At 34.9% G+C, this 57,671-nt stretch carries 49 protein-coding genes, 1 pseudogene and 1 other annotated feature (2 of these 51 running past the window's edge); of the genes and pseudogenes, 12 read left to right on the forward strand and 38 right to left on the reverse strand.

The genetic code is table 11. The features are described 5' to 3' along the window. Positions 1-249 carry the 5' portion of an IS200/IS605 family transposase gene (gene tnpA, locus BM012_RS10390; protein ID WP_061804178.1) on the reverse strand. 150 nt of this gene lie to the left of the window's left edge, so only the first 249 of its 399 coding nucleotides appear in the window; its start codon is at positions 247-249; the stop codon falls past the left edge of the window. Between the two features lie 101 nt (positions 250-350). Beyond that, positions 351-884, reverse strand: a complete 534-nt coding sequence (locus tag BM012_RS10395; protein ID WP_061804177.1) for a GNAT family N-acetyltransferase — start codon at positions 882-884, stop codon at positions 351-353. A gap of 265 nt (positions 885-1,149) precedes the next feature. Between BM012_RS10395 and BM012_RS10400 the strand changes: the two genes are divergently transcribed. Then, positions 1,150-1,614: a YrvL family regulatory protein gene (locus BM012_RS10400; RefSeq protein WP_235606147.1), complete on the forward strand. Its 465-nt coding sequence runs from the start codon at positions 1,150-1,152 to the stop codon at positions 1,612-1,614. 196 nt (positions 1,615-1,810) lie between these two features. Here the strand turns inward: BM012_RS10400 and BM012_RS10405 are convergent, their stop codons facing one another. The 4 genes from BM012_RS10405 to BM012_RS27065 form a co-directional block, all read right to left on the reverse strand. Next, positions 1,811-2,482 (reverse strand): NAD(P)H-dependent oxidoreductase, encoded by a 672-nt coding sequence (locus BM012_RS10405; RefSeq protein ID WP_061804175.1) that lies wholly within the window; start codon positions 2,480-2,482, stop codon positions 1,811-1,813. A gap of 487 nt (positions 2,483-2,969) precedes the next feature. Then, positions 2,970-3,335, reverse strand: coding sequence for an oxidoreductase (locus BM012_RS10410; RefSeq protein ID WP_061804174.1), 366 nt, complete (start codon positions 3,333-3,335; stop codon positions 2,970-2,972). A gap of 268 nt (positions 3,336-3,603) precedes the next feature. After that, positions 3,604-4,308 (reverse strand): NAD(P)H-dependent flavin oxidoreductase, encoded by a 705-nt coding sequence (locus BM012_RS10415; RefSeq protein WP_328586487.1) that lies wholly within the window; start codon positions 4,306-4,308, stop codon positions 3,604-3,606. Continuing rightward, on the reverse strand, positions 4,257-4,550 hold the full coding sequence (locus BM012_RS27065; protein WP_268801471.1) for a nitronate monooxygenase: 294 nt from the start codon (positions 4,548-4,550) through the stop codon (positions 4,257-4,259). The genes BM012_RS10415 and BM012_RS27065 overlap by 52 nt, the downstream gene beginning before the upstream one ends. 360 nt (positions 4,551-4,910) lie before the next feature. On the opposite strand from BM012_RS27065, the gene BM012_RS10420 reads away from it, so the two are divergent. The 3 genes from BM012_RS10420 to BM012_RS10430 all read left to right on the forward strand — a co-directional run bounded on the left by BM012_RS10420 (position 4,911) and on the right by BM012_RS10430 (position 7,565). Next, the gene (locus BM012_RS10420; protein ID WP_061804173.1) at positions 4,911-5,747 is read left to right on the forward strand and encodes a MerR family transcriptional regulator; all 837 of its coding nucleotides are present in this window, start codon (positions 4,911-4,913) and stop codon (positions 5,745-5,747) included. An 81-nt stretch (positions 5,748-5,828) separates the two neighbouring features. Then, positions 5,829-6,749: an arginase family protein gene (locus BM012_RS10425; protein ID WP_061804172.1), complete on the forward strand. Its 921-nt coding sequence runs from the start codon at positions 5,829-5,831 to the stop codon at positions 6,747-6,749. 351 nt (positions 6,750-7,100) lie between these two features. Further along, the gene (locus tag BM012_RS10430) at positions 7,101-7,565 is read left to right on the forward strand and encodes a DMT family transporter (RefSeq protein WP_061804171.1); all 465 of its coding nucleotides are present in this window, start codon (positions 7,101-7,103) and stop codon (positions 7,563-7,565) included. Between the two features lie 325 nt (positions 7,566-7,890). On the opposite strand, the gene BM012_RS10435 is transcribed toward BM012_RS10430, so the two are convergent. From BM012_RS10435 to BM012_RS10470, 8 genes are all read right to left on the reverse strand, one after another. Next, positions 7,891-8,589, reverse strand: coding sequence for a copper homeostasis protein CutC (locus tag BM012_RS10435; RefSeq protein WP_061804170.1), 699 nt, complete (start codon positions 8,587-8,589; stop codon positions 7,891-7,893). 760 nt (positions 8,590-9,349) lie between these two features. After that, complete coding sequence (locus BM012_RS10440) at positions 9,350-10,888, reverse strand: acyl-CoA carboxylase subunit beta (RefSeq protein ID WP_061804169.1); 1,539 nt, start codon at positions 10,886-10,888, stop codon at positions 9,350-9,352. A 30-nt stretch (positions 10,889-10,918) separates the two neighbouring features. After that, entirely contained in the window at positions 10,919-11,701 is a 783-nt protein-coding gene (locus BM012_RS10445; protein ID WP_061804168.1) for an enoyl-CoA hydratase, read from the reverse strand. A 13-nt stretch (positions 11,702-11,714) separates the two neighbouring features. Beyond that, positions 11,715-12,641, reverse strand: a complete 927-nt coding sequence (locus BM012_RS10450) for a hydroxymethylglutaryl-CoA lyase (RefSeq protein WP_061804167.1) — start codon at positions 12,639-12,641, stop codon at positions 11,715-11,717. A gap of 34 nt (positions 12,642-12,675) precedes the next feature. After that, positions 12,676-12,888, reverse strand: coding sequence for an acetyl-CoA carboxylase biotin carboxyl carrier protein subunit (locus tag BM012_RS10455; protein WP_061804166.1), 213 nt, complete (start codon positions 12,886-12,888; stop codon positions 12,676-12,678). Between the two features lie 11 nt (positions 12,889-12,899). Continuing rightward, positions 12,900-14,261 carry an acetyl-CoA carboxylase biotin carboxylase subunit gene (locus tag BM012_RS10460; protein ID WP_061804165.1) on the reverse strand — a complete coding sequence of 454 codons (1,362 nt, stop codon included), beginning with the start codon at positions 14,259-14,261 and terminating at the stop codon, positions 12,900-12,902. 211 nt (positions 14,262-14,472) lie between these two features. After that, positions 14,473-16,428, reverse strand: a complete 1,956-nt coding sequence (locus BM012_RS10465; RefSeq protein WP_061804164.1) for an acetate--CoA ligase — start codon at positions 16,426-16,428, stop codon at positions 14,473-14,475. 46 nt (positions 16,429-16,474) lie between these two features. Continuing rightward, entirely contained in the window at positions 16,475-17,614 is a 1,140-nt protein-coding gene (locus tag BM012_RS10470) for an acyl-CoA dehydrogenase (RefSeq protein ID WP_061804163.1), read from the reverse strand. A gap of 827 nt (positions 17,615-18,441) precedes the next feature. Between BM012_RS10470 and BM012_RS10475 the strand changes: the two genes are divergently transcribed. Then, positions 18,442-18,876 carry an RDD family protein gene (locus BM012_RS10475; RefSeq protein WP_061804162.1) on the forward strand — a complete coding sequence of 145 codons (435 nt, stop codon included), beginning with the start codon at positions 18,442-18,444 and terminating at the stop codon, positions 18,874-18,876. A gap of 302 nt (positions 18,877-19,178) precedes the next feature. Here BM012_RS10475 and BM012_RS10480 read toward each other — a convergent pair whose 3' ends face one another. From BM012_RS10480 to BM012_RS10495, 4 genes are all read right to left on the reverse strand, one after another. Continuing rightward, the gene (locus BM012_RS10480) at positions 19,179-19,775 is read right to left on the reverse strand and encodes a class I SAM-dependent methyltransferase (protein ID WP_061804161.1); all 597 of its coding nucleotides are present in this window, start codon (positions 19,773-19,775) and stop codon (positions 19,179-19,181) included. A gap of 275 nt (positions 19,776-20,050) precedes the next feature. Further along, positions 20,051-21,619 carry a 2-isopropylmalate synthase gene (locus BM012_RS10485; RefSeq protein WP_061804160.1) on the reverse strand — a complete coding sequence of 523 codons (1,569 nt, stop codon included), beginning with the start codon at positions 21,617-21,619 and terminating at the stop codon, positions 20,051-20,053. A gap of 57 nt (positions 21,620-21,676) precedes the next feature. Continuing rightward, positions 21,677-21,918, reverse strand: a binding site (T-box leader). A 127-nt stretch (positions 21,919-22,045) separates the two neighbouring features. Then, complete coding sequence (locus BM012_RS10490) at positions 22,046-22,870, reverse strand: STAS domain-containing protein (protein WP_061804159.1); 825 nt, start codon at positions 22,868-22,870, stop codon at positions 22,046-22,048. A 398-nt stretch (positions 22,871-23,268) separates the two neighbouring features. Beyond that, a complete protein-coding gene (locus BM012_RS10495; protein WP_061804157.1) occupies positions 23,269-23,934 on the reverse strand; it encodes a cyclase family protein in 666 nt (221 codons plus the stop codon). A gap of 1,099 nt (positions 23,935-25,033) precedes the next feature. On the opposite strand from BM012_RS10495, the gene BM012_RS10505 reads away from it, so the two are divergent. Beyond that, the gene (locus tag BM012_RS10505; RefSeq protein WP_061804156.1) at positions 25,034-26,113 is read left to right on the forward strand and encodes an isocitrate/isopropylmalate dehydrogenase family protein; all 1,080 of its coding nucleotides are present in this window, start codon (positions 25,034-25,036) and stop codon (positions 26,111-26,113) included. A 227-nt stretch (positions 26,114-26,340) separates the two neighbouring features. Here the strand turns inward: BM012_RS10505 and BM012_RS10510 are convergent, their stop codons facing one another. From BM012_RS10510 to BM012_RS10530, 5 genes are all read right to left on the reverse strand, one after another. Then, the gene (locus BM012_RS10510; RefSeq protein ID WP_061804155.1) at positions 26,341-26,583 is read right to left on the reverse strand and encodes a helix-turn-helix domain-containing protein; all 243 of its coding nucleotides are present in this window, start codon (positions 26,581-26,583) and stop codon (positions 26,341-26,343) included. Positions 26,584-27,125: 542 nt separating this feature from the next. Beyond that, the gene (locus BM012_RS10515; RefSeq protein ID WP_061804154.1) at positions 27,126-28,103 is read right to left on the reverse strand and encodes a zinc-dependent alcohol dehydrogenase family protein; all 978 of its coding nucleotides are present in this window, start codon (positions 28,101-28,103) and stop codon (positions 27,126-27,128) included. Positions 28,104-28,234: 131 nt separating this feature from the next. Then, on the reverse strand, positions 28,235-28,921 hold the full coding sequence (locus BM012_RS10520; RefSeq protein WP_061804153.1) for an MBL fold metallo-hydrolase: 687 nt from the start codon (positions 28,919-28,921) through the stop codon (positions 28,235-28,237). 205 nt (positions 28,922-29,126) lie between these two features. After that, a complete protein-coding gene (locus BM012_RS10525) occupies positions 29,127-29,582 on the reverse strand; it encodes a VOC family protein (protein WP_061804152.1) in 456 nt (151 codons plus the stop codon). Positions 29,583-29,869: 287 nt separating this feature from the next. Then, positions 29,870-30,565 carry a 4'-phosphopantetheinyl transferase family protein gene (locus BM012_RS10530; RefSeq protein ID WP_061804151.1) on the reverse strand — a complete coding sequence of 232 codons (696 nt, stop codon included), beginning with the start codon at positions 30,563-30,565 and terminating at the stop codon, positions 29,870-29,872. 775 nt (positions 30,566-31,340) lie between these two features. Here BM012_RS10530 and BM012_RS10535 point away from each other — a divergent pair. Both BM012_RS10535 and BM012_RS10540 read left to right on the forward strand, forming a co-directional pair. After that, entirely contained in the window at positions 31,341-32,615 is a 1,275-nt protein-coding gene (locus BM012_RS10535) for a cation:proton antiporter (protein ID WP_064504988.1), read from the forward strand. A 27-nt stretch (positions 32,616-32,642) separates the two neighbouring features. After that, positions 32,643-34,190, forward strand: a complete 1,548-nt coding sequence (locus tag BM012_RS10540; protein WP_061804149.1) for an NAD(P)-binding domain-containing protein — start codon at positions 32,643-32,645, stop codon at positions 34,188-34,190. 201 nt (positions 34,191-34,391) lie between these two features. Here BM012_RS10540 and BM012_RS10545 read toward each other — a convergent pair whose 3' ends face one another. The 3 genes from BM012_RS10545 to BM012_RS10555 are packed head-to-tail and all read right to left on the reverse strand — an operon-like array spanning position 34,392 to position 43,923. Continuing rightward, positions 34,392-35,846 (reverse strand): pyridoxal phosphate-dependent decarboxylase family protein, encoded by a 1,455-nt coding sequence (locus tag BM012_RS10545; protein ID WP_061804148.1) that lies wholly within the window; start codon positions 35,844-35,846, stop codon positions 34,392-34,394. 55 nt (positions 35,847-35,901) lie between these two features. Continuing rightward, positions 35,902-42,912, reverse strand: coding sequence for an amino acid adenylation domain-containing protein (locus BM012_RS10550; protein WP_061804147.1), 7,011 nt, complete (start codon positions 42,910-42,912; stop codon positions 35,902-35,904). Positions 42,913-42,945: 33 nt separating this feature from the next. Further along, positions 42,946-43,923, reverse strand: coding sequence for a SagB/ThcOx family dehydrogenase (locus tag BM012_RS10555; RefSeq protein ID WP_061804146.1), 978 nt, complete (start codon positions 43,921-43,923; stop codon positions 42,946-42,948). Between the two features lie 486 nt (positions 43,924-44,409). On the opposite strand from BM012_RS10555, the pseudogene BM012_RS26825 reads away from it, so the two are divergent. Continuing rightward, positions 44,410-44,676 (forward strand): annotated as a pseudogene (locus BM012_RS26825) (hypothetical protein); the annotation flags it as partial. A gap of 214 nt (positions 44,677-44,890) precedes the next feature. Here BM012_RS26825 and BM012_RS10565 read toward each other — a convergent pair. Genes BM012_RS10565 through BM012_RS10580 form a run of 4 tightly spaced genes read right to left on the reverse strand, consistent with a single transcriptional unit; the run spans position 44,891 to position 47,229 of the window. After that, the gene (locus BM012_RS10565; protein WP_235606146.1) at positions 44,891-45,658 is read right to left on the reverse strand and encodes an ABC transporter permease; all 768 of its coding nucleotides are present in this window, start codon (positions 45,656-45,658) and stop codon (positions 44,891-44,893) included. Further along, a complete protein-coding gene (locus BM012_RS10570) occupies positions 45,658-46,581 on the reverse strand; it encodes an ABC transporter ATP-binding protein (protein WP_061804145.1) in 924 nt (307 codons plus the stop codon). The genes BM012_RS10565 and BM012_RS10570 overlap by 1 nt, the downstream gene beginning before the upstream one ends. Before the next feature lie 11 nt (positions 46,582-46,592). Continuing rightward, a complete protein-coding gene (locus BM012_RS10575; protein WP_061804144.1) occupies positions 46,593-46,907 on the reverse strand; it encodes a DUF1048 domain-containing protein in 315 nt (104 codons plus the stop codon). Next, on the reverse strand, positions 46,900-47,229 hold the full coding sequence (locus BM012_RS10580; RefSeq protein WP_061804143.1) for a PadR family transcriptional regulator: 330 nt from the start codon (positions 47,227-47,229) through the stop codon (positions 46,900-46,902). The genes BM012_RS10575 and BM012_RS10580 overlap by 8 nt, the downstream gene beginning before the upstream one ends. A 432-nt stretch (positions 47,230-47,661) precedes the next feature. On the opposite strand from BM012_RS10580, the gene BM012_RS10585 reads away from it, so the two are divergent. Further along, positions 47,662-48,465, forward strand: a complete 804-nt coding sequence (locus BM012_RS10585) for a glycoside hydrolase family 16 protein (RefSeq protein ID WP_061804142.1) — start codon at positions 47,662-47,664, stop codon at positions 48,463-48,465. A 334-nt stretch (positions 48,466-48,799) separates the two neighbouring features. Here the strand turns inward: BM012_RS10585 and BM012_RS10590 are convergent, their stop codons facing one another. The 5 genes from BM012_RS10590 to BM012_RS10615 all read right to left on the reverse strand — a co-directional run bounded on the left by BM012_RS10590 (position 48,800) and on the right by BM012_RS10615 (position 52,598). Continuing rightward, positions 48,800-49,300, reverse strand: coding sequence for a GNAT family N-acetyltransferase (locus tag BM012_RS10590; protein WP_061804141.1), 501 nt, complete (start codon positions 49,298-49,300; stop codon positions 48,800-48,802). Positions 49,301-49,393: 93 nt separating this feature from the next. Next, on the reverse strand, positions 49,394-49,942 hold the full coding sequence (locus tag BM012_RS10595) for a GNAT family N-acetyltransferase (protein ID WP_061804140.1): 549 nt from the start codon (positions 49,940-49,942) through the stop codon (positions 49,394-49,396). A 239-nt stretch (positions 49,943-50,181) separates the two neighbouring features. Then, positions 50,182-50,520 (reverse strand): hypothetical protein, encoded by a 339-nt coding sequence (locus BM012_RS10600; protein ID WP_153018483.1) that lies wholly within the window; start codon positions 50,518-50,520, stop codon positions 50,182-50,184. Beyond that, the gene (locus tag BM012_RS10605) at positions 50,468-50,689 is read right to left on the reverse strand and encodes a hypothetical protein (protein ID WP_061804138.1); all 222 of its coding nucleotides are present in this window, start codon (positions 50,687-50,689) and stop codon (positions 50,468-50,470) included. Before BM012_RS10605 ends, BM012_RS10600 begins: the two co-directional genes overlap by 53 nt. 790 nt (positions 50,690-51,479) lie before the next feature. Beyond that, positions 51,480-52,598, reverse strand: a complete 1,119-nt coding sequence (locus BM012_RS10615) for a GerAB/ArcD/ProY family transporter (protein WP_061804136.1) — start codon at positions 52,596-52,598, stop codon at positions 51,480-51,482. 390 nt (positions 52,599-52,988) lie between these two features. Between BM012_RS10615 and BM012_RS10620 the strand changes: the two genes are divergently transcribed. Then, positions 52,989-54,038 (forward strand): helix-turn-helix domain-containing protein, encoded by a 1,050-nt coding sequence (locus tag BM012_RS10620; protein ID WP_235606158.1) that lies wholly within the window; start codon positions 52,989-52,991, stop codon positions 54,036-54,038. A gap of 62 nt (positions 54,039-54,100) precedes the next feature. Here BM012_RS10620 and BM012_RS10625 read toward each other — a convergent pair whose 3' ends face one another. The 3 genes from BM012_RS10625 to cuyB all read right to left on the reverse strand — a co-directional run bounded on the left by BM012_RS10625 (position 54,101) and on the right by cuyB (position 57,183). After that, positions 54,101-55,273 carry a sulfite reductase subunit alpha gene (locus tag BM012_RS10625; RefSeq protein WP_061804135.1) on the reverse strand — a complete coding sequence of 391 codons (1,173 nt, stop codon included), beginning with the start codon at positions 55,271-55,273 and terminating at the stop codon, positions 54,101-54,103. A 268-nt stretch (positions 55,274-55,541) separates the two neighbouring features. Further along, a complete protein-coding gene (locus BM012_RS10630) occupies positions 55,542-56,411 on the reverse strand; it encodes a LysR family transcriptional regulator (protein WP_061804134.1) in 870 nt (289 codons plus the stop codon). Positions 56,412-56,490: 79 nt separating this feature from the next. Further along, entirely contained in the window at positions 56,491-57,183 is a 693-nt protein-coding gene (cuyB, locus tag BM012_RS10635) for a cysteate racemase (RefSeq protein WP_074842814.1), read from the reverse strand. 386 nt (positions 57,184-57,569) lie between these two features. Between cuyB and BM012_RS10640 the strand changes: the two genes are divergently transcribed. Beyond that, positions 57,570-57,671: the beginning of a thioredoxin family protein gene (locus BM012_RS10640; protein ID WP_061804133.1), read on the forward strand. 234 nt of this gene lie beyond the right edge of the window; only the first 102 of its 336 coding nucleotides appear in the window; its start codon is at positions 57,570-57,572; its stop codon lies beyond the right edge, outside the window.

The raw sequence follows: 57,671 nt of genomic DNA on the forward strand, positions 1-57,671 counted from the left end.
TGCGCTTTTATACGCATTAATAAATTTTGATAACTCTGTATTTGGATGAGCCTTGAACAGAATATGAATGTGGTCCCTATCGTAATTCCACTCGACCAACGTAATATTGTATTTTTCACCCAACGACACAAATTTTTCTTTTGCGTAATCAGAAATCGTGTTATTAATGACCTTTCTTCGGTATTTCACAACCAAAACAAGATGATAATACATCGAGAACATTGAATGGTTATTACTATCTAGTTTCATTGTTATATTTTATCATTAACGAAGGAGTATTAGGTTAATATTATGTATAATATATACAATTTCAGTTTATATAAAGCATGTTATTAGGACTTAAACAAAAATCATCTCTGCTCATAATCTTGTTTAGTAAGTAAATAAGAAGGATGTTTTAGACCTGTTGGTGGGTAAAGCTCTTTGTGTGTATATTTAAATCCTAATTTATTGAGTAATCTTTCGGAATTTGTATTTTTAGGGTTATGCCCAGCAAATAAACGGTTTACCCCAAGGGTGTTAAATGAATAATCTATAGCTGCATGACTTGCCTCTTGAGCTATACCTTTCCCCCAATAATTACTCTTTAAATGTATTCCAAACTCAAGAATATTTTCTTTGAGGTTATAAGGGCGTACACCACAACAACCTACATGTTCATTTGTTTTTAGTAAAAAAACAGGCCAGTATTGGATATGATATTGGTTATACATTTCTAACTCTCTATCAAGTCGATTTTGTATTTGATTTATGGACATTTTCCCATCTGCTACAATAAACTTGGTTACATTCTGATCTCCCCAAAGGGAATTGGCATACTTAACATCAACCCTATTCCAAATTGAAAAACCCAATCTTTTAGTTCTTAAAAAATAATCTCTCATGTATCTATCCCCCAATACTTTTTAACCTAATTATAAATAATATTAAATATTGCAAAAACTAATATATATATTTAGCCTATATACCATATACAAAGTTAGTTCGCATAATCGTTATTACCGGTATTGAAAAGGGAACCTTAATCGAAGGTTTTTTAGCTAAATTATTTCATAGTATCTTTTTTTTGGTTAGTTGGTCTTTATCTATTGTTGAGGTGGTTGCTCATACTTTGAAGTTTTTGTACCAAAACTTATCGAGAAAAATAATTTGAAGGAGGAAGTTCATATCAATAAATTTAAAACTGTAGGTATTTCTATTTCTATCATAATGATACTATTACTCTTTATTGCTTTTTTTGAATATATCTTTTTAAGGATAATAGGTTTCCACTATAATTCATTATTGGATTTAGTATTGTTCTTTACTTTGTATTTATTCCTTGAAATACCTCTTGCTTTTATTACACATGCAATACCCAAATCCTTAAAGTCTGTTGGCATACTTCAAACGAGTAAAGGATGGCTACCACTTATTTTGAATACAGCTCTTACCTTTTTATTGATTGAAGTAATAGATAATTTCATGATAAATATCGGAATAGAATGGCAAGGTACACTCATATTTGCATTTGTTACTGGATTTATTGGTCGGAAATTAAGAAAAGATGAGGATGAACCACCAGATATTGATAGTGAGGAATTTAAGAAAATAGACAATAAATTTAAATCCTAAAATAAATCATTAAACATATGAATGCTTTATATAAATCTAGTTTATATAATAAATCTTATCAGAAGTAAAAAAAGCGTAAACCCATTGATTAACAACAGTTTTACGCTTTTTCTTTCCTCTTAGTTACACTTTTGCGGGCATATAAGGACAAAAACATAAGGTGTAATAAAATTATCACGCCTTATGTTTTTATGAGTTATTTTACCCACTGCACAACTTGATCCATACTTCTTCTTGTCTTTTCACGTTTAGGCTCATGAATTCGATAACCAAATGCCGCCATAACAGAAATATCCAATTTACCGTCTTCTAGTAAACCTTCTTCTTTTAAAATTTCATGGACTTGATCATAATTAAACCCTTCAATTGGACAAGAATCGATACCGATTTGAGCAGCCGATGTCATCATATTTCCAAGTGCAATGTATGATTGTTTACTTGCCCAATCAAATAAAGCTCGCTTGCTTTCAAATAGGTGAAAATCATTTTCTTGAAAATCTTTATATCGAGGCATTAATGTTTCTAACACATCATTTGGAACTTTTTTCACATTCTTTTGGAGGTCTAATACGTACTCAGAATCGTACCTTGCATCTGTACGAGCAAGGATAATAACAAAATGACTCGCTGTAGGGATTTGTCCTTGTGCTCCCCAAGAAACAGCTTTTAATTTATTCTTTAATTCCTCATTTTCAACAACTAAAAACTTCCATGGTTCATACCCTACTGAGCTTGGAGATAAGCGACCTGTTTCTAAAATAAATTGAAAATCTTCATCGGAAATTTTCTTGGTTGGATCAAATTCCTTTGTGGCATGACGAAATGTAAATGCGTCTAAAATTTCTTGTTTTTTATCTGTGTTATTCATATAAAATCAACCCTTCTGTAAAAGTATTCAGTAGAGAACCCTTTAAAGGAAGGTGTTCTCTCTATGGCATACAACTAACAACTAGTTAACATACAATTTTATATAACCTCCGTTTACAATTTTATAATAAACCCTATAAATCAGCTCAACAAGTACGCACATTTTTGTTGTATAGTATACTTTTTTATACTGCTAATACATAGTTATAGTGTCTAAAAAGGGAATTTTATAAAAAGACTGAAAGAAATGTTCAAATAAAGTAGAGAAAGTTTTTACATTTGTTTCAAGTGTTATTTTGCTCTAGGCCTTAAATATATCTATTAAAATCTAAAAGCTTATATATCATATACAGACAGAGTTAACGTAAAATATGTTAGAGGTAGTAAAAAAGCGCAAACTCAATGAGCAACAAAGAGTTTACGCTTTTTCCTTTCCTTTAGGTGAACTTTCACAAACGGTTAAAATGTTATAAAAAAGAGTGTCTTTATTATGAAAAATACCTTTTTTCTACAATACTAGTCTGCATTCTTCCGACATGAAAAATCTGCAAGATAGCTTTCGTGCCATTACTCTTAATTGTATTGGCTAACTTAGATAAGCTTTGGATATGTTTGTCTGTTGCAATGCTTATTGAACCAGGCTGACTTCCGTATTTTTCAATACGAGTAGCAGAAGTTATCACCATTCCAAGTCCCTTAGTTCTCCTTTTATAATAAGCAAGCTCATCTAATGTAACCATCCCATTTTCAAAAGATGACTTTGTTGCCATGGGAACCATAATTATTCTATTATCAATTTCTATTCCACAGGGGAATGTACAGGGTTCAAATAATGGTTTATAAAGTTCTTTCATTCGGATTTCTCCTTGTTACACTGAGATTAAAAGACGCATTAAAGAAAGAATATTAATTATAATCGACCCTTGACTTGATCACTTGTTATGATTGACGAATCATCTTTTTGGACAATCTTAGACTTAATTAAAAATTTTCGAGGTGAATATAAGCCCTTTCTGTTGGAAAGAGGCGTATTCCTCTATCGACACATAAGTTAACTAACAATCTAGACTTAATGTCTGAAGAAAATCCTCCTTTATATACGATTTAACAATCAGTATTGAATTACTTAATAAAGTCTGCCATTAATTCTTTGACGATGTCTTCACAACTCTTTACTTCCGTAATAACATCAATAGCCGTGTTTACAGAAACGATTCCTTCATCTAGCTTTCCCTCTAACATTCCTGGACGAAGACTCATTTCCTCGTCAGGGGACATTCCATTTTTGTACATACTCTCTAACTCTCGAGCCAATTTATGAGGTGTGGAACGTTGAAGTGACGACACAAAAACCAGGTCCTTCGCTTTTGAACGAATAATATCTTGTTTTGTAATGTCTGAAGCAGGACATTCTTCCGATACAATAAAACGTGTTCCTACATAGACACCTTCCGCGCCAAGAACAAACGCGGCTCTCACACCACGAATATCATTAATTCCACCTGTAGCCATTACCGGAATATCTACTGCGTCTACGATCGTTGGCACGATGGAAAAGGTTCCAATTTGGTTCTGAGGAATCCATCCGCCTTCATCATAGCCCGTCACAATAATGATATCCGCGCCTTCAGATTCTGCCATTTTTGCAGCTTCAGATGTAGGAGTCAATTCACGGTGAATTAACGTGGCATTATAATCTTTAATTTGTCTAAATAATTTTTTGTTGACAAAGTCAACACTTAGGAATGTTTGAATTCCTTCTTCTAAAGATATATTTAGAACGGTTTGTGTGTACGTATCATCCGTCCCCTCTTCTGGAGAGAAAATATCACAGCAAAAGGTTTATCCGTTAGTGATTTAATTTTGCGTAATTTATTACGAAGTCTTTCTTTCGTACTAATCTTTTTAGATCCCTCAAATTTCGCACCAGCATTAGGACCTAAAACTCCCATTCCTCCGGCATTGGACACGGCTGCTACCATTTTCGCATCCGTGATCCAGCTCATGGCTGCTTGAACAATGGGATATTGAATTCCAAGTATATCGCATATTCTGTTATTGTTTTTCATAACATTCACCTTTCTTTTCTATCTTTGACTATTTGTAAATCTACGTCACAAATCATAAACCCTATAGTAGGAATAGGGTCAATTCTTTTGATTTTTTTATTTGTAATGTTAATTTTTTACTGTCAATTAATAATTGTTATAAGATAGGTAAATTCTCTACACCATTAAGATTTATATAATTAAGCTTAAAAATTCTTATATTAATTCTTACAAAAGTAACGCATTCGTCATTGTATGCCTAAAACTCACTTTCAGCAGGTTATCTATCTTCTCAAGTTAGTTTATGGAGAATTTAATTTATAATCGTGTATAGTAAGAGAAAGATTCTTAAAAGCTAACGGAGAAGAAAGGATAAGGTTTATGAAACAATATTTTTCAATTGGGGAAACAGCCCGTCTCAATAACATCTCGATTCAAACTTTGCGCTATTATGATAAGATTGGCATTTTCAAGCCTCATTACACAGATCAGGGTAATGGCTATCGATATTATCATATTAAACAGTTTTTTTATTTAGATATTATCAAGTATTTAAAATATATCCGAACCCCATTGGAAGAAATCAGGCGTATCATCTCAAGTAACCCTGAACATATGCAAACTTTTCTTGAGGAGCAAGAAAGTGTTATTGAGGATGAAATGGATAACCTCGAACGTGCTCGGCGATTACTTCATAGAAGAAAGAATCAGCTTAAGGAACAGTTAGAAATATGTAACAGAGAAAAAGGGATAGTTTACTTTCGATATATGGAGGAACAAACCATTTTAAAAGTAGCGACGCCTCAAGTTAATCCTCATGATCAATCAGATTTATACTTCCGAAAGTTGGTGGATGTTTTAGAAGAAAGAGGAGACATGGTCGATAACTATTATGGGTTCATTTATGATTTAAAGCCTTATAAGGATTCTCGGGATATTTATTGCAACAATATTTATACGACTATTTGTAAAGGAGAAAAGGTAGATATAGAAGGGAAAAATATTCAGTTAGATACTATCCCATCAGGTGAATATGTATGTATTTCATTTGATTGGTCTACCAAACATTATGATTCATATTATCAAGAACTTTACCATTATATTGAATCAAATAGCATCCAGACCGATGGAAAAGTATATCAAATTTCTCTTCCTACCAACTATAGCTCATTAAGAGAAGAACAGTTCCTCACAGAATTAAGAGTACTAAAAAAATAGTTCACCCTTGACCCTATAGTTACTATAGGGTTTATTATTTGTTGCATAGTTCTTATAAATATTTTGAAAGGAAGATGCTAAATGAAAGAACATAAAGAATCAGCAAAAATTAAGACTCTTCGATTACTAATGCCACAATGGCAAGGTGGAAACAACCCTCCGTACGTACTTGGAGCTCATTTGTTAAACTGGCTTGCACCTAAAACGAACGGTCCATTTGAAGAAGTACCTATCGATTTAGATTCAAGCCTTGAAATAGAGCAGGGTATTGTTGCTAAAAGTGTCTTATTAAATCAAGCGAGGTCTGCTAAAAGTTTAATTCAAAAGCACAGTCCTGATAGTATTATTGTTCTTGGTGGGGATTGTGGTGTAGAACTTGCTCCTTTTGCCTACTTAAACGAAAAATATGATGGAGACACTGCTTTGTTATGGGTTGATTTACACCCTGATGTTTCCATTCCTGAGGAGTTTCCAAACCATCATGCTCACGTACTTGCTAATTTGTTGGGTGTCGGGGATAAGGAATTCGTCGCAGAGGTACCTCGTCCATTTAAACCCGAACAAGTATTGTTTGTAGGATTGAACGATATGATGGAAGCACTTAACTCTAAACCGTTACAAGATATAAAAATGAATATCGCCACTCCAGATGATATTAAAGAAGACAGTTCTAAGGTACTTCAGTGGCTGGATTCACGTAAATCTTCTAAGGTTATCGTTCATTTTGATTTAGACGTTCTCGATTTAAGAGAATTTCGTTCCCTATTAGTCGCCAATCCAGCTACTTATGAGGAAATGAAGGATCAAGTTCCAACAAGTTCTAGTATGGAAACCATTATACGGGTCCTTCAAGATGTAGCCAAAGCCCATGATGTTGTAGGGCTAGGGATTACAGAACATTTTCCATGGGATGCGTATAACTTACAAAATATGTTACAGCGACTTCCGTTACTAGGGGATATCAATAAAAAGGATAAAGCTCCTTATAACTGGATTTTCTAAACATTAAGATAAAACTAATCTAAAATGTTGGTTATAGAACTACCACATGTATCTGCATCATCATCAAGATAAACTAGATTTTTTATCATCGTTAAAGGATTCAGAGGAGCCTTTTCCTAAGCAAGGCGTGAACCTACCAAAGAGAATGATTTACATGATGCAGAAATTTGGTTTACTTAAATATCCGTTCGTTATAGTAAATGGACTATTGGATGCGATAGGAAGAAGTTATTCAACAGTTCGCTAAACATTTAAAGACAGAAATCTAGATTGTTCAGTTTCTGTCTTTAAAAATAAACACATCGACTTTTTCGGGTATTTAAATGTAAGAAAATAGGAGAATTAAACATCATGGGAACAATCATGGTTCTATTCACTTTATTGGGCGGTATCATGTTGAGCGCTCAATCATCGGTCAATGGTACATTTAGTCGAAAAGCTGGAACCATTGAAGCCACTCTTTTAACGTTTATAACGGGATCCATATTTCTAGCCATTTTAATTCTTTTCTTTGGCGAAGGAAATGTACTTAAAATACTAGAAGCACCGAAGTGGCAATTAAGTGCTGCATTTCTTGGTACTCTATATGGACTTTTCGTTATTACAGCTGTTCCAAAAATCGGCGTTATTGCAACCAATATAGCAGGAATTGTTGGTCAGCTTGTCATTGGTATTCTGATTGATCATTTTGGTTGGTTTAATAGTCTCATCTTCCTCTTTGACTTAAAACGTTTTTTTGCACTACTATTCATGTTTGTTGCACTTTATTTTATTTATACAGGGAATAAACGATCCAGTGAAGAAACTTATGCCTAACCTATTTAAATCATGAAAAAAGCGCTGCAACCCTTACTTGTATGGTTTGCAGCGCTTTTCATTAGAGAAGAGATAGACATATCCCTCCCTCAATTATCTACATCTTGTAACGATGTAGATTGCTAACGTATCTCTGTAAAAAAGAACATCGCCATCAAAGACATAAAACCTTTGTGAACCGAAGCTCTATTATATTTTATAAAATATAATTTTTTAGTTAACATAACACGAATTATAAGTAGTTCCCTTATTTAAGGATGATCTCTTGTATCAGAATATAAATCCATTATGCTTGTTGACATCCCTGCATCACATAGAATAATTTTTATACTGATTTTCTCTCTTCATCTTTTAATATTTGCACCATTTCTTTCGCTTTTTCTAGATGAATTCCTTCGATCAGACTATGGTTTTTTCTCACAGCCGTACCAAAATGATAATACCCCGTTTGTACTGTTGAATGAACAGAAAGAATATTGCTTGTATTTAACCCACTTCCAACCAAAATTGAAATATGCTTACATACTGTTTTCATTTTCTGAATGGTTTGCAAGCGACTGGAAAATTCATTATTTCCACCAGAAGTTAAAATAGTTGTTATTTCTTTGTATTGGGCTAATGTTTTAGCCGCTTGAACGGGACTGATTGTACAATCAATTGCTCGATGAAATGTAACCTCTATACCATTGCATTCCCTCAATAACTCTTCAAGCATGTGTTGGTTGACTTCATGTTTCTCATTCAACACTCCTAGTACAACACCATTTGCACCTAATGAACGGATTATTTTTATATCATTTTTCATGATCGAAAAGTCGTCATGAGAGTAACAAAATGATTGGCTATGTGGCCTTACCATCACATTGACTGGAATGCTTACACGGTTAACTACGGCTTCGATTAAGGAGTGACTTGGTGTTAATCCTCCCTCTGTTAAAGCGGATACTAACTCAATCCGATCTGCCCCCGATTCTTCAATTAATAGAGCATCTTCTAACGTTGTCGCAATAAATTCTATGAACATAGTATCAACCTTCCTTTTATGCTGACTTCTTCTCTTCTTTATACTTTTGACGGTAAGAGAGTTTAATAAAAGGGTACCATACTAATCTCCATTCGTTATAACAACTCCTTACTAATAAAAGAGGTATCAATAATCATACTATATACAAACTTAGTTTACATAAAGCATGTTAGGGAAAGCAAAAAATCCCCCTACTCCTATAGGTGCAGGGGTTTCTATGTAGCGTAAAATATTAGAGAAAGAGGGTTACTTTCTCACCTAATACTTTATTACCCATTCATAAATGGAAACTTTGGGTTTCATGGCTTTTATCTAGTTTATTTATTATTTTTTTATGGTTAATATTTCTTCCCCTATCCCTAAGTAGAAGGTACTTTATTCTCTGAAAAATAAAAAGGTAACCTATAGAGTCTATAAATCACTCTTTTATTTAAGCTTTTCTAATAAGGCCTATTTAATACTTTTTTAGCTGTATACGATATACAAAAGTAGTTAACATAAAACATGTTTAAGAAAGTAATAAAAGCTCAAACACGTTGAATAACAACGAATTTGAGCTTTTTCTTGTCCTTTAATTATACTTTTCCAGGCGTCTAGAAGCTCAATTGATATTTATCACTTTTGGGTGTTAAAGAGTTGGATCATTTTTATGTTTCGAATAAAAATTTTTTAAAAAAATGATTCATCATGAATCGCTTCCGCAAAAGATTCTACTATTTTACCTTTCTTCACAGGACCCCCCCTCGTATAGAACCAAATATTATACTGGATAGACTGGGTGCTTACGCTCAGAAAAGATTAAATATTTTGAAGAATATACTTCAAAGCGTTTAATTAACTCGTCGCGCAGTGAGTTTGCCGGAATAACTCCATCAATAACCATTTCTGAAGCAAGCCGGTAAATATCGATATCTTCTTTATATTCCTCGCGCTTTTCAGCGATAAATGCAGCCCTCTCTTCTTCAGGTAATGAAGCAATTTTGTTGGCATACACTGCATTGACGGCTGCTTCTGGTCCCATTACGGCAATCGAAGCGGAAGGTAAAGCCAGACAAGCATCTGGTTCAAACGCCGGGCCGGCCATGGCATATAGACCTGCACCATAAGCCTTTCGAACGATAACAGAGATCTTTGGCACACTTGCCTCCGACATTGCAGAAATCATTTTTGCACCATGGCGAATGATTCCTGCCCGTTCTACCTTTGTGCCAATCATAAATCCAGGCACATCAACCAGGAACAATAACGGAATATGGTATGCATCACAAAGATTAATAAATTTCGCAGCTTTGTCAGCAGTATCATGGAACAGCACGCCGCCCTTTACACGAGGCTGATTGGCTATGATACCGACAGGTTTTCCGTCCATGCGGGCAAGACCTGTAATAAGCTCGGTAGCAAATAGTTTCTTAATCTCAAAGAAAGAACCTTCATCAATAATTCCATTAACAAGGTCATGCATATTAAATGGAGAGTTTTGATTTGCCGGAATCAGCTCTTCCAATGATCTCTTCATTTGTTTAGGTGCCGCTGCCTCATGAACCGGCGGCTTTTCTGAAAAATTTGCCGGGAAGTAAGAAAGATAATTGCGGGCAATGGTAATGGCTTCCTCTTCGTTTTTAGCGAGTACATCACCGCACCCTGATACTGAACAATGCATGCGAGCACCGCCCATTTCTTCCAATGTAACTTTTTCCCCGATAACCATTTCGGCCATTCGTGGCGAGCCAAGGTACATTGATGCGTTTTTATCTACCATGATAACGATGTCGCAAAACGCCGGGATATAAGCACCACCTGCGGCAGATGGACCAAACAGAAGACAAATTTGCGGTACTTTTCCAGATAGTTTCACTTGATTGTAAAAAATTCTGCCTGCCCCGCGGCGCCCAGGAAACATTTCTACCTGATCTGTAATCCGTGCTCCTGCTGAATCTACTAAATAAATTAATGGTACACGAAGTTTCTCAGCTGTTTCTTGAATTCTAATGATTTTCTCAACCGTTCGTGATCCCCAGGAACCAGCTTTAATGGTTGAATCATTAGCCATCACACAAACAACCTGGCCATTAATCTTCCCCATCCCTGTCACAACGCCATCGGCAGGAAGTTCCCCCGCCATGTAGTTTGCAAATAGCGCATCCTCTAGTTCAAAGCCGGGATCGAATAACTGTTTTAAACGGTCTCGAACAAAAAGTTTGCCTTGTTCTATGTTTTTTTGATGATACTTAGAAGGGCCGCCCTTTTTAATCTGTTCTACTCTTTCTTCAAGTATTTGTTGTAGAGGTTTCATATCCATTGTCTTTCCTCCTCTATTAATCCCGTTTTCTTATTCTCCAACATATATGGGAGTTCTTTTTTCCTTAAAGGCCTGTAATCCTTCTAAACGATCTTTCGATGGAATCGTCACTTCATAGGCACTTTGCTCAATGGCAAGACCGGTGTTAATATCAACATCATAGCCTTTATCAATGGCGAACTTTGCTTGTGTGATGGCAATTGGACCATTCCGGACAATTTGCCCTGCGATTTCCAAAGCTTTTTCCATCAAATGATTTGAAGGAACCGTATACTCTACTAATCCAATCTCTAAGGCTTCTGCTGCATCAATACGTCTCGCTGTAAAAATAAGTTCCTTAGCCCTTCCCTTTCCTATTAATCTCGGTAAACGTTGCGTCCCGCCTGCACCCGGAATAATTCCCAGTGAGGTTTCCGTTAGACCCAGCTTCGCTGTTTCAGAGGCAATACGGATATCACAAGCCAGTGCAAGTTCTGTTCCCCCGCCAAATGCAACACCATTCACAGCCGCAATAATTGGCTGCGGTAATGCTTCTAAATTATTGATATTCCCACGGATCAAGGAAAGGGTCTTCCGTACCTGAACGTGTTCCATATCTGCGCGTTCTTTTAAATCAGCACCCGCGCAAAAGGACTTTTCTCCAGCCCCTGTAATCACTACACAACGGATTGTCCGGTCATATTTACATAATAGAACCGCTTCTTGGAGTTCCCCTAACATTTGAAGGGATAAAGCATTGGCCGCTTCAGGGCGATTTAATGTAATCATCACGATTCCGTTTTCCAGCCTGTTAACTAATATCGTTTTATCCATATTTTCACCTTCCTCACCAGGTATTTTCACACGTGCTGTTGTATTTGGAGATTGAAGCTTGAAGACTTTTACTAGGTAAAGGTCTGCCAATCTTCTTCTGAATAAATTGGGATGCAGATAAAAGCTTTTCCTGATCTACCCTAGTGTGGATTCCCATCCCGTGAAGCATATAAAGTAAATCATCAGTTGCCACATTACCTGATGCTCCAGGCGCATAAGGGCATCCTCCTAATCCTCCAATGGAAGAATCAAAAGTGGTAATACCCATTTCTAACGATACTAGAACGTTAGCTAAGGCTGTTCCCCGTGTATCATGAAAGTGCATCGCTAATTTATCTGCTGGGAATTTTTTTAAGAAAACTTCCAACAATTCTTGGACTTGCTTTGGATTCGCAACACCGATCGTATCTCCGAGTGACAGCTCCTTAATCCCCATCTCAAATAAGGTTTCCGAAACTCTTATAACCATATCTATATCAACGGCCCCTTCATACGGGCATCCAAAAACAGTAGAAACATAACCTCTGCTGGATTTTCCTGCTGCAAGGGTTTTTTGGACCAGATCTCTCAGGATAGGGAATGTATTACTAATCGATTTATTAATATTTTTTAGATTATGAGTTTCGCTGGCTGACATAAATACAGCTACTTCATCAATGTTCGCTTCAAACGCCCGCTCCAACCCTTGTTGGTTTGGAACGAGAGCCGTATAGGTTACACCAGGTACTCTTGTAATGCCTGTTGCAACTGCAGCAGCATCTGAAAGGGCAGGAATCCATTTCGAATTGACAAAGGAGGTAATCTCAATCTCTTTTAAGCCACTAGCAGACAATTGATTAATCAAGGAAATTTTATCCTCTGTTGAAATAAAACCCTTTTCGTTTTGCAATCCATCCCGTGGACCAACCTCTTTAATGGTTATATTCGTGGGCCATTTCATTGATTCATCCCCTTTCCTCCGATGATTTGAGGATTTATTCAACTTTTACAATAGTGTCTCCTTCATTCACAAAGTCGCCCTCGTTCACTTTTACTTCTTTAACAGTCCCATCGAATTCGGCTGCAATCGGAATTTCCATTTTCATTGATTCTAAAATCACGACATCCTGGCCTTCTTCGACTTGATCTCCAACCTTAACAAGTACCTTCCATACATTTCCTGCCATGCTTGCTACGATTTCACTCATCATGATTCCTCCTATTTTATGTTATTTGCTTTTTTAATTTTCAAATACTTTCCAACAAAGTCCGTTGTCGTATCACCTGAACGGAATGCCGGGTGAGCAATGACCTCTTCCAGCATTGGTATATTTGTTTTAATTCCTTCGATATGATAATCTGCTAATGCATCCTGCAGACGATTTATTGCATCGTCGCGATCGCTCCCTTTTACAATGAGCTTCGCAATCATTGGGTCATAAAAAGGAGTAACTGAAGATTGATCATGAACCCCTAATTCATGACGAATTCCAGGTCCGTTCGGCAATTCTAATTTGGTGATTTTCCCCGGAGAAGGAAAAAATGTTTTTGGATCCTCTGCGTAAATTCTGACTTCAATCGCATGACCCTTACGTTTTACCTCTTCCTGAGAAAAATCCAGCGCTTCATCCCCTGCAATTTTCAATTGTTTTTCCACTAAGTCCAAACCTGTAATTTCTTCTGTAACTGGATGTTCCACCTGCAAACGGGTATTCATTTCAAGAAAATAAAAATTTTGCTCTTCATCTACTAAAAACTCAATTGTTCCTGCGTTTTTATACCCAATTGATTTTGCCGCTTTTACTGCCGCCTCCCCCATTTTGCTGCGGGTAGTTTCAGAAAGAAAGGATGATGGAGCTTCCTCGACGACTTTTTGATGGCGACGTTGGATCGAACATTCACGTTCCCATAGATAAACGGTATTGCCAAATCCGTCTGCTAGAATTTGAATTTCAATATGCCTAGGGTTTTCCACAAATTTTTCAACGTACATGGCACCATCGCCAAAGAAATCAGTAGCCCGTTTTTGGTTCCCCGCAAATGCTTTGCGGATTTCATCCCCGCTACGGACAACCTGCATTCCAATTCCGCCTCCTCCAGCGGAAGCTTTTAGCATCACAGGATAACCAATACGGTCCGCCGCTTCTACCGCTTCCTCTGCATCTGCCAAAGGGTAGGTAATCCCGGGAACAACTGGGACTCCTGCTTCTTCCATCGCTTTTCGTGATTCAATCTTGCTGCCCATTTTGGAGATAACCTTTGGAGAAGGTCCAATGAATATCAGTCCTTCCTCCTCACAGCGCCGAGCAAATTCGGCATTTTCGGAAAGCAGGCCGTATCCAGGGTGAATAGCCTCTGCTTTTGTTAAACGGGCGACTTCTAAAATTTTATCGATGTTTAAATAACTTTCTGCTACACGCGAACCTCCAATTAAATAGGCATCATCCGCCATTTTTACATGGGGAGCATCCGCATCAGCTTCTGAGTGTACAGCAACTGTAATAATCCCTAGGGCCTTGCATGTCCGGATTACCCGAACAGCAATTTCACCACGATTAGCAATCAAAACCTTTTTGAACATCCTTTCCACCCTTTCTATCCTTTATTTAATGCGTTCTTTGCGTATCTCATGAAGGTTAAATTTTTAGGTTATGGAGAGATGTGAATCTATCTATACCTTCATCTTTAACTGCCAATCTAGTGATTACAAAGAGAAGGATTAGATGAAACCAGCCATTTTCCGATCATTTTCCGAACAAATGACTGGCCCGAATAAAACATTATATAGCTGATCATTTATCAGCAACGATCTTCTGTATTTCTACAACAGTTGATGGGTCTTCAAGTCCTGTAATGTCACCAGCTACCTTTCCTGTTGCAACAATTTCTTTTAATAAACGCCGCATAATTTTTCCACTTACTGTTTTCGGTAACATATTAGTCATAATTATTGCTTTTGGACTGGCAATCTTACCAATTTGTTGGATAATATTATTATTTATCCGTTCTATTATCTCTTTGGTGCCTTCAAAACCATCAGCCAGACGGGCAAATACTAAAGGAACTTCCCCTTTTATTTCATCAGGAATCCCAATGACAGCGCATTCAAAAACTCCTTCGCATTCAAGTACAGCACTTTCCATTTCCAACGTACTTAACCGATGCCCCGCCACATTAAATACGTCATCAGAACGGCCAACTACCCATATATATCCATCTTCATCTACCAATGCAAGATCGCTGGCATAATAACTGCCTTCTACTTGGCTAAAATAGGATGCGTAATATCGCTCCGGTTCTTTCCAAAGTGTACGGCACATCATAGGAAATGGTTTTCTAATCACTAAGTTTCCTAACTGACCAGTTTTAACTGGATTGCCTTCTTCATCAACAACATCAAAAACTGCACCTAAAAATTGAGTACCTGAGGAACCAGGTTTCATTGGCGTCAGCCAGGCTGCTCCTGCGATAGGAGATCCCGCTGTTTCGGTTTGCCCCCAAGTATTATTGATATATACCTTTTTCTTTCCTAAAACTTCATATGTCCAATGCCATGTTTCAGTATCAAAAGGTTCTCCCACAAGAGAAATGACATCAAGACAAGATAAATCAAATTGCTCTAATGGTTTTTCTCCCATACTTTTTAACATTCTCAATGCAGTTGGGGCGGTAAATAACTTATTCACCCGGTATTTTTCAATAATTTGATAAAAGCGATTCTTTTCTGGATAATCAACTGCTCCTTCATAGACAACGGTTGTTACCCCATTCGCTAAAGCACCAGTAATACCCCAAATATGCATCGTTAACCAGCCGATATCAGCAGTACACCAGAAAACATCATCATTGTGGTGATCCATATGATACTTGGCATATGTGTAATTTTGAGTGACAAAAGCCATCCCAGAATGGACGACACCTTTAGGCTTTCCTGTCGTACCACTTGTATAGAACACAATCCCGCTCTCATTCGCTTCTATTCTCTCAGGTTCACAAACGATGCTTGCCGTTTTTGTAAGCTCGTGCCACCAGTAATCACGCCCCTCTTTCATTTGAACCTCTAAACCTAAACGATCGACAACAATGACTGCTTCAACAGAGGGGATAGTTGGTGCAACGTAATCGACTTTTTCTTTTAATCGAATGGCTTTACCTCGACGTTCTGTTGCATCTGCAGTTACCACTACTTTTGGCCCAAAGTTAATGAGACGGTCTTTCAATGATTTTTCGGAATAACCTGAGAAAATAGTGTTGTAAATAGCACCAATACGAAAACACGCTAACACGGCAATAAATGCTTCTGCGAGATTTGGAAGAAAAACAGCTACACAATCACCTTTTTTTACACCGAATGACCGAAGAACATTCGCAAATCGATTTACTTCCCCAAGAAGCATATTATAGGTGTAAAATTTTGTGTCCCCGTTTTCACCCTCCCAAATGAGAGCTGTCCGGTTGCCCGCCCCATTAACTATATGCCGGTCAAGTAAATTGACACTTGGGTTGCTAATGCCGTCGACAAAAAAACGAAAATCAGGGAGTTGTCCACTAATGGTTTCATTCCAAGGTTCATACCATACAAGATCACGGGCTGCGCTATCCCAAAAGGCGGCAGGATCTTCTTGGGATTGTCGAAGAAGTTCTTGAAAAGCTTCTATGCTTCCAATGGAGGTAGAGCGTACCTTTTCTTTGTTAGGAAAAATAAGTTTACTGTTTGCAACCACTTGTAAAATCCCATTGATATCCATGGAGTTACTCCTTTATCATGTTTTGAAAGCCATTACAAAAATGTATTCAGCATCCTATTTGTTTTGCAATTACCATACGTTGAACTTCAGATGTTCCTTCCCCAATTTCCAAAAGCTTCGCATCACGGAAGAACCGCTCAACTTGATATTCTTTCATGTATCCATAACCACCATGAATTTGAACAGCTTGATCACATGCACGCATACATATTTCGGAAGCAAATAATTTTGCGTATGCTGCCTCTTTTTTAAATACTCGGCCTTGATCCTTCAACCAGGCTGCTTTGTAAACCATATTTCGGGCAATTTCAATATTCATTGCCATATCGGCCAATTTAAATTGGATTGCCTGGAAGTTTGATATACTTTTTCCAAACTGTTTTCTTTCCTTTGCATACTGAAGTGATTTTTCATAAGCGCCCTGTGCAAGTCCAACGGCCATTGCCCCGATTCCAATTCTTCCGCCATCCAAAGTAGCTAAAAATTGCTTGAAACCCTCTCCTTCTGTTCCCAGCAGATTATCTTTGGCAACCCTTACATTTTCCAAGATTAATTCTGTTGTATTTGAAGATTGAAGACCCATTTTTTCGTAATTATTAATAACAGTAAATCCTGGTGCGTTCGTTGGAACGATAAATGCGCTAATTCCATTAATTCCTTTTGAGCGATCTGTTACGGCCGTAACGGCAAGATGTTTAGCATAGCTTGCATTGGTAATAAAACATTTTGAGCCATTAATGACCCACTCATCCCCATCAATAACTGCGGTTGTTTGTGTTCCTCCTGCATCAGAGCCTGCATTTGGTTCAGTCAAACCAAATGCCCCAAATGACTCTCCTGTACAAATGGGCGTTAAGTATTTCTCTTTTTGCTCATGGGTACCAAACAAATTAAGCGGTTCTCCCCCTAATGAAATATGAGCTGAATATGTGATTCCTGAGGATGCACAAACACGACTTAACTCTTCAACGACAATGGCAAAGCTGATAGTGTCAGCATCACCGCCACCGTATTGTTCTGGGAATGGAAGACCCATGATTCCTAACTCTGCTAATTTTGAAAATATTTCATAAGGGAATGCTCCCGTTCGATCTCGTTCATCTGCTCCAGGAGCAACTTCTGCTTCCGAAAAATCCCGAATTAACTTACGTATCATCTCTTGTTCTTTCGTTAAATCAAAATTCATTTCTCAGCAACCCCCATTTATTGTCATAACAATTTGATTATTGTTGACAAAATTTTTTACCTTCCAACAAAAATATACATAATCGGCTTTCTTTTTTAATAATTGTCAAAATAACAACAAACCTCTATGTACCGACCTCCTTTCGCTATTTTTATGATTTTGTTATAAATATAAATATTAAAAAAATATAAATCTATGTATATTTCTATGAAAAAACTTGTATGTTTTATACCAATAAACATAAATGTATAAATATATTAAATGTTAAAAGTAAGGAGGATAAATGATGCGCGATACATTAACTCACCGGCAGCTAAAATTCCTAATCCAAGTTTCAACCGTCATAAATTCCTCATTAGATATTGATACGATCTTTGATTCTATTAATAAATGAAGCGATTTCCTTTATAGAAGCTGCAGGGGGTTGATCTATTGGGATCTTTGACATAAATCAAAACCGGTTAATCGCAAAGTCAGCCCAAGGATTATTTTACCCACATATTTTTAAATCTATTAAACTACATAGTGGTGAATCAATGATCGTGATGACTTTCACTGCAAAAAATGTCTTATTTTTTGGAATGAGGAGGAAATGAAACAGACCCTGGATACATTAACTCTATATAATAGATACTTATTAGATAGGTCTATATCAAATAACTTTTATTTTACATCTGTCATTTCTTCATCTATTTTACAAAAGAGCGAATATGAATAAATTTTAAATATTTTATATTTTTCACCTAAACCTATATCCATGTTACTATCATGTACGAGCTTATTTATATTGAGAAATGAGTATTTTACAAAAAAGGAGGAAAGATAAAATGAATAGGGTAATAAAACCAGCAGGATTTTGGATACGCCTTTTAGGCAACCTATTAGATGGTGTAATTGTCAGTATTCCTTTATCCCTTATTGTTTTTTTACTTACAGGAGAATTCAATGAAGATGACCCTGTTACCTCAATCTTAGGGGTTATCTATACCGTTGCTGTACCTATTTTATGGTCAGGGTATACAATTGGAAAACGAATCGTTGGCGTTAGAATTGTAAAAGTAAATGGAAAGAAGCTTGGAATCGGAGCAATGCTATTACGAGTTCTTGTAGCCGGAATTGTTTATGGCCTTACATTAGGTATTGCTTTAATTGTGAGTCTTTTCATGGTTGTTTTCCGTAAAGATAAGAGAAGTCTGCATGATATGATGGCAGGTACCTATGTTACATATGCAAAGCCTGATGAACATACAGCTGCAAGTTAAGTAGATACCAACTCTAAGCATCACACAAAATGGAGCTTTTCACCTTACTTACTCTGTACGGTTCTAGTGCAAAATTTTACATAAGAACATCAAAAAAATAAGACTTCCTCACTATGAAGGGACAGTCTTATTTTTTGGATGGCGTATATATGAAGTTTCATTTCCAAAATCCCCTTGGCGCTCAAGAGATTTTATCTTTATGCACATAAAAAAGAGAAAGATAAAAAGTGACTTAATGCCTTAATATGACGGCTTTTTTTATTAATCGAGATTATATGAACTAAGAAATAAAAAAACAAAAATCACTTTGTACTGCTAGATATAAACACTGAGGCATCTTGATTCATAAAGATACGATTACCATGATAAAATGTCTTGATTTTAATTGATTTAAATCCGACTTCAGATAATATTTTTTTCAGTTCTTCATGTAAAAAACCATTGTGAACTTTCGGATGATTGATCTTATGATTTTTATTAAAATCAATAATGATTAGCTTGCCCTCATCATTTAAAACGTTAAACAATTCTTGTAAAATTTTTTTAGTATCCGGAATATGAAGAAGGACTAGTGACATTAAAACTATATCTGCCTTGAGGTCAGGAGTTCCTTGAGTAAAATCTGAATAAAGTACCTTTGAGTTCGTAATTCCTTTGTGAGAAATTTTAGCTTTCGCAACCTCCAACATTTGTTTTGATGAATCAACCAACAAAATAGAATCTACTAAATCTGATAATTCTAAACCAATTAGACCCGTGCCACTCCCATAGTCTATTAAAGACTTTGATTTACTATTTCGTAATTCTGTTCTTACTTCCTTAACTATAATTTTAGCTAATTCCATCCTTTCTTCTGTATCATATCTTTTTGCCATTTGTTCAAAAACATTATTTTCCATATCCCAATCCACTTTCCTATTTATTAAAAGGTAAATCTACATAGTGATCATTATAGCAAAAAAAAACAAAAACCTTAAAAATTACAAAGCAGCTAAATCATGTACAGTAAATTATGGTTTTCATTTTATACAAAAGAATTCAGTATAAATGGTGTAAAAGACGAAAACATATTAAAGGCACTAAGAGAAACATTCTAGTTGAATAATTACCCCCTAACAAATCAACTTATTTACAATGAGGAGATCTAATTAAAACCTAAAATATTATTAAATTTTCATTTAATTGGCAGTAAACTATCAACTAAAATAATATTGATTACATTGATATATGCTAATGCGCTTGCTTTCATAATATCCGTATCTGTTGCCTTGGCAGTATATTTCTCACCTTTATATTCTACCTGAATTTTCACTTTACCTAATGCTTCTTTACCTCTTGATACATTGCTAATATTATATTCAATCAATTTAATATCTAAATCACTAATTTCTGTAATAGCAGAATATAAAGCATCAATAGGACCAGAACCAACCGCACTACTTTTCAGTATTTGATCAGCCTTTTTAATTTTCACACTTGCAGATGGGAAAATTGGATTGCTAATCACTTGTATATCCATTAGTTCATAGAAATTATCACTATAGTGCACCATACCTTGATTGTGAATATCGTGTTTGGTGTAATAGTTCTCAACTAAGACATACAAATCATGATTATACACTTCTTTTTTTGCGTCTGCTAATTCAAGAAAAGCTTCAAATATTCCTTCAAATTGTGTTTCGGTTAACTGATCAAAACCTAATTTCGCAAGTGCATTTTTTACTGCATGGCGACCAGAACGAGCCGTTAAAATCAGCTCCATATCATCTAAACCGACTTCAAGTGGAGATATGATTTCATAGGCATCCCTAGATTTCAATAACCCATCTTGATGTATGCCCGAAGAATGTGCAAAGGCATTATCTCCTGTAATTGCTTTATTTACTTGCACATCAAGACCCATAAAGCTACTTACCAATCTAGATGTATTCATGATTTCTTTTGTATTTATATTTGTAAATGCTTTATAGACTGATGAGCGTGTATTGACCGCCATCACAACTTCCTCTAGTGCAGCATTACCTGCACGTTCATCAATCCCATTAATCGTACATTCAACTTTATCCGCCCCATTTTTAATTGCGGCTAACGTATTGGCAGTCGCCATGCCAAGATCATTATGACAATGGACACTTAAAAGTATTTTATCATTCAAATTTTTCAAGCGATCATGTAGTTTAAAGATTAATTCACCAAATTCTTCTGGCTCTGCATATCCTACTGTATCCGGTACATTAATAATAGTCGCTCCTGCTTTTACAACGCCTTCAATCGTTGACCATAAGTATTCAAAGTCAGAACGAGACGCATCTTCTGTTGAATATTGAACATCTGGTAGTAATGTTTTGGCGTATTTTACTGCATCAACACCAATGTCTAATATTTGACTTTTCGATTTCCCAAACTTCTTTTCTACATGAATATCTGAAGTACCTAAAACAATGTGGATTAAGGGATTTTCAGCATATTTCACACTATTATAAACAGCATCAATATCAGATTTTACTGCCCTAGCTAAAGCTGTAATCATAATTTCGTCTGTATTTCCTACTTTCATGGCGATTTCTTTCACAGCATTAAAATCACCAGTAGAGGATGAAGGAAAACCGGCTTCAATAATATCAACTTGTAGCCTCTTTAATTGCTGTGCTACCTCAAGTTTCTCATATAGATTTAACTTTGCTCCTGGAACTTGTTCTCCATCCCTTAAAGTCGTATCAAACACCAAAATTTTCTTCATCATTTCAGAAACACTCCTTTGTTATATTAATCAATAAAAAAAGCCCCATCTCTATAAAAATATAGAGACGAGGCTTTGCTCGCGGTACCACTCTAATTGACTAATCCATACATGATTAATCCACTCTTTTTCGGCAGCTATCACCACCTATCTTTGTAACGATAGAAAACCGATGTCCCCTACTTGTTATGTTCAGGGAGTAGCTCTTGGATGAGTTCAAAGGGAATAACTGCCGATTCTCACCAACCATCGGCTCTCTGAAAGCTTATAAACCTTCTACTATTTCCAATCTTTGCTTGCTAATATTTAATTGAAAATAACAATATATAGAAAATTTAGATTTGTCAATAATTAATTTCATTTTCAAACGGCACAACTTTTTTATAAGCATTGCGACTTTATTTTAAATCTCCAGTAGATGATTAAATGTTACAATAAATAGTCCTTTAAAGATTGCTGTAGTGTTCCTTTTGTTATGGCCTTTTGAGTGAAATTAATGCCAAGGTGAATCATCTCTCTCACCAGTTCCGGTCTTAATCCGGTAATAACCGCCTGACATCCCATCATATTAATTCCATCCAGTACCTTATGAAAATGATCGATAACAACCACTTCCATATCCGTAATACCTGATAAATCCATAATTAATGTATGAATACGGGTTTTTGCAATATCCGTTAGTACCTTTTCTTCAATCGTTTCCATTCGATACGAATCAATGGTTCCTATTAAAGGGAGAATGGCAACGGTAGGACTAATTGGAATAATAGGTACAGATAGATGTTCAACATTTTTTCTTTGCCTATGGATTAATTCGTCTTTAAAATCCGAATAGCTTAGGAAAAATGTATTTAGAAATTGATCAATGTTATTATTAATTCGTTCCTCTAACTCAAAAAAATCTTCCCTAATGGTAGGTAAGTTGAATTCAGATTGGTATTCATAAATTGTTTTCCATAATGATCTTCTTATCGCCTGAATCCACTCCAGTTTAAAAGCTAGAGTAAGCGAATGCTGCGCCCAAGCAACACCTTCCTGTCTAGCGAATGCAACAATATCTTGATTGTTGTTTTCTAAGATATAAACAACTAATTTTTCAGCATTCTTTAAGAGATTAATATTACCTTGCTTTAGAATATCGTGAATAACCTCTGCAACATTTACTGCTTCTGATAACAACTTCTGTTGAAAAACTTCTCTCTTCCCCTTAACATAGTGAATCATATCTTGAATATCATTATTGCTATTCTCCATTCAATATAACCCCTTTCAGAATAACCTTATAATATCCCTCTAACTTGGTATTATAACTCGAATATACAAGATATCGCTAATTCTAACCTGCTCCTATAGTAGAAAAAACCCACCTACTTACCCCCCCTTGTCGTACCTTTAACAAAGGTCAGCTATATAATTATATTTGTATATGAAACTACGAAACCATTCATAATATTAACGTATGTCCCCATATGTAAAAACCTTTGCTCATACTGAGCAAAGGTTTTCTTCTTATTACAGAAAATTCTATATTGATTAATCACCATAACGTTGATTATCAGCACTAGAATCAACGAAGAATCCTTTATTATCAAGGATTCTCCTTTAGTTTTTAAGATGTTTCCAATACAACAAACTATGTTGTATAACTATAGTTAATTTGAAATTTCTACAAAGGCTCTAACTGGAAAAGTTCCAAAGTCTTTGATTTTTGGGGAAACAGCATAAAATAAAAAGTTTTCAGTTGAAATTTGTTTTAAGTTGCATAAGTGTTCAACGATGAGAATTTCTTGCCCTAATAAAGTGGTATGTACAGGACGATCTTTACCTGACGTATCATCTATATTCACAGAATCAATCCCAACTAAAGCAGCTCTTTTATCCACTAAATATTGTGCAGCTTTCTCCGTTAAATATGGATGATTTTCAAAGTATTGATCTGTATTCCAATATTGATCCCAACCTGTGTGAATAAGGACGGCTTTTCCCTCAATATCAAGATCATAAAACACGTCTTCATTAATCTCTTTTTTATTTTCATCAATATGAACGATAATTCCTTCTAGACCAGCCATCTTATCAATTGGTATTTCCGATAGATCTGTTCCATTAGCATACCTATGAAATGGAACATCAATATAAGTTCCTGTATTAGACACCATTTCTATTTTTCCAATTTGAAATTCTGTTCCTTCTCCATAATGTTTTCGAGATTCTTCTCGACTTAAATAATCACAAATGATTGGAGCAGGAAGCCCTTTATAAGTTATAATGCCATCTTGAATGGTATGACTCAAATCAATATATTCTTTACTTTTCATATTATCTCTCCTTTTATATTGATAAAAACAACTTACGTATGGAAATTTTATCATGTTTTTCTTTTTTAGGCTGTATATGATATACAAAGCTAATTAACATAATGTCCCTTATCAGTAGTCTATAAAAAATAAGCAGCTTGAATTAAGCTGCTTATTTTAGCTTCTAATAAAAATCTAGAATTAACATCGCGAACAAATCAAATAAAATGCTGTTAGGCACCATCTCAAATTATCTAATTACGCAATCAGAAGATTAGCGATGAAATAATTTTCTTCGTGGGACTATGACCTATTTTTTAGTGAGTAATTTTCGAACTACCTTTAAATTCATCAATAGAACCAAAAAAATAACAGGATAGACTATTGCTGAATACAATAATCTCCAGCCATTATAATAAAAAAAGTCCGTTTTAACTGTGAACTATTCAAACACAATTGAAAAAATGGTCCAACTTAAAATGTAACTTAATTTCATCCCTAAACTCTTAATAAAGGGATAAAAGTTTAAAAATAAAAAGCTAACAGATGGAAAATACATAATAATGGCTAAGAGTGACAGCCATTGAAAGCCTTTCTGAAAATAACTATATAGATTGTAATGTAAATCTAGAATTATGTCTGTTGTTATTCCGTAAGCGTAGGCAAAGCAAGATGTAGAATATATTTCAATATGAGTTAACTTCTTAGGTACAAAGAATGAGAGTAAATTAAAAATTATAAAAAAATAAAAATAATAACCATTGTCAGACACCTTCCTTTAAACCGTCCAAAGATTAATATGTTTCCTATCATTTCACTTTTACTACATTTTAATCCCTCTAGAAGCAGTCATTGTAATGATAATTTGCATTGGCCTTTTTATTTGCCCAAAGGAAGGTTGGGTTGTTCTAAGTAACTAATGTAATGTTTATTTTTTTCTTACCCTATATTTTGCATTAAAGTTATTCCTTTAAATCAAGGAATAGGAAAATTCTATTTATAATTATAAAAAAATAATATTTTATTAATTTCTATCTTCATATTACATTAATAGTATAAAGTTCAAGTTATTACAGGACTATTAAATCACCCTACTATATAGTGAAAGGATTGTTAAAAAATGACCACTTATCGTTTGGGAGTACTAGCTGGAGATGGAATTGGCCCTGAAATTGTAAGCGCTACAGTTGATGCGTTTAAAACAGCTGCAGATAAGGTTGGAGTAGATATTGATTGGATTGATTTACCTATGGGATGGGAAGGAATAAAACAATATAATGATCCCCTTCCAGAATTCACTACAAATGCTTTGAAGGATACTCATGGATGGATACTTGGTCCTCATGATTCTGCTGCTTATCCACTAGAACATAAGGTGAAACTTAATCCAAGTGGTGCTCTTCGTCATACACTAGATTTATTTGCTAACATCCGCCCTGCTAAAACCATGCCAGGGATTAAAAGCGTAGTAGGAGAAGCTGATTTAGTTATCTTCCGTGAAAATACAGAAGGTTTTTATGCCGATCGAAATATGTTTGCAGGCCATGGAGAATGGCAAATTACAGAAGACGTTGTTGTGACTTCAGGTGTCTTCACAAGAAAAGCTGTGGAACGAATTGCTCATGTTGCCTTTAAAATGGCGATGAAGCGTCGTAAAAAAGTAACCATCGTTCATAAAGCCAATGTTCTTCGATTAAGTACAGGGTTATTTTTAAATGTTTGTCGTGAGGTTGCGAAACAGTATCCTGAAGTCACTGTAGATGATTACCATATCGATGCAATGGCCGCTCATTTAGTACGTCGAGCGAAAGACTTTGATGTGATTGTGACAGAAAATATGTATGGAGATATTCTTTCAGACCTAGCAGGTGAGCTTGTTGGAAGTCTTGGATTAGCTCCTTCCATTAATGCCAATGCAACTGTAGCTATGGCACAAGCAGCCCACGGTTCTGCCCCAGATATTGCTGGTTTAAACATAGGAAATCCAACAGGTATGATGCTTTCAACTGTCATGTTAATGGAGTGGCTTGCTGAACGGCATAATGATAACAATCTTAAGGAAATAGGTAAATTAGTTGAGCAAAGCCTTTATCAATCACTTAAAGATGGAATCAAAACGAAAGATTTAGGAGGCCATGCTTCGACTTCAGAATTTGCAAAGGCTATTTCAGAGAGAATTAACCAAATCGTGGTAAGTTAATATAATCCCTGTCTGATTCAAAATTTAACTTTTAAATCAGACAGGGATTTCTATTTATTATGTATTGCTACTGAGGATTCTGATTTATATTGTTGTCACCTGTTTTTTAATTACCATAGTGTTCGTTATCAATATTAAAAAACTAATTCTCAGTTTGTATCTTATTTAATTACAGCTTCTGTTACTTTTTTAATGATGGTTTAACACTACTAGAGAGAACTTTATGATTAACATAATACCTGAATCAAAAAAAATTCAACAAGTAAGATAATAAAATCTATAATAAAGGGTAAGATAGAAAATTCTTCACCCTCTTCGTCTATAGTAGCTTTTTTCCAAGATATCTGCTCTTCTTTAACTAACTCATCTGGTGTAATAGCATAGATTTTACTCAGTTTAATCAAATTATCCATATCGGGATAATTCTTATTTGTTTCCCATCTGTAAATGGCTGGCTCACCTAGATACATTCATTTATTGAGCAAGGTTCTCTTAGGAGATATTTTTCATTTCTCTTAACTTTTTTAACCGCTTACCCAAAATCACTTTAATCATCTACCTTTCACTATTACTCTATAACAGATAAGTGAAATTATCTATAAACCCTTTGTAATAGGCATAAATCTATAGTTAACAAGGGAAATGTTAAATATCAAAGATGTATTTTTAGTTCATAGAGAAACAATTCAAGGAAGTTAAGAAAGCTTAATGCCCTTATGAATAAAGGGTACTGAGGATTTTTTATTAAAGGAGAAAAAGTTTTGAGTAGTAAGGGAGAGGAATTTGTAAAGTCTATAAAACCGGATAAATTATTAATGTATTCCCCTATCCATATAAACAAGAAAATCCTTTGCCCATAATTAGCAAAGGATTCCTTTTTATTAAGGGCTAGTCATTATAAGTAAGTTAACAAAAACCCTAATCATTTACAAATTAATAACATACAATAAATGTTCTTGCTTTATACCATATAGAAGGACCTAAATCTTTATTTATGTATTCTATATCTTTATTAGTTCATCGTTAGAAAAACTTTTCTTGATTCAGTGAGAGCTCTATGAACATTTGCTAACGAAAAGGATTGAGAGATTTGGCTAAGTTGTAGAGTGTCATCTCGAATCATTTGTATAAGTTGATAAAAAGTGGCGTGCCATTCCTTTACAGAGATATTTTTATTCCAATGACGAAGATGAAAGATCTCTGCTTGTGTTTGTGTACGTTCCATAATTTCTCGATAATTCAGAGGAACTCCTGACAGCAACCCAATACTTAAAAGGATTCCTTTCGGTTGTAAGCAGAAGGCTAGATGAGTTCCTTCTATTCCCCCAATAGCATCAATAGCAGCTGTAGCTCCTCTTCCCCGTGTTAAATCCATTACAGCTTCCTTTAGAGGTGTCTCTTCTGTGTTAATAACATAGGAAGCTCCTATCTCTAACAAGGAGGCTGTGTGTTTATCATTTCGAGTAATAGCAATAAGCTGGAATCCTATAATCTGAGATAATTGGACAAATATACGCCCTATAGAGGATCCACACGCGTTGACAAGGAGGATATCATCCGGTTTAAGTTTTAACACTTGATTACAAATGACCCACGCTGTAATTGGATTAATATATAACTGTGCAGCTATATGATTATGAATATCTTCAGGCAATACAATGGCTAATTCTGCTGGCGATGTGACAAATTCCTGCCAAGTCCCTTGTCCTCTCAAGGGAAGGACTCGTTTGCCAATAAACCACTTCGAAACAGAAGGTCCGACATCCTCTACAATCCCTACCCCTTCATAACCTGGTATGCTTGGTACTGTGATTCGGTTAGCATATGCCCCTGTAATCGGAATAATATCTGATGGATTGATAGGACTCATCTCCATTTTAACTAACAATTCTCCCTCTTGAGGTAATGGAACGTCTACTTCCTCTATACGTAAAACATCTGAGGGGTTCCCAAACTCATAATACTTAATACATATACCTTTTAAAGACATCATGTCCCTCCTTATTAAAGTTCTCTATTGAATTGAAAATACTTATCTTAGATTAAGAATATGATATATTTACTCCAAAGACAAAAATTTAAAGAGAGAAATAATAAAGAGTATCATCGTTTATCCTGCGATTATAACGTGAATTTCCCACCATGATAACAATAGTAATTTTCAGCTTTAAGATTTTTAATCTTTATCAGAGACTGTTGGGCTTTCTCAATATTTAAACAAAACTGTGGATTAGCAATGACTAATTCATGATTCTCTTTAACAGCTGCATCACCTGTAATTATACTTTTCAACCTTGGAAAATATAATGAAATATGCCCTGAAGTATGCCCTGGTGTTGCTACTATTCTACATTCGTTATCTAAAATCATATCTCCATCATGTACTTTCTTATTAATTAAAACAGGCTTCAAATTCTTTAGTTGTTGTATAAACCATTTACCAAATTCCATATCTTCATTTGACATATTTTCTAGCATTTCTTCGGCTTGAACCAATCTTTCTGCCTTTAATTCACCACTAATGTATTTTGATTCAACTTCACTAGCTATAATAGTAATCCAAGGATACTTTTCTTTAAAATCATATAAGGAACCTATATGATCATCATCATAGTGAGTAATAATTATATTTTTTAAATTCTTCATTTCATATCCATTTTTCAGAATTTCATTTTCGATTAAAGTTAAAAAATTGATACACCCTGTATCGACCAAGGTTAGTTCATTATTCAGTATAATTAAGCTAGGATAAATACATTTTTTTTGTCTATTGAATTCATATTCAATTGGTAATTCTATTATTTTCATTTTTCTTCCTCCATTTATTTCTTATTTAATTTGATTATTCACCTTAATAGAATTTTGCATAATCCCATTACTTTACTATGCATAGATTATTCATTTTCAGTTCACATAATGTTGGTTATAGTCATCAAATGATCCTGTAATAATCAACTTTACAAAAAACAGGCTGTCTATCAAATAGACAGCCCATTTTTTCAGGCGTATGCTCTCACTTATTCATTTCTTCCCATTCACTAAAGGAAAGTTTGTTAGTTATATGTCTTAAATGTTCAGGTACTTCTACGTAACACATTAACTCTAAACTGTTTCCATCTGGATCATTAAAGTAAACTGTGCCGTTACCTTGATTTGGACGTATAAAGGGATCTATCGGTTGATTTGGATTAACAGGTCCAACTTTAATTCCGAGAGTATTTAACCATTCTACTGATGTCTTTAAATCCTCATATGTTACTTCAAAAGCAATATGGCGCAGTGCAGGATGATAAGGCGTCTTATATTCATCACCTTCCCATAAACCTAGCCAACTTCGTCCTTTATCAATCCAAAAGAAAGCTGTAGATTCATCGCGCCAAGCAAGTTCCAAACCTAATCTCCTATAGAAATCTATTGAATTTTCCAAATCCTTAACAGGTAGATGTGCTTCGTATATTCCTTTTATCAATTTACATCATCCTCATTTCTAATGATAGACCATTTTATAAAATGGTCTATTACACATAGATTTTTACGAGGGAATTAAGCTTACTTTAAATGCATTATAAGAAAACATAAGAGATTCAACTATAAATTTAGTCAATATTTTGATTAAATAACAAAAGGTTGTTACTTTGTTTATTGTTAATATACTGACAATAAATAATAGGTGAGATAAATTCGATATTATTTGTCTTCCACAGTCATTACTTAAATATTGTTTTTGAAGACCCAGCGCACCCTAAAAAGAAAGCTTTAATTATAATTCTCCCCTAATAATAAATAGTTTATTTTAGATTGGCTATATTGATAAAATTGAAAATTTTCAACTGGTTTAGTAGAACAGACTGACATACAATAATCATCATTGATAAATTCACTATGGAAATAATAAGTTTTATTATTTTCCTCAAAATATGGTTTGATTTCGTTATTTATAGAGGAAAAGCAGATAGAATTAAGAGGAGAATACAACCCCCTACCGGTCGCTTTCAAATAGCTCTCTTTTAAAGTCCAAATCTTAAAAAATTTTCCCCTCATGTTAGATTGACAAGTTATATACTCATATTCTTGTTGTGTAAAAAAACTTGATGATAATTCTTTATAGTCTAGATTGATACATTCTTGAATATCAACTCCAATTTCCTCACTCCCTATAGCTATAGCAATAAATTTACCAGAATGAGATATATTAAATGCGAGTGCCTTTTCTGAGTCTATATAGGGTTTTCCATATTTCCCATATTTAAATTTAATATCTACTAATTCACAGCAAAGTTCACATGAAATTAAATATCTAAGAAATAAGTGACTTAGGAATGAACGTATTTTATCCTTTTCATTTACGAATTTTGAAATTTTTTGTCTAATCTCCTTATCTAATATTGGGTAGAAACTCCTGTAATTATTAAAATCATAGCGATAATCTATATTAAGTAAGTGTATCTGCACTTATAAGCTCTCCTTTATAAACTTTGTCATGAATATATGTTAATCTTCTTCAGGATAATATATCCAAAAAACAATATCAAATGATGTTTTGGTTCACGAAATAATCTATTTTTTAGAATATTTTCATTTACATTGTCATTATGCGAGAAATTGATAGTTTTGTTTTTGATATAATAAAAGTATTATTTTTCTATTCAACTATTTATAATGATTAATGTGCAAAGAGGCTATGTCTATACAACTGATTTAAAGTTTAGTGTCTGATTGTCCATCTTAATGCAATATAGAGCGATTCTCAGAAAGAGAATCAACAAAGAAAAAAGCTGAAGATACTCTTCAGCTTTTTATTATACCGTCCAATGTTCAAATGAAGAAATTCTTAAATCTCCTTTTTTGGTCACATTGCGGTATTTCACAACACCTTTTAACTTCGGCTCAAAGTAGATAAAATTGTGTTTTTCGTTAACAAACTATTAAATAGCAAAATTTTTTTTAAAATAGTTAACAAATTATTAAATAGCAGAAGGATTTTTTTAAATATTATATAAATTATATAGGGTGTTAAATATTTACATAAGAAAGGAGGAAGAGTATTTCGCAATATTGACAACGTTACATTTATACTAGGGGTACATTTTCCAGGAACGAAAGAAATGCAGTTCATACGCCGGCTTGATCCCAATGGATAGATTCTTGTCTAAAACAAGGCAAAAGCGTGAGAATGAAGAATAAAAAATTAATCTATAGAAGGAGTTAATTACACTTGGGCAGTAATATGGAGTTGTTTTTAAGTTTTATCCCTGCTTTGATTTTAGTATTGGTAGCTTCTTATATCTGTGGTAATTTAGCTCGTTATATTGGGCAACCCAAAGTGGTTGGTGAAATGATAGCCGGAATTTTAATCGGACCTTCATTTTTAGGGATATTTGCCCCTCAATTTATGTCTACTCTATTCACTATAGATATAAAAAGTATTTTATATATTCTTAGTAATATAGGTTTGGGTATGTATATGTTCCTTGTAGGAGCAGAAGTAGATGAGAAGAAACTGACAGGAAACCTAATTAAAAAATGCACAATTCTCTCTACATCTGGAATAATCGTTCCGCTTCTATTAGGAATCATGGTTGGGGTCATTTATTATTCAAAGCTATCCCTTCCCGATGTGAATATATACCTATTTGCATTATTCATAGGGTCTGCTCTGGCACTTACGGCTTTTCCAATGTTAGCGAGAATTTTACAAGAACGGAATTTAACCACGTCTAACTTTGGTACATTAGCTTTGATTGCTGCTTCGATTGATGATGCACTGGCATGGTGTTTAGTTGCATTAATTACTGCATTAGCACAAGCACAAGGCGTATTAGCAGGAATAACTGCTATTACTTTCGGTACGTTATTCGCTTGTTTTATGCTTCTTGTTGGGAAGAAGTGGTTAACGCGTCTAGGAGAAAGAGTGGAAAAAGAAGGATCACTTTCGATGAATCATTTCTCCTTAGTCCTTCTGCTCCTTCTTGTTGCCATTTGGTTTACTGACTATGTTGGTGTTTATTCTGTGTTTGGTGGTTTTATCGTAGGTTTGTCGATGCCAAGAAATAAGGTTTTTTTACAAGAATTGAAATCGAAATTCCAGCCTTTTGTAATTACTTTGTTATTACCCATTTTCTTTGCTTATTCTGGACTAAATACAAACTTCACAACGATCTTTAATGATATGTCACTTCTGATTCCCGCAATAGTAGTGCTTGTTGCATCGATTGCGGGTAAATATGGAGGATGTGCACTAGCCATGAAAAGTATTGGATATTCTTGGCGGGAAGCGTCCGCGATTGGGATTCTAATGAATGCACGAGGTTTAATGGTGCTTATCCTTGTTAACATCGGAATCACATACAAAATCATTACACCTCAAGTTTTCGCCATTTTAGTATTAATGACACTGGTTACTACCATTGTGGTAATGCCGATCTTTAATATTCTTTATCCAGAAAACCCAAAAGAAAATCAAAATGTTCTAGATTTAAAACCATTTTCAAAACAATCTTAGGATTGCAGTTATAATGGAGGGATTTACATGGAAAAATTACATGATGTTATTATTGTTGGTGCAGGTCCGGGTGGTCTTCAAGTAGCATTGTCTTTAAAAGAGCTCTCTGATGAATATAATCAGAAACTAGATTTATTGATGATTGAGTCGGGAAAACAGGCAGGTGCATTCTACACCAAATACCCCGTGCATGGCCAATTAATCAGTAATAATAAGCTTTATACTGGAAAACCGCCAAAGAGTCGTTTCTCAGAGAGATTTGACTGGAATAGTTTATTAACAAAAGAAAAGAAAATCATGATGAGGAATTACAGTCGTGAGTTCTTTCCTCGACGCGAAGCATTAGTAGAAATGTTAAACGATTTGGTAACAGAATATGAATTACAAGTTATGTATAATACAATGTGGAAAGCGACTCGCAAAACGGAACAGGGGTACTTTGAGGTAGAGACTGACAAAGGAAAACTGTATTGTAAGTTTCTTGTAATTGCAACAGGAATGACCCCAAATCCTCCACCTATTCCTGGTTTAGAATTTACTACTCCATATCATGAGATGAAAAAGAAAGAGCACTACCGTGATAAACGGGTACTAATCATCGGCAAAGGGAACAGTGGAATGGAATGCGTACAAGAGATATTAAATGAAGCCAACCTAATTATGGTTGCAAGTCGTCATTCTACCCGACTAGCATATAAAACCCACTATGTTGGAGATATTAGAGCAGTTAATTCATTGCTAGTGGATAACTATCAGTTAAAACATCAAGCGGCGTTATTAGATTGTGAAATCCTAAATATTGAGAAAGTGGATGAAGGCTTTAATGTCACCGTTCACTATAAGCATGCGGAGGATGAAAAAGAGGTGTTATTCTTTAACGAAATCATTGCCGCAACAGGTTTCCGTTCAAATATAGACCATCTAGTGAAAGATCTTAACCTTAAGATTATTAACAAGAAATATCCTTCTATATCAGGTGTTTTCGAATCAACAGAAGTCTCGAATCTGTTCTTCGCTGGCACTCAAACCCATGGTTTAGATTATCGAAAAACATCCAGCGGTTTTATACACGGCTTCCGATATAACAGTAAGGTTCTTGCTCATAAAATAGCAGATCGGCTAGAATTCCCAATAAAAAATGTCATGATCTCAAACGAAGAAGTTGTTGGACATATCCTGGAAGAACTTACAGAGGCTTCTGATCCTTATTTGCAACCAGGATTTATTGTATATGTGATGAAATATGAATCCGGCATGTGGAATATTCATGGTTATCAAACGATTATTGAGTTTGAAAATACACCTTTGCAAGAGGATGAAGTGTTACTTGCCGCTTCTTTAGAATATGGAGATATTCATAAGTTTGCTGATCCTTTAAATATTCCTCGAGTACCTGGACAACCGCAGGAGAGTGTCCATATTCACCCTGTGGTCAGAGTACGAAAAGGAGAAAATGCCATCGAGAAATTAGACTTAGAAGAACATTTGGAAAATGAGTTTACGGATTTGCCAACTTATCATCAACCTTTAGGTGAATTTCTAAAAGCTATGTTAGACACCAAGATTAATATTTAAAAAACAAAGGGTTCGTGGGGCGTTTTCCCTACCGAACCCTTTTGCATTCATATAAAAAACAAATCAAACAACCGACTCCTTCATGTACAGGCAATCGGTTGTTTGATGTCTAAAACAAGGATAAACGAACGATTCCCCTAAATGATACGTAGCTCTTCAATTTTATGTTTCATCGTTAAAAGTCGCTTGTTTCCCAGCATATCAAAATTTCGGAATGGAAATTAGATGTTTGTACGATGTGCTTACTTCCTCTGCCAATGCTTTTATTTTCATCATGATTTGGAGCATTTCTTCTGTTGTTGTCCTTGGGTTGATGGAACAAAGTCGAATAACCACTTTCTCTTTCAATTCGGTCGTACTTAACATGGCAAATCCTCTGCGAGTAATTTCTCCCACCAATTTTTTGTTTATTTCATTGATTGTATCTGTTGATGCTAATTCACAAGGGATATAACGAAAAGTAACAATTCCTAACTGGGCAGGTGTTACTACCTCCCAATCTTTCGCTTTCCCTAAGAACGTTTCAACTTGTTCAGCCAACATGATTCCATGATCAATTGCCTGGCGAAAAGCTTCCACTCCAAACACTTTAAAAGACAGCCACACCTTTAACGCCCTAAATCTACGCGAAAGTTCAATTCCACATTCTCCAAAATTGATTTCTTCTTCTATATTGGTTTCCGAATCCTTAATATACTCTGGGATCATACGAAATGTTTTGCTTAAGTATTGGTTGTTTCTAATGAGTACACAGCCCACATCATAAGGCTGAAAAAGCCATTTATGAGGATCCAACGTCAAGGAATCGACACGATGAATTCCTAGAAGCAAAGCACTTCCTTTTTCACTGAGAATTGCCGGGGCACCATAGGCTCCATCCGCATGTAGCCATACATCTTCGTCATTACAAAGATCAGCCAACTCATTGAGGGAATCAACCACTCCACAATTAGTTGTTCCAGCATTAGCAATGACACAGAATGGTTTTTTCCCCTTTGTTCGATCTTCTTTTAGTTGCTTTTTCAAAGCACTGACTGAAATTCGTAAATGTTCATCCGTTTCGATTCGGCAAATTTGATGGTGTTTGAAACCCAATACTTTTAGTGCCCGATTCACAGAAAAATGAGTTTGGTCGGAAAAATAAACAACCGCATTTTCTATGTCATTATTAAGCTTGACCTGCCTAGCTACAGTAAGCGCGGTCAAATTAGCCATGGAACCTCCGCTTACAAATAGCCCTTCAGCCGAATCAGGGAACCCTAACATCGATTTTAACCAATTGATTGTCGTTAATTCGATTTGCTCAGCACCTGCGCCTGCTATCCAAGCTGTCGGAAATACATTAAATCCACTTGCTAAAAAATCTGCTACTACTCCAACATAATTGCTGGGCCCTGGTACAAAAGCCAAAAAATGAGGATGATCCACATGGGTAATCTGATTAAACACGTTCCTAGTAAGAAAATGAAGGAGCTCTTTCGGATCGGCTCCGTTTTCTGGGATTGATTCTGTCAGCTTGTTTCTGAGAATATCACTATCAATTGCTTCAGATACTGGTTTACTTTTCAAATGATTCATATGGTCAATGATTAAATCAACCGCTTGATATCCTAACTGACGCATCTTTTCAGCTGATAACTGCAAGTTTTCCGACACTCATTTCACTCCTATTCAATTTTAAAAGGCGAGTTGTTGCTCGCCTTTTCATTTTTTATAATTGATAATCGCCGATTGTCTGTGTTGGATTATGAACGATCGTTTTGATTAATGTATGGAGGTGATTCAATATTTCCTGTACTTGCTCCGCTTCATAGATATTTTGATCATATCCAAATTTCATTGTAAGTTTCTCTTCAGGGAAGCATATAATTCCGTACTTCACATGCGGCTCATCAACAACTTCGTAATCTGTAATGGCAAAATTTCTGTTCTCATTTGAAGAGAAAATAGATGGATTTGTAGGATAGTTTTCAAACACCCAAAGATGGTCGGTCAACTGGTCGGTCAACTCACTTTGTTTTTGGATCTCAACAAGAGAATAGTAAGCATACTCATTACATTTCAATGTTTCTTGTTGAACTTTTTGCAGGAGATCCACAAAGGATTGCGTTTCTGCCCAAGCTACTCGGATAGGCAAAACATTTGTGAACAGACCAAACATATTTTCAATCCCTTCCACCTCAGGAGGTCTGACTGATACCAGATTGGGTAATACTACTTCTTTCGTTCCATTGTATTTACCAAGCAATATACCCCATACAGCTAGTAAAGCCGAATTCATGGTTACATGGTGTTGGGTTACAAATGTCCGTAACTGATTGGTTAGATCCTCATCTAACGTTAAATCCAGAAATGTAAAGCTTAACCCTTTACTTTGAGTTGGTACCTTCTTTTTTGGAATGCTGATTTTCCGATTGTACCCTGATAAATAATCGCGCCAAAAACGGCGTGCTTTCTCATAATCTTGCGCTAAAGTCCAGTCAATGAATGTTTGAAAAGGTTTTACTGGGGGTAATTCCACTTTAGTTCCTGCATTTTTTGCTTCATAGAGTTGGAATAATTCGTCTAACAAAATACTGACACTCCAACCATCACATAATAGATGATGGGCACTCCAAACTACCTTATATTCGTTATTCTTTAGTTGAAAGACACAGAGACGGGTCATGAGCTCATCATTATTGAATCCTCGGCCTAAATTTTCACTCATCCACTGGTCTAAGCATACTTGTTGCTCTTGTCTCGTCATCTCAGTCAAGCTTTGTACCTCTGAAATCATTTGAACATCATGTAACACAGCTTGCCAAGGTTGTTCTTGTTCATCTCGCATAATGATCGTTCTTAGAGAATCATGACGATCAACTAATTGTTGAAAACACTGAATAAAGAGATCTACATCCAGTCTCCCCTCAAGTGTCCAAATCGTTTGTTCAAAATAAGCATTGGTATCGGGTTCAATTACAGCATGTTCATAAATAACTTGCTGGAAGGGCGCCAATGGATAGATTCGTTCTATTTTTAGAGCCGGCATTTTTTCTTGTATTTTGTTAAGCGTATGTTGATTAAGCTGTTTATCTCTAACATTCAGCGATATAACTTTATTTTCTTTCTTTTTGTTTATATCATCTGTTTGTAAGTGTGAAGGTCGATCTATTCTCTTAATAGAAGGAAGCATGTCACCGAATACAGGGAAGTCAAATAAACTTTTGGGGTCTAACTGAAATCCTTGGACATAAAGTCGTCCAGAAACTTGAATAGCCTTAATCGAATCGCCACCCAAGGCAAAGAAATGATCATTTACTCCGATTTGGTCTACTTTGAGCACTTCTTGCCATACACTGATCAATATTTTTTCCATTTCAGTTTTTGGAGCAATATACACCTCATTTTTTTGTTTCTCTGGAGCAGGAAGCGCCTTTCGATCTAATTTTCCATTAGGAGTCAAAGGTAGTCGCTCCAAATAAACAAAATAAGAAGGAAGCATGTACTCTGGCAAGTGGTCTCGCAAATATTTTCGTAGTTCTGTTGTACTGATATCCTGCTCAGTTACTACATATGCGACTAAAAATTTTATCTCATTCTCATCTGTCTGGTCAATCACTACAGCTTGGTCTACTTGTTTGTAAGTGAGAAGGCAATGGGCGATCTCTTCTAACTCTACTCGATATCCCTGAATTTTGACTTGGTAATCATGACGTCCTAAAAATTCAATATACCCCTCGGGATGCATCCTGCCACAATCCCCTGTCTTATAAATAAGACCAAGGTCTGGATGGGACACAAACACTTCGTTCGTTTTCTGTTCATCATTCAAATATCCTTGGGCAAGGCCCACTCCCCCAATATATAAATCACCGATCACACCAACTGGGCACATTTTCTTATCGTAGTTCAGTACATAATACGTCTGGTTTGCCAAAGGCATCCCATATGGAATGCTGTTCCAGTGTGCTTCCACCTGTTTGACTGGATAATAAATCGACCAAATTGATGCTTCTGTTGCCCCCCCCAGTGAAATTACTTCCGCGATCGGAAAATGTCGTTTTATTTTTTCTGGTAAAGGAAGTGGAATCCAATCTCCACTAAGTAAGACCAAACGCAAGGAAGCATTTTCAAAATGAGAACCTACCTGATCTACTGCCAAATCCATGATTGCAGGGACTGTATTCCAGATCGTAATCCCTCTGCGTTCAACCGTACGGATTAGTTCTTGCATGTCTCTTGGATCACGAATCATTACCAACATTGCACCTGTACTTAACGCTCCAAAAATATCGTATACAGACAGGTCAAAACACATGGAGGAGATACCGATAATGCGATCGTCTTCATTCACCTGATATTTTTGATTGATATCTTGAATTGTATTTGAAACCGCTTGGTGAGTAATGATAACTCCTTTTGGTTTTCCGGTACTTCCTGAAGTATAGATAATATAGGCAATATCTTCCATACCAGCAATGCTAGGCAAATCTTCTGTTGCATATGATGATAAATGTTTCTCTTTATAAAGACCAGGCTCCAACAAAAGTTTGCACGAGCTATTTTCTAAGATATATGTTTGTCGATCTGGCGGATGATCGGGATCGATAGGTACATAAGCAGCACCCGCTTTTAATATCCCTATCATATTAACAATCGTATCAACCCGTCTCTGTGCCAAAAGACCCACTCTGTCACCTAGACTAATCCCTTGTTCTTGCAAATAGTGAGCAACTTGATTGGAGCGTTGATGAAGGTGCAAGTAAGTCAACCACTCTTGTTCAAAGACCACTGCCACTTGATCTGGTGTACGTTTTACTTGGTCTGCAAACAATTGATACAAGGTAGTGGAAAGTATTTTTTCTGTTGTCTGATTGTACTGCTCAATTAAAGAATGATCCGATTTTTTCACTTGCAAAGAGGTTACGTCTCTTTGTTTCACCAATTGTTCCAACAAATCGACAAATTGAGAAAACATTGCTTCCATCACATCAACATCAAACAATTCTTCTACATAGTTCCAGCTGATCAATAACTCTCCATTTTTTTCAATTACCACATTATCCAAATACACTTGTGGAGTCCGAGCATGGATATGGCGGAGAGAGCCAAGCTGCTCCCAAGCAAAAGCACCCGCGCCTGCTAGCATCGAGGTGAAAACAATTGGCATAACTGCTTTTGGTCTCATTTGGTGATATCGAGTAAAATCTCGAATAAAGCTAACTCCATCATAATGACGATGTTCAAGTCCATCTAATAAAGTCGATTGAGTTTGCTCCACTCTGGTAAAGAAAGATTGCTCTGGATTCACATCCACGTCCAACAAGATGAGTGACGTGAAATCTCCTACAATCTGCTCTACTTCTTCATGAACAGGATAACGGTTAAATACAGTCAAATTAATTGCCAATCGACGTTGATTACTCCAATGTGCCAACACTTCTCCATATAACGTACAAAGGAGAGCGGAAGGAGTTACTTCTTTCTCTTGTGCCAGCTTCCGTAACTTCGTCCATTTATCTTTGTCCAAGATCTTAGTAAGTGATTGAAAGTTAGGGGTAGCAATCTCTTCTGGATCCTTTTTTAACAGTAGAGAAGGAGCAAATGGAAAGTCAGGAAGCTTGTTTGTCCAATAATCTTTTGCTTTTTTATATTCTTTGCTTTGTTCCATTTCATCATAGATGAACATGTAATCTTGAAAATCAAAAGAAAGAGATTCCAATCTTTGATCTGGTTTGTGATAATAATGCAACAAATCATGTCCAATGATGTTCATGCTTGCCCCGTCCATCAATAAAGCATCATATCGAAAACATAACAAATAAGTGTCTTCTTTTAAGAGAAAGGCTTTCAATTCGAACAAAGGCCATTGCCCCAAAGGAAATACATGGTTGGTCATTCGAGAACGTTCTTCTTGCAATCGAACATTTTGTTTTCCCTCATCTAAACCAATGAGATTTTCTATTTCAATCTGATAATCAGGAACGTCTTGTAAGATTTGCTGTTTTCCCTCTGGCAAGATCACAGCTCGTAACATAGAATGGCGCTGAATTACCTTTTGTAAACTTTGCGAAAGCCGATTGATATCCAATTTTGTTTCATATTCAAAATACGTTTGAGGTGAAATGCCGCTTAATTCAAACTGCGAATTACGCCCTAACATGTAAGCTGTCTGAACTTCTGTTAAGGAAAATGGCTTGGACAAATCTTTAACACGGATTGGTATTTTATCTAGGCTTTCTTCTTTCTGCTCCACTTCTACACAAGAACTAAGTTGAGCAATCGTGGGATATTTAAAAATATCCCTTGTACTTACTTTCAGATGGTCTTTTCCTAATAAGTTGATAATCTGTAGTGCCTTAATCGACTCTCCTCCTAAGGCAAAAAAGTGATCATGAATACCGATCCGCTCGATCTCCATCACTTTTTCCCATGCTTGCACCAATTTCTGTTCGATTTGATTTCGTGGGGGGACATATGGGATGGAGATTTGATCTATTTGAGTTAAATCCACCAATCTTTTTCGATCCACTTTCCCATTTGGAGTCAGTGGAATCTCTTTTACCTGAATTATTTTTTCGGGAATCATAAATTCAGGCAATTTATTGCTTAGATATTTTCTGAGCTCTTCAAAAGGGATCTTCTTATCCGATCCATAGTAAGCAGCTAACGATTTTCTGTTTCCATCTACCTGATCAACAACAATAGCTTGGCCTATCTCTGGATGCCTCTTTAGCTCAGCCTCGATTTCCCCTAATTCAATCCGATATCCCCTTATTTTCACCTGATGATCCATTCGACCGAGATATTCAAGTTCTCCATTAGGTAGCCATCGGACGAGATCACCAGTACGATACATCATTTCTCCCGCCACAAAAGGATTCGGAACAAATTTTTCATCTGTCAATTTAGATTTACCAAGATAACCCCGAGCTACCGCCGCTCCAGAAATACAGAGCTCTCCCGGTATTCCCCAAGGTTTCATTTGACTATATTTATTCAATACATAAGAATAATAATTGGGATTAGGTTTCCCAATCGTCACTTCTTTGGCAGTACTCAAATCTTTTACTGCTGCACAAATGGTTGTTTCTGTCGGACCATAGATATTTAAAATTTGCGCTTTGCTGATGCTTCGAATTTTTTCAATCAAATCAATTGAAAATGCTTCTCCTGCTAACAAAATGAACTTTAAATCTCTTAGAAACTCTGCTCCTTCTGGATCACTCAAAATCAATTCCATTCGCGATGGGGTCGATTCCCATAAATCCACCTTATGTTCTTTGACCAAATGAGCCAATTCTTTTGTTACAAACTGTCCCTCTGTAGCAATGACTACCTTCGAGCCTTGAGTTAAAGGGACACATATTTCTAACAGAGATATATCAAAAGAGACGCTAGCAAGAAACAGGAACGACTGATTATCTTTTAGCTTTTCACTCATAATGCTTAAGAAATGGACGAGGGATCTCTGTTCCACCATTACGCCTTTTGGATTTCCTGTTGATCCTGATGTGTAAATAACATAAGCCAGATCATTAGGTTCACTTTCCCGATTTAGATTGCTTTCTTCACCCTGGAAGAGATGTTCCTCATCAAGATACAATACCTCACCAGCAAATTGAGGCAATTCTTTCTCTGTTCGCTTGCTTAGTAACCATTTTGCTTGACTATCTTGTAACATATATTCAATTCGTTCATTTGGATAGTAAGGATCAATTGGTAGATAAGCCCCTCTAGCTTTTAAAATCCCCATCATGCCAATGATCATTTCCACTGATCGATCTACCATAACTCCAATAATACTTTCTTTGGATACCCCCTTACTTTGAAGAACAGAAGCCAATTGATTTGCTTTCTTATTCAATTCTCTATATGTCAAAGATTGATTATTACAAACAACAGCAATTTGATCTGGGGTTTTCAACACTTGCTTCTCAAACAAATCCTGAAATGTTTGAGACAAGTTTATACCCAGCTGAACTTGATTAAATCCTTCTAGCAACTCTTTTTCTTCTTCCGAAATGATACAGATATCTTTCACAGCCAGATCAGGGTTTCTCAACACTTGCTTTAAAACATAAAGATAAGATTTAACAAACTGTTGCAAAGGAAAAAGAGAATGAGACTTGCAAGAAATTTGAAATTCAAATTCATTATGTTTTTCATTCCATTTTCTTTGTATCCAGATGGCTAATTCATCCTCTAAGCATTCTTCTAGTGAATTTTTATTATGTAATCCTTCCATTCCCAAAACGATTTGAAATGGAGTTGAATAGAGCTTCGCTAATAATTCAGAGAGTGGATAATGCTGATTTTCATAACCAAGTAAAGTCGTTTGTTGGACCTGCTCCACTACTTGCTTAAAGGAGTGAAGGGGATGGATTTCAGTTCCTATAGGAAGCAAATCATTCAGCTTCTCTCTTTGTTCATGATCTTTTTCGATTACAGGAACCCCAATTATGCTCCTTTCTTGGTCTGTATAATGTACCAAGCAAACCCTTAAAGCAGCCTGTAACCAGTTAAATAAAAATAAATCCTGTGACTTACTTACTTTTTGTAAACTTTGACTAAACTCTGCATCCATTATGACTTGAACATGGTCGCATAGATTGTCTTTATTCATTTGATAACCACTATTAAATAACGAAAAATCAGGTACATCAGAAGATAATTGCTCTTTCCAAAACGATTCTGCCCCTTTATACTCATGAATCGAACTCAGATCTTTGATATACATTCTTATCTTCATCCCCTTAACGTTAATTTCCATCTATTCGCTAATTTTCAACCCAACTTCAATCCCATGGAGAAATACTTGATGGTTATCCAAACTTAAAAAACGATGAATATCCTCAAATTTCATATGCCCAACGGAACAAACTCCCAAGTTTAATGTCTCAGCCACCATATTTAACGTAGCAGTGATGATGCCTGATTCAATACAAGCAAATAAATATCCATCTGAACCATATTTAGGCATGGAAGCGTGCGCATTATAGACTAGATAAATCGAAAAGGCAGACTGGTTAAATAATTCCTGGTTAATTATCTCATGATCACTTTTGATTACTTGGTCAATGTTGTTTACAAACAAAAGACTATTCTCTGATGGGCTATAATAATAAAAACCAGCTTTTATATTTTCTACACGTTTCGGTTTTATATATACAAAAATATCAATGGGATAAACTCCACCTGCACTGGCGTAATGGTAGTAGATTTTTTCTTCCTTTCTCTGTTTGAAAGTAGAAAACAGTTGCGCGAACTCCGAAAAAGGTACGGGATTTTTCATATCAAATTGGCGACAAGATCTACGCTCCCTGATTATGTTGGGAAGCTCATCTTTTGTGTCCAGTTGAATTCCAGTTGACCGCGCAGCAGGATGCATTCGATTTACTTGTTCACTGATATACTTATCTAGATCATCCTTAGAGAAGCGAATCTGATCGCTATATGGATTCGGAAAAATTTTTTCTTGTGTTGAGAATACTTCCCTTGGGGGTAATATGTTACTTACTAACACCCGATTCTTTATCATAAGTTCTACTATTTTTTGTGCCTCTTCTTCATTCCCTAACGAAAAGGGCTCTAATAGCTGACTGATCGTCATCCCCTTTTGGGCAAGAAAATAAAACTCAGGAAACCACTCAGCCATAACTCCTGTATATCTCGTTTCCCCTATCAAAACTTCATTAGAAAATTTCTCCCAATGCTTAATAGGAGACCAATAATAAATTTGCTCGCTCATATTCCCCTCCATGAAAGATTAATTTATTTTAAAAATACAATCTTCCCATCCACAAAAAACAACCTTTAATAGGACATAAAACTCTTCTATAAATAGAATTCATTTCCTGCAAAAAAATAACTCTATTAATCCATGAATTTTCACTTCGTATTATTTAAGGTTTAATCTTTTCTTACACCTTCATTTCTCTCCTAACCTTCCTTTTCTCCTAAAAATCGCTGTCTACTGTTATTTCAAGAATAAAAAGTAAAAGAGCCTTCTGTTACCACTTATTCGAATAATAAATCTTACATATGTATTTTTTAAAATGAGGGGTTCCCGTAGCAAAACGCGGAAAACATACGCTAAGCACCATTCGACATAACAATTCTTTATTTTCGTCAAAAAAGCGTATATCGCAGATTTCTGAACATACGCTTTTTCATTAACTTGTTTTTTGCTTTTTATGTGCGAGAAACTGAATATCATATAGAACAGTATTTAGAAAAGGTAGTAAAACAAAACTATGAAGGAATTTTCCTAGTTGGAAAGACACCTAAAAAAAGCCCTAGCAAGAAACAAATAGCTATTCTTAAAGGAATACATCATTGATTTAGATGGTTTTCAATTAAAATGTGAAGTGTATAACTCGAAAGAATTAAAAATATTGGACCAACTATTAGTGGAGGAAGTCGGAAATGACATGGTATATTTTAGGTTTTAGGAACACTTAAGTGGGAAACTTACACTATTCAGTATTTTAGGTATTCTTAGAGTTGGATAATATTCTTATACGATATGAAAGGCGCAATTTTATATGCCTTTTTTATAATTTTTCATAGCCTTCCAGAATGAGGTCTTGATATATTAACAATTTGATCTAATGTTTTTTTCATAATTAACCAAAAATTATTGATATTCTCTTCAATGTGACTTTATTTCAAAACACATGAACTACGAGTGAATTTAACTAATTATTATTAGGTGCTTATACTCTCCTATAAGCTTTCATTCCAAATATATATGAAATCATGATGATTAGCACCATCCAACCAATTGACACCCACAAATCATTTCCAGCAGCTTGTGAATTTAATAGATTTCTGATTGTTTGAATAATTGGTGTCATCGGTTGATTTTCTGCGAAGAGGCCTACTATCTTAGGCATTCCATCGACAGGAACAAATGCGGAACTGACAAAAAGCATCATCAACAGAATATAAGAGAAGGAACCAGCTCCTTCAATACTTCCAGCAGCCAACGCAAAAGGTACTGAAAGCCAAGTTAATGCAAGAGAAAATAGAATAATCATAACCACCACAAGAAGCCATTCAGAAAATGTTGCATTACTTCTAAATCCAGCTAGAAATCCTACTAGCAAAACGGCAATAATAGAAACTAACATAAAGACAACTGATGCTAAAACATGACCGCCCAGTACGGATGATTTTGATATAGGCATTGACTTAAATCTGTCAAACATCCCTGAAGTTTTGTCTAAGTTTATTCGCAATGAGGTATAAGCTGAACCAGTGGCAATCGTCATTAATAAGATTCCTGGAAGCACATAATTTATATAATCCTCTTGAGACACCCCTGGAATTTGAATGGCTCCTCCAAATATATAAACCATACCTAATAACATCATAACAGGCATAGCAATAACAGTAATAAGCGTATCGATACTTCGCAAATTGTGTTTAATAATTCTATTGGCAAGCGCTAGTGTATCACCCATATTTTGTCTTATTTTCATTATTTTCTTCCTCTCGTAAGTGTCATAAATACATCATCAAGGGTTGGGGTAATCATTTTGAAAGTCTTGAGCTCAATATTTTCAGTTGTTAGAGCATTCAACACGTTTAAAGTCGTTGTGATGTCCTCTGTTAAATCAATAGAAATCTCACAATTGTCTTTTTTTTCAGGGGAATATGATTCTAAGAGTTTTAAAGCTATGTCGGTGTCTTCATTACGATTAAATACAAGAAGTAATTTATCTGCTCCAGCAATACGTTTCATTTCATCAGGGGTTCCACTGGCAACAATTTTCCCTTCACGTAAAAATCCTATCTGATCAGCTAAATAATCTGCTTCCTCTAAATATTGGGTCGTTAAAAAGATTGTTTTCCCTTGCAACTTCATTTCTTTAATCGTATCCCAAAGATCCTGCCTACTTTTAGGGTCCAATCCAGTGGTAGGTTCGTCTAGAAAAATAATTTCTGGATTCCCAACTAAACTCATAGCTAAGTCAAGACGCCGTCGCATTCCTCCTGAGTAATTTGAAACAGCTTTATCTTTGGCTTCCGTCAGATCAAACTTTTCTAACAAACTTTCGGCAACTTTTCTCGGATTGCGTTCATGTCGCAATTTTGCAATCAAATGAAGATTTTCATATCCAGTCAGTACACCGTCAACGGTGGAATTCTGAGAACTAAAACTAAAAAGCTTTTGTGCTGCCACAGGATTGTCAGCAATATTAATATCTTGAATTGTTACCTTTCCACCATCGCTATTAAGTAACCCCGTAACAATTTTTAATAGGGTACTTTTCCCAGCCCCGTTCGCCCCTAATAAGGCATAAATAAAACCTTGCTTCAAAGTGATATTGACATCTTTTAAGACCTCATTCCCTTTAAAGTTCTTTTTTACATTTTTGATTTCAAGAACAGTTGAATTCATGGCTCGCTCCTTTATTTAATAGAATTTCTTAATTTATTTCTGAGTTTGTCAATCCATGTTTCTTCAGGAAATTCAGCTAGAAATGAGTCGGCAAATTCTGCAATATCATTTCCTACTACTTCTCGTATACTTAAACCATCACTGGCACTACTCTCGAACATCTCTAAAATATTGGTTAAAACCTCAAACATACCCGATCCCTTAGCAAAGCTCCACATATAATTTTCAATTGCTTTCATGGCCTTTCTGTATTCTTCAGGTAATTCATTCACTCTTTTTTTATATGCACGATATTCTCGTTTTTCTTGAATCATCTTTTTAAACATCTCTTTGCTCCTTTATTCCATTCATTTTTTCAGCCAAAAATGACCATCTTATCCAGAAATCGTTTAATTCTCGTTCCCCTTTGGTATTCAGTGTATAGAATTTTCTCGCGGGGCCAAGCTCAGATTTTTTCTTCTCAATCTCCACAAGCCCTTTTTTCTCTATTCGAACAAGAATGGTATAGACTGTTCCTTCCACAATATCATCAAAACCTAACTCATTTAGATACTTAGTAATTTCATACCCATAGGTTTCTCCTGTTTGAATTTTTTGGAGCACCACACCTTCAAGAACTCCCTTAAGCATTTCCGTTAAATCTTTCATATGTCCTCCTTACAAACTACTTAGCATTACTTAGTACCACTATATAGTATTACGAAGTAGTGTGGTGTGTCAATTAATTTTATTCATATTATTTATTTGGGCAGCTTTACTCTTGCTAAGTCTAAGCATTTAAGGCAGTTTTTATGAATAATAAAAAATCGATTTCTCAATACAGGAGAAATCGATTTTCTCAAATCTTAGAATTTGCTTGATACAAATTTTCAAAAGCATGATTTAGTTCAGTATAAAGCACATCCCTGTAAATATTACCACTCCAAAGTTCAATAACTTGATCTCTTAATGAAATAACCTAACTGTCGATTTTAGACGTCTTTATTCCCCCTCAACACGCATAAGATTAAATTGCCTCTTCATATATTAATTGAGAGTGAAAATGGTATATAAAACGAAAATTCTAAAGGGAGTACAGTATTGAAACTATTTATCTTCGTCCTTATTATCAGTGTAATCATGTGTGGTACTATAAGTTTACCTATAACGTTACAACAGAAAGACAATAATCATGTTCAACCAATTAAAAAGAAAACAGGTGAAGATAAAAAAGAAACTCATAAATCATGGGAAATCGTTTGGCATGAAGATTTTCAAATGTTTGATTCATCAAAATGGACTAAACTTCAACGCAAGGGAAATATCGATGAATTGCAATTTTATCTACAAGAAAATGCATCGTATAGAGATGGAAAGCTTTATATAATAGCAAAACAAAAAAAACACCATGGTCAACAATACACCTCATCCAGAATTACAACAAAAGGAAAATTCGAAGTTAGATATGGGAAAATTGAAATCATAACGAAAATCCCAGAAGGTAAAGGATTATTTCCTGCTTTTTGGATGCTTCCATCAAGTGGAGATGAATTGCCGGAAATCGATATTTTAGAAGCAATAGGAAGTAATCCATATAAGGTGTATTACGTTAACCACTGGGAAGAAAAAACAAAGTATCGGTCTTATGCTACATTTAAAATTGATAATGTAGCCACTTTTCATAAGTACACCATTATATGGACTAAGAACTCCATTCATTGGTATGTTGATGGTAAACATATTTTCACTTCTAAACAAGGTATTCCACAAGAACCAATGTTTTTTATTTTAAATTTGGCAGTTGGAGGTACATGGCCAGGAAATCCAAATAAACATACCAAATTCCCTAATTATTTTATTATTGAAGATTTAAAAGTTTACAAAAAGATTAAAAGTAGTGGTTAAACAAGTGAATCTAAATATATCATATGTATTCTTAGTTTACATAAAATATGTTAAAGGTATTGGTGAGAAACTAATTGATTTAAGTTTAGATTAGAAAGGATTATTTCTCTTATTACTGTGACATAGGTATTTGTAAATGTTTTGTCGAAATGATTAACAAACGCCTATTAAAACATAGCTAGCATACAGCAGCTCAAAGCTAACTTGAAAACAGAATTAGATTATAACTAGTCCTGTTTTCAAATCTTTACAGCTAAACTCAACATAATGTATCTTCAAGAAATTTAGTAAGCCACGGTCTCCTTATTAATAAAGGACTCCATGGCTTTTTTTCTTATTTATGTAGATTCCAATAAATTAATTCTGTATCTGTATGATTAACTTGGAATCCTAACTTTACTAAAACATTTTTAGAATTGATGTTGTCAAGTTTGCATCTAGCAGTGATACATTTGACTTCCTTCTGATTCAAGGCCCAGTTTAATAATTTGTGGGCAGCTTCAAAACAATAACCTTTGCGTCGTTGGCTTTCATTAGTAGCAAAGCCTATTTCAATCATACCGTCCGGATCAGGATCACCTAAAAAACCAATACCACCCATTATTTCTTTGGTCTCTTTCTCCAAAATAATCCAGGAATCAAATCCTTTAGTTCCTTTGTTTTTAATTAGAAGTTCCCGAAAATAGGGTAAAGCTACAAAAAAATCAGGATCTGGCCATTCACCGTTGGTTTTGTATCCCATAGCTTCGATTGCCTGTGTATCACGCTGAGCTGCAGCCTCGATTAAATTAAGGTCAAGAGTCTGTAACAGCAGTCTATCAGTTTCAAGCTTCATATTTAGCTCCCCTTTCTTTTAAGATAGTAATTCAACGTAAAGTCTCATATATAGTAAATGATAAAAACATGCTTACTGTTTTTCATATAACAGTTATAACTGTCCATGTAGTAATGAATTATAAATGGAATAATCTACTTCGCCTGAAATATTCGCCATTCCATTTTCACACAACTCCATAGCCATTAAATTCTCCACAGAAGGTGGAAGATTTTTCATAGATGCATAGATACTGAATTCCGTTGATGTTCTAAATCCAAAGTGTTGATAGTATTGATAATCTCCTTCAACAATAATCCCCTTATACCCCATTTTAGTAGCTAATTTAATACCTTCCTGCAACATATACTTACCAATCCCCTGGCGTTGTTTATTAATTGCCACTGAAACGGGTGATAGCATTAATATTTCATTTTCAAACTTATTACTAATCGGAAATTTTGAAAGTATAAAGTGCCCTATAATACCTCCTTCTTCCTCAACAACTAAATCAAGCTCAGGAATATAAAAATGTTTTTCTCTGATTTCCCTCACTAAAGCTTTTTCAGCTACTCCGTTAGAATAGTTGGTATGTCTGAATATTTCATATACAAAGTCATCAATAAAACTATATTCTTCTTTTTTAACGACTCTTACCTCCACTACTACACCTCCAATGTCCACTCATGTGTTCATTTCACCACATTTTTAAATATCCTTCTTCAAATGGTTCAATTGCTGAACTAGAAAAAAATTTGTATATCAATAGAGAACTTTATTCAAACCTTATTTTAAATAATCGAACTCTTTTACAAATCATCAACCTTTATTTTAAACCTACACCTAAATGTTAAGTGGATAACATGCATAAAACAAATTAACATAATGTTCATTACAGGAACCTACTCTTCTACCAAAGCATGAAGAATACGAAGCCCCTCTCTTAAGTTACTTTTTTCATCTATTGTTATCATCTCCTTACTCTTCAAAAAATCTTTTAGTTGCAAATAACTGCTTAATAGAAATTCGTGCATACTCCATAAATTGCGATAACCTAAGATTCCATTAGTCATTAGTAATTGATCAGCTTCTCTTACTACTTCCTTAATAAAGTCTATAAAAAGACAATTGATATCTATCAAGGCTTCTCCCTTTTGCTTACTCCTGTCATAAGCATCTTCAACTTCTTCATATATAGTGATTTTGATAGATAACGTACGTATCATTGTTTTTACGAACAAAAGCCCATTCCACTCCTTGTGGTTCTTCATCCCAAACAAGCGTTTCTAATTCCTCTTCATGTGTTAGTAAGGAAACGAGACTGTGTAATAAATCTCCAAAAGCATCTGTTAAATAACTTGGACGAAACTCAAACCTTTTAGAGTTAACTTCAATAAACCCATTGGCCAACCATAACCATTTAAATCATAATTAAATTTCATACGCTCTCCCTTTTTCTTTCATATGTCATTTCACTATTCTCTTTAATAATTAAGAATTGGATGATTTCAGAATATCAATGAATTTTATTTTTATAATACACAGATCCAGCTAACTTTTACTTGTAGTATTTACTATACTACCTCTACTAGGACTTTATAGGTTTATTTTATAATTCTCTAACTTTATGAACTTTTTTCAATCACTATCCGTCTAACTTATATAAAATTTTTCTTTCTAATATTCATTATGAAAGGAGAATCACTATCATTTGTTATAAGAAAGGAGGAATGAAATATTTCCGATTTCTTATCTATAACAAGCCTAATCGTAAGATGGATGATGGTAAATTTCATTGCGATCAAGGTTTCTTTGGGGAATCAAAAAAGATGGATAATCTTAAGTGTAGTTGTATCTTTCCTATGGGCTTCTATAGCCACTACTATAAGTATTCTTATTATTGTGTATTATACTAGCAATCCTTTTGGTGCTGGTGCAGCAGGGTTCGCTTATGGCATTCTTCTTTTTGTGAATGGCCTCATCTTTCTTATCACGGCCCCCTTTTCTAAAACAAAAGGGAATTAGCTATTTAACTCCCCATTTTTAATACATAAAACAGCCATCTTCAGTTCATATAATCTACCCCATGAGAAGAAAAAAAGGATGCCCGATTAGAATCCTTTTTGTCATTCGTTCCTGACAAACAAAAAGCCATCGCATTTGTTTAAACACGATGGCTTTGAAATATACCTAGAGGTTATTATGTTATATTTGATTTCAATCTCCCTTTCTTCTTGAAACGGTTACGAATCAGGGTAACAAGCAGCATTAACAATGGAATAACAACATGGAAATAAACAATAATATAACGGGTGAAATAGATACCTTCCTCTGTGTGTTCTGAATAACTGGAGGCCATAGTCATTGACAAAAAGATGATAATAAAAGCAATGGGTAAAATAATCTGCTGATGATTTTTTAATTTGAACAAATCTACGATTCCAATTAGGGCACCATAAAAGAAGATGGATGCCTTGAAAAACACCGTGATCAACAAAGTAAACACAACAATAACATCTACTCGTTGAACAAATTCAAGAAGGTTGATCTTTCCGACGGTTAATAACAAAGGAAAAGTAGATTTCTTTACTTCTTCAACACCAAGGACAGCGATATTTAAACTTGCTGTCCAAGATAAGATAAGACCACCTGAAATCAAGGCAGACAACCATACTTTTTTTACTAATCTAGGACGATTTAAATAAGGAAGTAGCGTCATAAAGACAATCAATTGATTAAAAGGAAAATTGCTAGTCTCCAGAAAGGCCGTTGTTAATATGAGTGTCCAGCCGTTTTCCAGAAACGGCTGGACTTTATCTAAGTCAATATCACCTGAAACAAGAACAAGAAAATTTCCAGTTATCCCAAATAATATTAATATGACAATAAATACTTCCGCTGTTCTCCCTACTACTTCAATACCTAGATAAAGTACATAAGATATGGTAAGGACGAATAGGATAATGATGGCTAGTAAGGGGGTTTGCGGTAATATCGATGAAACCAGCAAATCCCCGAAACTACGTATATTATCGGCAGCATTATACAAAAAGTAGAGAACGTATAACAAGCCAATAATCCATCCTAGGTATTTACCAAATATTTTTTTAGTATGTCCAGTAAGAGGTAAGTTGGGATATTGTCGAAATAAAAAGTAATAAACGAAAAAAAAGGCTATTCCTACAAACATTCCTAAAAGAATGGCCAGCCAGACATCTTTTTTCGCATTTATTCCATAACTTGTGACCACTGCAGTCCCCATCTCAAATATAAACATCAAGGAAAATAGTTGAATAACGCTAATTTTGGCTTTCTCCACTGTCTAGGAACTCCCCCCTTTATCCAACGATTTAACCTGCACGCTTGTACATCTTATCTAATCATTTATTCTCCCCTACTTTCCTATTTTCAATACTTTTACGAACGGTTTGTAATGTGAAATAATTAAATAATGAAAGGATTTCATAAAGGGCAAGAAGACTTTTTCATTGACCAACCAGATACCTTTAGGTAATTTAGAACAGTAAAATAATTTGTTAAGAAGCTGATGGAAGAACAAAATCTTGAGAAAAACTTTGCTTTTCAATCTTTTTAACATTTTTAATTTTATAAATCACAACAAATATCAAAAGGAAGAACTTGATACCTCTTATAATTTTCTTGAGGAGTGAGATAAATGAATGAACATATACAGCTTATGATTGATTAGATTGGGGAAAAATTAAAAAATGAATTTTCGCTAGATGAATTATCCCATTATATCGGGTATTCTCCTTATTATTGTTCTTTTAAGTTCCATCAAGTCACAGGTATAAGTATTAGGCGTTATATTCTTCTTAGAAGATTGTATTTATCTACGGTATATTTAGCAAAATATAGAAATATCATTGATATTGCCCTTGATTACGATTATTCTTCACAAGAAGCATATAGTAGGGCTTTTAAAACCGTGTTTGGTGTAAACCCAAGAGAATTTCAAGTTAACAAGATGCCTGTTCAATCATTTGTTAAACTCACTATAAATAAAGACAAGGAATGGTGTAGAATGAATATTTCTAGAAAAATGGAGGTTGAACAGTTACAAAATGAGAAGAGTGAGTTTTTCGACAAATATGTACTCAATATATTGAATGGTCAAGTTATGTATGAAGAGTTTAAAGATAAAAAACTAATGGGAGATGCTGATTACGTTCCATTTAATGAAGCGATGTGTGTAAACGCGACTACTAAACATGTTTTTAATGAAGAGTTTATAAAAACACGAGCATCGGGACATCATGAACCAGGGGAAAAGTATATTAAAAAAGTTATCAATCCATTAGACAATCTTTTTAATAAAGAGTTTAAATGTATGGTTTTATGGTTTGGTGAAGACATGTTTTGTCAAATGAACCTACTTACATTACTTTCCTATCTTGAACAATCCGAGTATGATGGCAAAGTGTTCTTAAATAGCTTTAGAGAAGATGAATTTAAAGTAAGTCAAACTGAACTTGAATTAGGTAACTATGATGCTGTATACAACGAAGTATTGGTAAATCATAAAAAACAAAAACCATCACATGAACTACTTCCAGACGTGTATCAGGCAATAGATATATATTTAGATATGCTGAAAGAAAATAATGCAGTAGTAAAGTATATTTCCAAAAATAAAGATTTGCCAACGTTAGAATTAGTGAATAGATTATTTAATCTTTTTCCAACAATAGGATATGGAGATTCACAATACATAGAGCTAATTAATAAAACGAGATAAAAAGAACAACCCTATCACACATACCTAAGGTGAAATGGGTTGTTCTTTTTATCTAACCTATCTTAATACACATCACGCTGATAACGTTTTTCTTTTTTCATAGCCGCTAGCTGTTCTTCGGCTTCTTCACGACTCATGTTTCCTTCTTTTTCAATAATGGAAATCAATGCTTCGTGAACGTCTTTTGCCATGTATTCCTTATCTCCACAAACATAGAAATAAGCTCCAGCTTGTAGCCATTCATATAATTCCTTGCTGTTTTCAAGCATTTTATGCTGTACATATACCTTTTGTTCTGTATCACGAGAGAACGCCGTGTCTAACTTTGTAAGTACACCCTCTTTTTGATACTTCTCTAACTCGTCTTGATAAAGGAAATCTGTTGCTGAATACTGATCACCAAAGAATAACCACGATTTCCCACTACCTTTATTTACTGAACGTTCCTCAATAAATGAACGGAATGGCGCAATCCCAGTTCCTGGACCAACCATAATGATATCTGTTTCTTCTGATTCCGGCAGATGAAAATGTTTATTTGGTTGAATGAAGATTGGAAGTGTATCCCCTGCTTCTGCACGTTCTGCACATTGAACCGAACAAACTCCTTTTCGGTCCCTGTCGTAAGATGTATAACGTACAACACCAATTGTTAAATGGACTTCATCCGGATTTGCAGCTAAACTGCTTGCAATCGAATAAAGGCGTGGTGGAATTTTTCTTAAAAGAGATACGATTTCTTGGGCAGAAGCCTTCCACGGACCAAAGTCACGTAACATATCAAGTAAATCACGTCCATAAATATATTCCTTTACTCGACTTACATCTTCAGCATCTAAAAGCGCTTTTAGCTCTTCACTTTCTGTAAACTGTGCTGCTTGTTGTAAAATCTTCTTTGTTAGTAACGTAATTTCAAAATAAGTTGTTAATGCTTCCTTCAGTGGAAGTGTATCGCCTTTCTTATTAATCGTTACAACTTGTTCTCCATCCCATTGCATTTCTGTCAGAAGTTCAGCTACTAATTCTTGATCATTTTCAGGTACGATACCTAAAGCATCACCTGGAACGTAAGAAAATCCTGAATCTTTTAAAGAAAATTCAATATGTCTTGTTTCTTTATTAGAGCCCTCATGATTTAAATTAATATTTTTGAGCACCTTTGCTTGAAATGGGTTTGTTCTTGAATATACTGGCACTTTCTTGTCTCCCTTTGTTTGATCTATAGTAAGTTTCATATTCTTCACCTCACTAAGTTTATCACATAATTATAACATTGAAATAATTCGCTATGTGAAAATAAAACCTGAGTTTCTTAATTTTTTCTGATAAATGAAATAAAGCTCCTACCCCAAAACTCTTAATGTAAGTCGGCAGAAGCTCGTTCATTAAAGAGTAAGTATATTAAAAGGATCAGTTATGTAAGACCTTTGCTCATTCTGAGCAAAGGCTTTCTTTATGAGTGTAAAATAACAATAAACCGGTTGATAGTCAACTAGTTTATTGTTATTCGAACATTTTATGCTTGAAAAAATCCATAAATACAGACTCTGATTTTCCTTTTAGATATATAAAATCAATACTAATATTAGTCTTTATATCTGGATCCATTTCTACTCTGAATAATTTATTATGTTCTATCTCTTTTTGCACACAATGTGCAGGTAAGAAACTAATACCTAATCCTTGCAGTACTAGATTTTTGGCAGTTTCCATATTATCCACTTCTAAATATATATTCGGATTTATTCCTTTGCTTAAGAATAATCTATGAATGAAAAGCCAATCCATAGAGCCGTAATCAAATAAGATAAGGGGGTGCTCTCCTACGTCTTCTATTGTTACTTTTTCTTTTTTTAAAAATGGATGATTTGGTGGAACAAAAAGGCTTATAGGGTCATTATAAAGACGAATAGATTCAATTTGAGAATGAGCCTCCGTTCTTATAATTCCGAAGTCGACTTCTTTGTTAATGACCTTACGTAGAATATCTTTAGAATGCCCTGTTAAAATTTTTATTCTAACATCCTTAAATTCAGATTTGAAAGCTGGCAGGATATTTGGCAATACATTGTTTGAAATCGATAAGGCACTCCCAATTACTAACTCATAAGGAATAAAGACTTGTTGCAACCCATATGTTGCTTCTTGATAAGATTGAAGAATTTTCTGAGCATGAGGCAAGAAATATTCCCCTTTTTCAGTTAATGATGTTTTATTCCCAGCTCTATTAAAAAGTTTTATATTCATCTCCCGTTCTAATGACTGGATACGTGCTGTAACAGAAGGCTGAGTTAAATAAAGAGCTTCTGCTGCTTTGTTGAAACTACCTAGTTGACAAACGTATAGGAAAGCTTCAATGTTTTCAATGTTCATTTTCTAATTGCTCCTTATTTATATATATGGATGGATATATTTTATTATAATGAATGTCTATTCTTAATATTAACCTCCATTAACACTTTATCAGATCATTGGCATTTTTGATTACAGCTCTAGCTAAAATCTCTGTTGGGTCAATAATTGCTGAAAATGAAGATGATTTAAGAACTAAAGGAATCTCCGTGCATCCTGCTATAATTGCTTCTGCACCTTCTTCAATTAAGCTTCTAGCAATTTTTGAAAGATAAGAACTACCCTGTTCTAAATTCCCTCCTTTAATTGCATAGATACCTTTCATTACTTCCTTTTGCATTTGTATATTTGGTTCAATAACTTCTATTTTATAATGATGGCAACTATGTTGGTACAGTTTTGCATTGATGGTTCCATCAGTAGCTAATAATCCTACTTTTTTAAAATGATGTTTCTTTAAAAACTTAGCCGTCTCTAATGGCATATGTAAAATAGGTATACTAACAGCATTTTCTACTGATTTAACAAAAAAATGAGCTGTGTTACATGCTACTACAAGAAAATCTGCTCCTGCAGACTCTAAACGGTGTGCAGACTCTATCATAAAAGGAGTAGGATCTGTTCCTTTTCCTAAAATAGCTGTTGTTCGATCTGGTATTTGAGGGAAATTGTCCGTTATAAGGTGAAGATGATCTTGGTCTTTCTCAGCAGGGGTAAACGAGATTATTTTTTGCATTAAATCAACAGTTGCTAATGGACCCATTCCACCCATAATTCCTACTACTTTCTTCACTATATTCACCACTTTTATATTATTTTGAACCTTGCATTTCCAATAAATGAAACTATTTTCTTTATTATAGTTTTAGTTTCAAGGTGTGAATTATAGAAATAATCTATATAGTAATAGAAACTCTATATTGATAGAATTTTTAAAAATATGCTGAAAATAAAAAAAATACCGATATGTACTGTATAACGTCCATTCCAGGAAGTGAAAAGGATAAATCTCAAATAACGGTGAATTTTAAGTTAGTCAATATACTAGCTGTTTGGTAGGAAACTTGTTAAATCATTAATGTTCAACTTTTATAAAATATAAAGCAGATTTATAGACATGAACAAGGTGGGTCTATTATATTTCAAGTCAGATACATTCTAATCCAAAGGAGGAGTTGGATGAAAGAAGTGACAGAATTAATTTCATTGGATTCAATAGAGAATTTTATAAACAATCACAAGTTAAGTTTCTTATATATTTCAAAACCAGAATGCGTAGTA

The sequence above is a fragment of the Priestia endophytica DSM 13796 genome, from assembly GCF_900115845.1.
GTDB classification, from domain to species: domain Bacteria; phylum Bacillota; class Bacilli; order Bacillales; family Bacillaceae_H; genus Bacillus_I; species Bacillus_I endophytica.

What these genes read in the sequence shown, in the direction of transcription:
- BM012_RS10395 (WP_061804177.1), bottom strand. Translation starts at nt 884, where the DNA reads ATGAGAGATTATTTTTTAAGAACTAAAAGATTGGGTTTTTCAATTTGG.
- BM012_RS10405 (WP_061804175.1), bottom strand. Translation starts at nt 2,482, where the DNA reads ATGAATAACACAGATAAAAAACAAGAAATTTTAGACGCATTTACATTT.
- BM012_RS10410 (WP_061804174.1), bottom strand. Translation starts at nt 3,335, where the DNA reads ATGAAAGAACTTTATAAACCATTATTTGAACCCTGTACATTCCCCTGT.
- BM012_RS27065 (WP_268801471.1), bottom strand. Translation starts at nt 4,550, where the DNA reads ATGAAAAACAATAACAGAATATGCGATATACTTGGAATTCAATATCCC.
- BM012_RS10420 (WP_061804173.1), top strand. Translation starts at nt 4,911, where the DNA reads ATGAAACAATATTTTTCAATTGGGGAAACAGCCCGTCTCAATAACATC.
- BM012_RS10425 (WP_061804172.1), top strand. Translation starts at nt 5,829, where the DNA reads ATGAAAGAACATAAAGAATCAGCAAAAATTAAGACTCTTCGATTACTA.
- BM012_RS10430 (WP_061804171.1), top strand. Translation starts at nt 7,101, where the DNA reads ATGGGAACAATCATGGTTCTATTCACTTTATTGGGCGGTATCATGTTG.
- BM012_RS10435 (WP_061804170.1), bottom strand. Translation starts at nt 8,589, where the DNA reads ATGTTCATAGAATTTATTGCGACAACGTTAGAAGATGCTCTATTAATT.
- BM012_RS10440 (WP_061804169.1), bottom strand. Translation starts at nt 10,888, where the DNA reads ATGGATATGAAACCTCTACAACAAATACTTGAAGAAAGAGTAGAACAG.
- BM012_RS10445 (WP_061804168.1), bottom strand. Translation starts at nt 11,701, where the DNA reads ATGGATAAAACGATATTAGTTAACAGGCTGGAAAACGGAATCGTGATG.
- BM012_RS10450 (WP_061804167.1), bottom strand. Translation starts at nt 12,641, where the DNA reads ATGAAATGGCCCACGAATATAACCATTAAAGAGGTTGGTCCACGGGAT.
- BM012_RS10455 (WP_061804166.1), bottom strand. Translation starts at nt 12,888, where the DNA reads ATGAGTGAAATCGTAGCAAGCATGGCAGGAAATGTATGGAAGGTACTT.
- BM012_RS10460 (WP_061804165.1), bottom strand. Translation starts at nt 14,261, where the DNA reads ATGTTCAAAAAGGTTTTGATTGCTAATCGTGGTGAAATTGCTGTTCGG.
- BM012_RS10465 (WP_061804164.1), bottom strand. Translation starts at nt 16,428, where the DNA reads ATGGATATCAATGGGATTTTACAAGTGGTTGCAAACAGTAAACTTATT.
- BM012_RS10470 (WP_061804163.1), bottom strand. Translation starts at nt 17,614, where the DNA reads ATGAATTTTGATTTAACGAAAGAACAAGAGATGATACGTAAGTTAATT.
- BM012_RS10475 (WP_061804162.1), top strand. Translation starts at nt 18,442, where the DNA reads ATGAATAGGGTAATAAAACCAGCAGGATTTTGGATACGCCTTTTAGGC.
- BM012_RS10480 (WP_061804161.1), bottom strand. Translation starts at nt 19,775, where the DNA reads ATGGAAAATAATGTTTTTGAACAAATGGCAAAAAGATATGATACAGAA.
- BM012_RS10485 (WP_061804160.1), bottom strand. Translation starts at nt 21,619, where the DNA reads ATGATGAAGAAAATTTTGGTGTTTGATACGACTTTAAGGGATGGAGAA.
- BM012_RS10490 (WP_061804159.1), bottom strand. Translation starts at nt 22,870, where the DNA reads ATGGAGAATAGCAATAATGATATTCAAGATATGATTCACTATGTTAAG.
- BM012_RS10495 (WP_061804157.1), bottom strand. Translation starts at nt 23,934, where the DNA reads ATGAAAAGTAAAGAATATATTGATTTGAGTCATACCATTCAAGATGGC.
- BM012_RS10505 (WP_061804156.1), top strand. Translation starts at nt 25,034, where the DNA reads ATGACCACTTATCGTTTGGGAGTACTAGCTGGAGATGGAATTGGCCCT.
- BM012_RS10510 (WP_061804155.1), bottom strand. Translation starts at nt 26,583, where the DNA reads ATGTATCTAGGTGAGCCAGCCATTTACAGATGGGAAACAAATAAGAAT.
- BM012_RS10515 (WP_061804154.1), bottom strand. Translation starts at nt 28,103, where the DNA reads ATGTCTTTAAAAGGTATATGTATTAAGTATTATGAGTTTGGGAACCCC.
- BM012_RS10520 (WP_061804153.1), bottom strand. Translation starts at nt 28,921, where the DNA reads ATGAAAATAATAGAATTACCAATTGAATATGAATTCAATAGACAAAAA.
- BM012_RS10535 (WP_064504988.1), top strand. Translation starts at nt 31,341, where the DNA reads ATGGAGTTGTTTTTAAGTTTTATCCCTGCTTTGATTTTAGTATTGGTA.
- BM012_RS10540 (WP_061804149.1), top strand. Translation starts at nt 32,643, where the DNA reads ATGGAAAAATTACATGATGTTATTATTGTTGGTGCAGGTCCGGGTGGT.
- BM012_RS10550 (WP_061804147.1), bottom strand. Translation starts at nt 42,912, where the DNA reads ATGTATATCAAAGATCTGAGTTCGATTCATGAGTATAAAGGGGCAGAA.
- BM012_RS10555 (WP_061804146.1), bottom strand. Translation starts at nt 43,923, where the DNA reads ATGAGCGAGCAAATTTATTATTGGTCTCCTATTAAGCATTGGGAGAAA.
- BM012_RS10565 (WP_235606146.1), bottom strand. Translation starts at nt 45,658, where the DNA reads ATGAAAATAAGACAAAATATGGGTGATACACTAGCGCTTGCCAATAGA.
- BM012_RS10570 (WP_061804145.1), bottom strand. Translation starts at nt 46,581, where the DNA reads ATGAATTCAACTGTTCTTGAAATCAAAAATGTAAAAAAGAACTTTAAA.
- BM012_RS10575 (WP_061804144.1), bottom strand. Translation starts at nt 46,907, where the DNA reads ATGTTTAAAAAGATGATTCAAGAAAAACGAGAATATCGTGCATATAAA.
- BM012_RS10580 (WP_061804143.1), bottom strand. Translation starts at nt 47,229, where the DNA reads ATGAAAGATTTAACGGAAATGCTTAAGGGAGTTCTTGAAGGTGTGGTG.
- BM012_RS10590 (WP_061804141.1), bottom strand. Translation starts at nt 49,300, where the DNA reads ATGAAGCTTGAAACTGATAGACTGCTGTTACAGACTCTTGACCTTAAT.
- BM012_RS10625 (WP_061804135.1), bottom strand. Translation starts at nt 55,273, where the DNA reads ATGAAACTTACTATAGATCAAACAAAGGGAGACAAGAAAGTGCCAGTA.
- BM012_RS10630 (WP_061804134.1), bottom strand. Translation starts at nt 56,411, where the DNA reads ATGAACATTGAAAACATTGAAGCTTTCCTATACGTTTGTCAACTAGGT.